Below are 57,671 nucleotides of genomic sequence, written 5' to 3' on the forward strand. Positions count from 1 at the left end.
AAGACCGCGTTCTCAGGATTTACGACTGCTGCGCAGCCGATCGGGGATAAATCCCCTCGCCACAGGGGATCAACTTATTACCGGAGATCCCCTCATCCAGGCGTTCATTTGCCAAGGAATCAGGCCGACATCACTTCGCGGATGTCGCGGGCCAGTTCGCGTACGCGTTCTTCTTCGGTGTCCCACGAGCACATGAAACGTGCGCCGCCCTTGCCGATGAAGGTGTAGAAGCGCCAGTTTTTCGCGGTCAGCGCGGCGATGGCCGGTTCCGAGAGTTGCAGGAACACCCCGTTGGCCTGCACCGGGAACATCAGTTCCACGCCCGGAATGTCGCTGACCAGCTCGGCCAGCAGTTGCGCGCAGTGGTTGGCGTGGCGGGCGTATTTGAGCCAGGCGTCGTTTTCGAGGATGCCGACCCACGGTGCCGAGAGGAAGCGCATTTTCGACGCCAGTTGCCCGGCCTGCTTGCAGCGGTAGTCGAAGTCTTCGGCCAGTTTGTGGTTGAAGAACAGAATCGCTTCACCCACCGCCATACCGTTCTTGGTGCCACCGAAGCACAGCACATCGACGCCAGCCTTCCAGGTCAGGTCGGCCGGCGAGCAGCCAAGGAACGCGCAGGCGTTGGAGAAACGTGCGCCGTCCATGTGCAGGTGCAGGCCCAGCTCTTTGCAGGTAGCGCTGATGGCGCGGACTTCTTCCGGGGTGTAGACGCTGCCGACTTCAGTGGCCTGAGTCAGGGTCACGACGCGCGGTTTCGGGTAGTGGATGTCCTGGCGCTTGAGCGCGACCTCGCGGATCGACTGCGGGGTGATCTTGCCGTTTTCGGTGCTGGCGATCAGTAGTTTCGAGCCGTTGGAGAAGAATTCCGGCGCGCCGCATTCGTCGGTTTCGACGTGGGCGGTTTCCGAGCAGATCACGCTGTGGTAACTCTGGCACAACGACGAAAGCGCCAGCGAGTTGGCGGCGGTGCCGTTGAAGGCGAAAAACACTTCGCAGTCGGTTTCGAACAGCTTGCGGAAATGGTCGGCCGCACGTGCGGTCCATTCATCGTCGCCATAAGCGCGCTGGTGGCCGTGGTTGGCCTGTTCCATGGCGGCCCAGGCTTCAGGGCAGATACCGGAGTAGTTGTCGCTGGCGAATTGTTGGCTCTTGTCGGTCATGGCCGGCTTCCGTGGTCGAGACTCTTGTGAAGGCTCGTGGTCAATGAGGATGCGCACTTTACCGAAGATCTTCCGGGGAGCACACGGGATGTCGCTGTCAGAAAATTACCAGTTTGTTACCCGATTATGCACGTGACTAAACGCGACGGCGCGCTGGATCTGCTCAAGTGGCTGGCGCTGCTGAGCATGCTGCTCGATCACCTGCGATATGTCGGGATCAGCGCCGATTGGCTGTATGTGCCGGGACGTCTGGCGTTTCCGTGGTTCTGCCTGGCGATGGCGGCGAACCTGTCCCGGGCCGGTGCGCAGAAGACCGAGTGGCGCTATCTGGGCTGGCTGCTGCTGTTCAGTGCGGTCAGCGAAATTCCCTACCGCTTGTACATTCCTGATCCCGACACCTTGAACGTGATGCCTACGCTGGCGCTGGGGTTGCTGGTGGCGCGGGGATGGCAGGATCGCACGTTGTTGTCGCGGCTTTTGGGCGTGGGCGCCTTGCTGCTGGCGGCGTTGTTTTCGCAGTGGCTGATGTTCGGCGTGTTTGGCGTGTTGCTGCCGCTGGCGCTGCTGTGGGTGATCCGTCGTCCCTGGTATTTCGGCCTGCTGCCGGGGCTGGTGTGTCTGGCGGGGAATCAGTGGCAGGTGCTGTATGAAGCGGCGGAGTTCGGTAACTACGTGGCGGTGTTTGGCATCGCGGCGTGTCTGATTGCGCCACTGCTCGGGCTGTTCTTGTTGCGACACTTCAGATCTATCCATCCGCTGCCCATGCGCCGTTGGGCGTACGCGCTCTATCCCCTGCATTTCCTCCTGTTGCTCGCCATCCGCACGGCATACACCTGACCCCTGTGGGAGCGGGCTTGCTCACGAAAGCGGTGTGTCAGGCGGTATTGATGTCGACTGACACGGCCTCTTCGCGAGCAAGCCCGCTCCCACAGGGGATCTCCGCAGTTTTGGATGATGTGTCCGACCAGCCTTTTCCCGCCATGTCGTAAACGCACCTTTGCGTGGCGTCCGTAGGCATCTGGGCTGTCTGCGCCGGCCATACCATCGCATCAAAGGGCACCTCCGCAAGCCGCGTGCCTGACCAAGACGAAATGGCGCACCGACGCCGCTGGGAGAGACGCGATGTTCAGCAAGCAAGACCAGATCCAGGGTTACGACGATGCACTGCTGGCGGCAATGAATGCCGAGGAGCAACGTCAGGAAGATCACATCGAGCTGATCGCGTCGGAGAACTACACCAGCAAACGCGTCATGCAAGCGCAGGGCAGCGGTCTGACCAACAAATATGCCGAAGGTTATCCGGGCAAGCGCTACTACGGTGGCTGCGAGCATGTGGATAAAGTCGAAGCGCTGGCCATCGAACGCGCCAAGCAGCTGTTCGGTGCCGATTACGCCAACGTCCAGCCGCACTCCGGTTCCTCGGCCAACAGCGCGGTGTACCTGGCGCTGATCCAGCCGGGCGACACCATTCTCGGCATGAGTCTGGCCCACGGCGGTCACCTGACCCACGGTGCGAAAGTGTCGTCCTCGGGCAAGCTGTACAACGCGGTGCAGTACGGGATCAACACCGACACCGGGCTGATCGATTACGACGAAGTCGAGCGTCTGGCCGTCGAGTGCAAGCCGAAGATGATCGTCGCCGGGTTCTCTGCTTATTCGAAGACCCTGGACTTCCCGCGTTTCCGCCAGATCGCCGACAAGGTTGGCGCGCTGCTGTTCGTCGACATGGCTCACGTGGCCGGTCTGGTCGCTGCTGGCCTGTACCCGAATCCGCTGCCGTACGCCGACGTGGTCACCACCACCACCCACAAAACCCTGCGCGGTCCGCGTGGCGGGCTGATCCTGGCCAAGTCCAACGAAGAGATCGAGAAAAAGCTCAACGCCGCGGTATTCCCCGGGGCCCAGGGCGGCCCGCTGATGCACGTCATCGCCGGTAAAGCCGTGTGCTTCAAGGAGGCGCTGGAGCCAGGCTTCAAGGCCTATCAGCAGCAAGTGATCGACAACGCCAAGGCGATGGCCAGCGTGTTTATCAAACGTGGCTACGATGTAGTGTCCGGCGGTACCGACAACCACCTGTTCCTGGTCAGCCTGATCCGTCAGGGCCTGACCGGCAAAGATGCTGACGCTGCCCTCGGCCGTGCGCACATCACCGTCAACAAGAACGCCGTGCCGAACGACCCGCAATCGCCGTTCGTGACCTCGGGCCTGCGCATCGGCACCCCGGCCGTCACCACCCGCGGCTTCAAGGTCGCCCAGTGCGAAGTGCTGGCCGGCTGGATCTGCGACATCCTCGACAACCTCGGTGACGCCGACGTTGAAGCGAATGTGGCCAAGAACGTCGCGGCACTGTGCGCCGACTACCCGGTTTATCGCTGAGCGGTTTGGAGTAAATGACTATGCAACGCTATTCGGGCTTCGGCCTCTTCAAACACTCCCTCAGCCACCACGAGAACTGGCAGCGCATGTGGCGCACGCCGACGCCGAAGAAGGTCTACGACGTGGTCATCGTCGGCGGTGGCGGGCACGGTCTGGCGACCGCCTACTACCTGGCGAAAGAGCACGGCATCACCAACGTGGCCGTGGTCGAGAAGGGCTGGCTGGGCGGCGGTAACACCGCGCGCAATACCACCATCGTTCGCTCGAACTACCTGTGGGACGAGTCGGCGCACCTGTACGAACACGCGATGAAACTGTGGGAAGGTCTGTCGCAGGATCTGAACTACAACGTGATGTTCTCCCAGCGCGGTGTCTACAACCTTTGCCACACCCTGCAGGACATCCGTGATTCCGAGCGTCGGGTCAGTGCCAACCGCCTCAACGGCGTCGATGGCGAACTGCTTAATGCCAAGCAAGTGGCCGACGAGATTCCGTACCTCGACTGCTCGAAAAACACCCGCTACCCGGTGATGGGCGCGACTGTTCAGCGTCGCGGCGGCGTCGCCCGTCACGATGCCGTGGCCTGGGGCTTTGCCCGTGCCGCCGACGCCTTGGGCGTGGACTTGATCCAGCAGACCGAAGTGATCGGTTTCCGCAAGGAAAACGGCGTGTGCATCGGCGTTGAAACCAACAAGGGTTTCATCGGTGCCAAGCGTGTCGGTGTGGTCACCGCCGGTAACTCCGGGCACATGGCCAAGCTCGCCGGTTTCCGTCTGCCGATCGAATCTCACCCGCTGCAAGCGCTGGTGTCCGAGCCGATCAAACCGATTATCGACAGCGTGATCATGTCCAACGCCGTGCACGGTTACATCAGCCAGTCGGACAAGGGCGACCTGGTGATCGGCGCCGGTATCGACGGCTACAACGGCTATGGTCAGCGCGGTTCGTACCCGGTGATCGAGCACACCATCCAGGCCATCGTCGAGATGTTCCCGGTGCTGTCGCGGGTGCGCATGAACCGCCAGTGGGGCGGCATCGTCGACACCACCCCGGACGCTTGCCCGATCATTTCGAAAACCCCGGTACCGAACATGTTCTTCAACTGCGGTTGGGGCACCGGCGGCTTCAAGGCAACTCCTGGCTCGGGCAACGTGTTTGCCGCAAGCCTTGCCAAGGGTGAAATGCACCCATTGGCCGCACCTTTCTCCATCGACCGTTTCCACAACGGTGCGTTGATCGATGAACACGGCGCTGCTGCGGTTGCCCACTAACAGGAGAAATCCCCATGTTGCATATCTTCTGTCCTCACTGCGGCGAACTGCGCTCCGAAGAGGAATTCCATGCATCCGGTCAGGCGCACATCCCGCGTCCGCTGGATCCGAACGCCTGCACCGATGAAGAGTGGGGCGACTACATGTTCTTCCGCGACAACCCGCGTGGTCTGCACCACGAACTGTGGGATCACGTCGCCGGTTGCCGCCAGTACTTCAACGTCACCCGCGACACCGTGACTTACGAGATTCTCGAAACCTACAAGATCGGCACCAAGCCGCAATTCACCGACAAGGCTGATACGGCGAAAACAGCCACGACGGCGCTGGGAGAGAAGGTATGAGCCAGACCAATCGCCTGTCCAACGGTGGACGGATCGACCGCAACAAAGTGCTGAGCTTCACCTTCAACGGTCAGAGCTACAAAGGCTTCGAGGGCGACTCGCTGGCCTCGGCACTGATCGCCAACGGCGTCGACATCATCGGCCGCAGCTTCAAGTATTCGCGTCCACGCGGGATCTTCGCCGCCGGTGCCGAAGAGCCGAACGCCGTGCTGCAGATCGGGGCCACCGAAGCCACGCAGATTCCCAACGTGCGCGCCACGCAACAGGCGCTGTACCAAGGCCTGGTCGCCACCAGCACCAACGGCTGGCCGAGCGTCAACAACGACATGATGGGGATTCTCGGCAAGGTCGGCGGCAAGCTGATGCCGCCGGGTTTCTACTACAAAACCTTCATGTACCCGCAATCGTTCTGGATGACCTACGAGAAGTACATTCGCAAGGCTGCAGGGCTTGGCCGTTCGCCGACCGAAGTCGATCCGGACACCTACGACTACATGAACCAGCACTGCGACGTGCTGATCGTCGGCGCCGGCCCTGCCGGGCTCGCCGCGGCCCTGGCGGCTGCACGCAGCGGTGCGCGGGTGATCCTCGCCGATGAGCAGGAGGAGTTCGGCGGCAGCCTGCTCGATTCCCGCGAAAGCCTCGACGGCAAACCGGCGATCGAGTGGGTGGCCAGCGTTATCGCTGAATTGAAAAACACTCCGGACGTGCTGCTGTTGCCGCGCGCCACGGTCAACGGTTACCACGACCACAATTTCCTGACCATTCACGAACGCCTCACCGATCACCTCGGTGACCGTGCGCCAATCGGTCAGGTGCGTCAGCGCATCCACCGGGTTCGCGCCAAGCGTGTCGTGCTGGCGACCGGTGCCCACGAGCGTCCGCTGGTCTACGGCAACAACGACGTGCCGGGCAACATGCTCGCCGGTGCGGTCTCGACTTACGTGCGCCGTTACGGTGTGGCACCGGGCAAGAAGCTGGTGCTGACCACCAACAACGATCACGCCTATCGCGTGGCGCTGGATTGGCTCGACGCCAGCCTGCAAGTGGTGGCCATCGCCGATGCACGCAGCAATCCGCGTGGTGCGCTGGTGGAAGAAGCCCGCGCCAAAGGCATTCGCATACTCACCGGCAGCGCCGTGATCGAGGCCCGTGGCAGCAAGCGCGTCACCGCTGCCCGCGTTGCCGCGATTGACGTCAAAGCGCACACCGTGACCAGCCCGGGCGAATGGCTCGACTGCGACGTGATCGCCAGTTCCGGCGGTTACAGCCCGGTGGTGCACCTGGCTTCGCACCTCGGTGGCAAGCCGATCTGGCGCGAAGACATCCTCGGTTTCGTACCGGGCGAAGCACCGCAGAAGCGTGTGTGCGTCGGTGGCATCAACGGCGTTTACGGCCTCGGAGATTCGCTGGCCGATGGTTTCGAAGGTGGCGCACGCGCTGCCAGTGAAGCCGGTTTTGCGGTGGTCGAAGGCACGCTGCCAAAAGCGCTGAGCCGTCTCGAAGAAGCGACCCTGGCGCTGTTCCAGGTGCCGCACGAGAAGGGCACCTCGCGTGCGCCGAAGCAATTCGTCGACCTGCAGAACGACGTCACCGCCGCCGCCATCGAACTGGCGACCCGCGAAGGTTTCGAGTCGGTCGAACACGTCAAACGCTACACCGCGCTGGGCTTCGGCACCGATCAGGGCAAGCTCGGCAACGTCAACGGCCTGGCCATCGCCGCCCGTTCGCTGAACGTGACCATCCCGCAGATGGGCACCACGATGTTCCGCCCGAACTACACGCCGGTAACGTTCGGCGCCGTGGCCGGCCGTCACTGCGGGCACATCTTCGAACCGGTGCGCTACACCGCGCTGCATCAATGGCACCTGAAAAACGGCGCCGAGTTTGAAGACGTCGGCCAGTGGAAACGTCCATGGTACTTCCCGAAAAACGGTGAAGACATGCACGCCGCAGTGAAGCGCGAATGCAAAGCCGTGCGCGACAGCGTCGGCCTGCTCGACGCCTCGACCCTGGGCAAGATCGACATTCAAGGCCCGGATGCCCGCGAGTTCCTCAACCGCGTGTACACCAACGCCTGGACCAAGCTCGACGTGGGCAAGGCCCGTTACGGCCTGATGTGCAAAGAAGACGGCATGGTTTTCGACGACGGGGTGACGGCGTGTCTGGCCGACAACCATTTCGTCATGACCACCACCACGGGCGGTGCGGCGCGCGTGCTGCAATGGCTGGAGCTGTACCACCAGACCGAATGGCCAGAGATGAAGGTCTACTTCACCTCGGTCACCGACCACTGGGCGACGATGACCCTGTCCGGACCGAACAGCCGCAAGCTGCTCAGCGCCGTGACCGACATCGATCTGAGTAACGAAGCCTTCCCGTTCATGACCTGGAAAGAAGGTCTGGTCGGCGGTGTGCCGGCGCGGGTGTTCCGCATCTCGTTCACCGGTGAGCTGTCGTACGAAGTCAACGTGCAGGCCGACTACGCGATGGGCGTGCTGGAGAAAATCGTCGAGGCCGGCAAGCAGTACAACCTGACGCCGTACGGCACTGAAACCATGCACGTGCTGCGCGCCGAGAAGGGTTTCATCATCGTCGGTCAGGACACCGACGGCTCGATGACCCCGGACGACCTGAACATGGGCTGGTGCGTCGGTCGCACCAAACCGTTCTCGTGGATCGGCCAGCGCGGCATGAACCGTGAAGACTGCGTGAAGGATCAGCGTAAACAACTGGTGGGCCTGAAGCCGATCGACCCGAACGTCTGGCTGCCGGAAGGTGCGCAACTGGTGTTCAACACCAAGCAGGCGATCCCGATGACCATGGTCGGCCACGTGACCTCCAGCTACGCGCACAACTCCCTCGGCTATTCGTTTGCCATGGGCGTGGTCAAGGGCGGTCTGAAGCGCATGGGCGAGCGGGTGTTCGCGCCGCTGGCCGATGGCAGCGTGATCGAGGCGGAGATTGTGTCTTCGGTGTTCTTCGATCCGAAGGGGGATCGGCAGAACATCTGACAGCTTCGAACCCTGTGGTGTGGCGGATATCGCCTTCGCGAGCAAGCTCGCTCCCACAGGTTTCGGGTTGTTAATGGAATTTGTGCCAGGCATCAGTCCCCTGTGGGAGCGAGCTTGCTCGCGAAGGCGGCAGTGCAGCCACCACAAGGACCGGACCAACAGAATTGAGATAGGTGCTTTATGACCACAGCCAACGTGTACCAACAACACCCGACCACCGGGGCCAAGGCCGAGTCGTCGCTGCACCATGCCGACCTCGCCAGCCTGGTCGGCAAGGGTCGCAAGAACGCCGGCGTGATCGTGCGTGAAAAGAAACTCCTCGGTCACCTGACCATTCGTGGCGATGGCCACGATGCAGCGTTCGCAGCCGGCGTGCACAAGGCCCTCGGCATTGAGTTGCCGGGCGCCCTGAGCGTCATCGTCAAAGGCGAAACCAGCCTGCAATGGATGGGCCCGGACGAGTGGCTGCTGATCGTGCCAAGCGGTGAAGAATTCGCCGCCGAGCAGAAACTGCGCGAAGCGCTGGGCGACCTGCACATCGCGATCGTCAACGTCAGCGGCGGCCAGCAAGTGCTCGAACTGAGCGGGCCGAACGTGCGTCAGGTGCTGATGAAATCCACCAGCTACGACGTGCACCCGAACAATTTTCCGGTCGGCAAAGCGGTGGGCACGGTGTTCGCCAAGTCGCAGCTGATGATTCGCCATACCGCCGAAGACACCTGGGAACTGCTGATCCGCCGCAGCTTCTCGGACTACTGGTGGTTGTGGCTGCAGGATGCTTCGGCTGAATACGGGTTGAGCGTACAAGCCTAAAAGCTTACCCCCTCACCCCAGCCCTCTCCCCCAGGGGGGAGAGGGGGAAAGGGAGCAGATTTGTGTGGTTTTCGAGCCCGAGTTCGACCCGATACTTCAGGTCGGCGTAGCTCGAAAGAACACCTCGGTCAGTCCCCTCTACCTCCGGGAGAGGGCTAGGGTGAGGGGCAAAAATCCCCCAGACACCGCGTACAAAAGAACAGGAGTCACCGCACCATGAGCCGCGCCCCAGACACATGGATTCTGACCGCCGACTGCCCCAGCGTGCTCGGCACGGTGGACGCGGTGACGCGTTTTCTGTTCGAGCAGGGTTGCTACGTCACCGAGCACCATTCGTTCGATGACCGGCTCTCGGGCCGTTTCTTCATTCGCGTGGAATTCCGTCAGCCCGACGGTTTCGACGAGCAGTCCTTCCGCGCCGGCCTCGCCGAGCGCGGAGAGGCATTCGGCATGGTCTTCGAGCTGACCGCGCCGAACTACCGGCCAAAAGTGGTGATCATGGTCTCCAAGGCCGATCACTGCCTCAACGATTTGCTCTACCGCCAGCGCATCGGCCAGTTGTCGATGGACGTGGCGGCGGTGGTGTCCAACCATCCGGACCTCAAGCCGCTGGCCGACTGGCACCAGATTCCCTACTACCATTTCCCCCTCGACCCCAACGACAAGCCGGCGCAGGAGCGTCAGGTGTGGCAGGTGATCGAAGAGTCCGGCGCCGAACTGGTGATCCTCGCCCGCTACATGCAGGTGCTGTCGCCGGAGTTGTGCCGCAAACTCGATGGCAAGGCGATCAACATTCACCACTCGCTGCTGCCGGGGTTCAAGGGCGCCAAGCCGTATCACCAGGCCTACAACAAGGGCGTGAAGCTGGTCGGCGCGACGGCGCATTACATCAACAACGACCTCGATGAAGGGCCGATCATTGCCCAGGGCGTCGAGGCGGTGGATCACAGTCATTACCCGGAGGATCTGATTGCCAAAGGGCGGGATATCGAGGGCCTGACCCTGGCCCGGGCCGTGGGTTATCACATCGAAAGAAGGGTGTTTTTGAACGCCAATCGCACGGTCGTTCTTTAGATCGCTTTCGCGAGCAAGCCCGCTCCCACAAGGGATTTGTGTCGAAACACAGGTCTCTGTCACACCCAAGATCAACTGTGGGAGCGGGCTTGCTCGCGAAGGGGCCATAACTGACAACGCAAGACCAACAAGCAATAACCCGAGCACTTAACGCGCTGCCTGCCTGGGCAACGCAGTTCCATAAAAACAACAGCGAGGTGAAAGCATGTCTGGCAATCGTGGTGTGGTGTATCTCGGCGCTGGCAAGGTCGAAGTACAGAAAATCGACTATCCGAAAATGCAGGACCCGCGTGGCAGGAAGATTGAGCACGGGGTGATTCTGCGTGTGGTGTCCACCAACATTTGTGGCTCCGACCAGCACATGGTGCGCGGCCGTACCACGGCGCAGACCGGTCTGGTGCTGGGCCATGAAATCACCGGCGAAGTGATCGAAAAGGGTTCCGACGTCGAGAACCTGAAAATCGGCGACCTGGTCTCCGTACCGTTCAACGTGGCTTGCGGGCGCTGCCGTTCCTGCAAGGAGCAACACACCGGCGTCTGTCTGACCGTCAACCCGGCCCGTGCCGGCGGTGCCTACGGTTATGTCGACATGGGCGACTGGACTGGCGGCCAGGCCGAGTACGTGCTGGTGCCGTACGCCGACTTCAACCTGCTGAAACTGCCGGATCGCGACAAGGCCATGGAGAAAATCCGCGACCTGACCTGCCTCTCCGACATCCTCCCGACCGGCTATCACGGCGCAGTGACGGCGGGCGTTGGCCCTGGCAGCACCGTTTACATCGCCGGCGCCGGCCCGGTCGGTCTGGCCGCTGCAGCCTCGGCGCGTTTGCTGGGGGCGGCGGTGGTGATCATCGGCGACGTCAACACCATCCGCCTGGCGCACGCCAAGGCTCAGGGTTTTGAAGTGGTCGACCTGTCCAAGGACACGCCGCTGCACGAACAGATCGCCGCACTGCTGGGCGAGCCGGAAGTCGATTGCGCGGTGGACTGCGTGGGCTTCGAAGCACGCGGCCACGGGCATGACGGGGTGAAAGCCGAAGCACCGGCCACTGTGCTCAACTCGCTGATGGGCGTGGTGCGTGTGGCCGGCAAGATCGGTATCCCGGGCCTGTACGTGACCGAAGATCCGGGCGCGGTCGATGCCGCCGCGAAAATGGGCAGCCTGAGCATCCGCTTCGGTTTGGGCTGGGCCAAATCCCACAGCTTCCACACCGGCCAGACCCCGGTGATGAAGTACAACCGCCAACTGATGCAGGCGATCATGTGGGACCGCATCAACATCGCCGAAGTGGTTGGCGTGCAGGTCATCAGCCTCGATCAGGCGCCGGAAGGTTACGGCGAGTTCGATGCCGGTGTGCCGAAGAAGTTTGTGATCGATCCGCATCGGTTGTTCAGTGCGGCGTAAGTTTGAGGCAATGCAAAACGGCGACCTCAAGGTCGCCGTTTTTTATGGGGATGAGCACGAAACCTGTGGCGAGGGAGCTTGCTCCCGCTCGGCGGCGAAGCCGTCGTAAAATCCACACATGCGGCGTCTCAGGAAAATTACCCACACAAGATTTGAGCCGCTTCGCAGCCCAGCGGGAGCAAGCTCCCTCGCCACAAAAGGTTTGTGGTGCCAGAGTCAGAGAGCCGCTAACGCGCCTTGGTAAAGCACTGGCCCCGTCGGTTGCCCGGTCGGCGAACCACCTTTCGGTTCCAGACTCACCGCCAGCGCAATCGGCTGGCCGATCAAGACTTTCTGCGCCGCGTTCAGTTCAACCTTGCCTTTGCCGCCTGCAGGAATCACCCCCAGCGAAATCGGCTTGCCGTCCGCCGGTATCGCCCACAGTTCCAGGCTGCGATCTGGCCCGACTGCCGCCAATGTCAGCGGTTCGACTTGCAGATAATCCGCATGCGCCTCGATCTTCAGTGCCGGCTGCGTGTCGGCGCTCAGCAAGGTGGCGCGGTAGCGGGCGTCGTCGCGGTTGTACAGGGAGCCGAGGAACACCAGCACCACGATCGAACAGGCAGCGACGCTGACGCGCAGCCAGTTCCAGAACGGACGTTTTTCCGGGACGTGCAGTACTTGCGGCTCGATCCGCGCGGTGATGCCTTGCCACACCCGATCCGGCACCGGGTGCTCCGGCAGCGTTTCGGTAAGGCTGGCGAGGCTCTCCTGCCACTGCGCCAACTCGGTTCGCAGTGCTGCGTCATCCAGCAGCAATTGTTCAAAGCGCCGACGCGCCGCTGCCGACATCAGGCCAATGGCGTAATCGGCAGCGAGGGCGCGGCGCAAGGCGGGGGTCTGGTAGTTCATGATTCAAGGCACCTGCGCAGACGCTCCATGCCGCGACGAATCCACGACTTCACCGAGCCCAGCGGTGCCGCCAGGTGTTCGGCCAGTTCCGAGCAGGACAAACCCTGAAAGTAGGCGACGCTGATCGATTGGCGCTGCATGCCGTCGAGGGTGTCCAGGCAACGGTGCAGCGCGCTGGCTTCGCGGCTGCTGTTCAACAGGTCGTGGGCCGAAGGGCCTTCGTCCGGCAGGGTGTCCTGCTCGAAATCGGTCAGCGGCCGTTCGCGCTGTTTGCGTAATTGGTCGATGGCCTGATGGCGGGTGATGTTGATCATCCAAGTCAGCGGCGCCGACAAGTGGGCTTCGTAGCGCGAGGCGTTATTCCAGATGCGCACGAAGCTTTCCTGCAGCACTTCCTCGGCCAGATCCGCCCGGCCCATGAAGCGCAGGGCCACGCCGTGCAGGCGTGGGCCAACGCTGCGATAGAGCGTTTCGAATGCACCGCGGTCGCCCAGTGAGCACTGGGCCAACAGCTGGCGCAACTGATCGGGGTCGGCGATGGAAATGACGGCTCTCCAGGCAATGGGCGGGCGACGAGGGCGCTGCTCGGGCTGTTCACAGGCTAGTTCAGCGACGGCGCTTGTGCCATTCATCTCGGGTTATCCGCGGTTTCACGTTTTATATACGTGGCTATGCTGAAAATGGATGCGTCGGCGAGGAACATGCTGGCTGAAACCCGGTCAAACCGGCAGTTTTGCCGCTCATAGACGGGCGGTTACCACAGCGCAAGAGGATGTCTGAATGAAGATTTCACGCGGTATTGCCTTGGCTTCACTGATGACCCTTGCAGCGAGCCCGGTGTTTGCCGGCTTCAGTCTGGACGACGTGACCAAAGCGGCTGCAAGCATGCAGGGTGGCAACGCTGCCACCGCCGCCGCGCCGACCTCGGAAACCGCCGGTTTGCTGCAAGCTGTTACCGGTCTCGGTGTTACGCCTCAGCAAGCCGTCGGTGGCACCAGCGCCATGCTCGGCCTGGCCAAGAATCAGTTGAGCAGCACCGATTATTCGCAGTTGGCCAAAGAAGTGCCGGGCATCGACAAACTGTCGGGCGGCAGCGGCAACCTGGCGGCGTTGAGTGGTTTGCTGGGTTCGTCGGGCAAGTCGGCCGGGCTGGAAAATGCGCTGGGCAACGTCAAGGACACCAACGACCTGAACAATGCCTTCGGTGCGTTGGGCATGGACAGCGGCATGGTCGGTCAGTTTGCCCCGGTGCTGCTCAAGTACCTGGGTGATCAGGGCGTCGGCGGCCCGCTGCTGCAGAGTCTGAGCAGCATCTGGGGCGCCGGCACCGGTAGCTGATTCAGCCGCGCTCGCCGCGCAGTTCGCTGATGCGCTGATCCTTCTCGGTCCAGAGCTGGTTGACCCAGTTCTGGACCTGCTGGCGAAACTGCGGATCGTTCTCGTAATCGCCCTGCGACAGTGCCGGGTCGAGTTCGCGGGTCTGGATGTCGACAATCACCCGCGGCACGCTGCCGCTGATCAGGTCCCAGAATCCCGGAATCTTCTGCTGTGGATACACCACGGTCACGTCGAGCAGCGCATCCAGCTGTTCCCCCATCGCCGCCAGAACAAACGCCACACCTCCTGCCTTGGGTTTAAGCAGATGCTTGAACGGTGACTGCTGTTGCGCGCTTTTCGCCGCGGTGTAGCGGGTGCCTTCCAGATAATTCACCACCGTCACCGGCTGGCGTTTGAACAGCTCGCAGGCCTGTTTGGTGATCTCCAGATCCTTGCCCGCCAACTCCGGATGTTTGGCCAGAAACGCCTTGGTGTAGCGCTTCATGAACGGGTAATCCAGCGCCCACCACGCCAGCCCCAGAAACGGTACCCAGATCAGTTCTTTCTTGAGGAAGAACTTGAAGAACGGCGTGCGCCGGTTGAGGGTCTGGATCAGCGCCGGAATGTCGACCCACGACTGGTGGTTGCTGACCACCAGGTACGAGGTGTCACCACGCAGGTCTGCGCCGCCGCGAATGTCCCATTGGGTGGGGATGCACAGGCGAAAGATCAGCTTGTCGATCTCGGCCCAGGTCTCGGCAATCCACATCACCGCCCACGAGGCGTAATCGCGCCAGCGCCCGGGCGCGATCAGCTTGAACAGGGCAAAGACCAGCAACGGCCCGATCAGGATCAGGGTGTTGAGCAACAGCAGCAGGGTGACGAAACAGCCGGTGAGCAGGCGGCGCATAAGCAACTCTATGAAGGCGGATGGGCGCGCCATGATAAGTGTCTTCGGGTGACAGGCCAAATCGATGGTGACGAATGTTTCACTTTTGGCTGGCTATGCTGGAGCTGATTACCGTGTTGGCAGGGCTGGCCTCTTCGCGAGCAAGCCCGCTCCCACAGTGGATCTTCAGTGTGCATGCCATCTCCAACAGATCCCGGATCCCCTGTGGGAGCGGGCTTGCTCGCGAAGGCGGACTCCAGCGAACCAATTGCTCGCCGGCTGTCTAAAATCTCGCGTCTGACGCCCTCATTTTCCAAGGAAGCCCTCTACGTGAAATCCCTCCTTGCACTGTTTGCCCTCGTCGCCCTGCCGGTCATGGCCGCCGAGCCGACCCTGTATGGGCGTTACGAATACATCGCGCTGCCGGAAATCGGTGGTGAGGTGCTCAAGGCCAAGATGGACACCGGCGCGCTGACCGCCTCGCTGTCGGCCAAGGACATCGAGACTTTCACCCGCGACGGTGAAAACTGGGTGCGTTTCCGCCTCGGCACCAAGGATGCCAGCAACAAGGTCTACGAGCACAAGATCGCGCGGATCAGCAAGATCAAGAGTCGCTCGGATGAAGAGGACGAGGGTGACAGCACTGAAGTCGCCAAACGCCCGGTGGTCGATCTGGAACTGTGCCTGGGCAACGTCAAGCGCACCGTTGAGGTCAACCTGACCGACCGCAGCAACTTCAACTACCCGCTGCTGATCGGTGCCAAGGCCTTGCGCGAGTTTGGCGCAGCGGTGAACCCGGCGCGGCGTTTCACCGCCGACAAGCCGGACTGCTAAGTGGTCTCATTGACGTAACGTCAGGCTTGGGGCACCGTTCGCGCACTTAACCCATGGGCTCGGACGCCATGCCTCATATCCTGATTGTCGAAGACGAAGCGGCGATTGCCGACACGCTGATTTTTGCCCTGCAGGGCGAGGGGTTCGCGACCACGTGGCTGAGCCTCGGCGCGGCGGCGCTGGAGTTTCAACGGCAGACCCCGGCTGACTTGATCATTCTCGATATCGGCCTGCCGGACATCAGCGGTTTCGAAACCTGCAAACAGCTGCGGCGCTTCAGTGAAGTGCCGGTGCTGTTCCTCAGTGCCCGGGACGCCGAGATCGATCGGGTGGTGGGGCTGGAGATCGGCGCCGACGATTACGTGGTCAAGCCGTTCAGCCCACGGGAAGTCGCCGCGCGGGTACGGGCGATTCTCAAGCGCATGGCGCCGCGTCCTGCGGTTGAAGCCTCCTCGACGCTGTTTCGCATCGATGCCGAGCGTGTGCTGATCTCCTACCGCGGCCAGCCATTGAGCCTGACCCGCCACGAATTCCGCCTGTTGCAATGCCTGCTCGAACAACCGCAGCGAGTCTTCAGTCGCGAGCAATTGCTCGATGCGCTGGGCGTGGCGGCGGACGCCGGTTACGAGCGCAGCATCGACAGCCACATCAAAAGCGTGCGCGCCAAATTGCGCCTGGTGCGGGCCGATGCCGAGCCGATCCAGACCCATCGCGGCCTCGGTTACAGCTACAGCCCGGGGCACAGCTGATGTCGCTGGGGCTGCGGATTTTTCTGGTGTATGTGCTGTTTATCGGCCTGACCGGTTACTTCGTGCTCAACACGGTGATGGAAGAAATCCGCCCGGGCGTGCGCCAGTCCACCGAAGAAACCCTGGTCGACACCGCCAACCTGATGGCGGAAATTCTCCGTGATGATTTCAAGGCCGGCACGCTCAGCGAGAACCGCTGGCCCGAATTGTTGCGGGCCTACGGCGAGCGTCAACCACAGGCGACGATCTGGGGTTTGCCGAAAAACCAGGTCAACCACCGCATCTACGTTACCGACGCCAAAGGCATCGTGGTGCTGGATTCCAGCGGCGTGGCGGTCGGTCAGGATTACTCGCGCTGGAACGACGTCTACCTGACTTTGCGTGGTGAGTACGGCGCTCGTTCGAGCCGCAGCGATCCGAATGATGCGAACTCCTCGGTGATGCACGTCGGTGCGCCGATCCGCGACAACGGCCGGATCATCGGCGTGGTTACCGTGGCCAAACCCAACAGCTCATTGCAGCCTTATGTTGATCGTACCGAGCGGCGCTTGCTGTTTTACGGTGCCGGGCTGATCGGCCTCGGTCTGCTGTTCGGCGCTTTGCTGTCGTGGCGGCTGAGCCGCGCGCTGCACCGTTTGACCGGGTATGCGCAGGCGGTGAGCGAAGGTCGGCGAGTGGAAGTGCCGCATTACCGTGGCGGCGAACTGGGGCAACTGGCCACAGCGGTGGAGCAGATGCGCACCCAGCTCGAGGGCAAGGCTTACGTCGAACGCTACGTGCACACCCTGACCCATGAATTGAAGAGTCCGCTGGCGGCGATTCGCGGTGCCGCGGAATTGTTGCAGGACGAGATGCCAGCGATTCAGCGCTTGCGCTTTGTCGGCAACATCGACAGCGAAAGCGCACGGATGCAGCAGTTGATCGAGCGGCTGTTGAATCTGGCTCAGGTGGAACAGCGGCAGGGTCTTGAGGAGCGGGTGGCGGTGCCGCTGGCGGCATTGGTTGATGAATTGTTGCGGGCGCAGGCAGCGCGCATCGAAGGCCGGCGGCTCAAGGTCGAGCAGACGATTGCGCCAGATCTGCTGCTGATCGGCGAGCCGTTTCTGCTGCGTCAGGCGCTGGGCAACCTGCTGGAGAATGCGCTGGATTTCACCCCGATCGCCGGGCTGCTGCGCTTCAGTGCCGAGCGCGTAGGGGAGCAGGTCGAGTTGCGCTTGTTCAACGAAGCAGCGGCGATTCCCGATTACGCCTTGCCACGCCTGAGCGAGCGATTTTATTCGCTGCCGCGCCCGGACAGTGGGCGCAAGAGCACTGGACTGGGGCTGAACTTTGTTGAGGAAGTGGTGAAGTTGCATGGTGGGTCGATGCATATCCGCAACGTCGAGAGCGGTGTGGAAGTGACATTGCGCTTGTCCTGAAACCGAGTCGCTGCCTTCGCGAGCAAGCCCGCTCCCACAGGGGGGGGGGTTGAAACACAGGTCTCGGTCACACCAAAGATCAACTGTGGGAGCGGGCTTGCTCGCGAAGGGGCCGGTGCAGTCTCCACACAATCTCCATATTCCCCCCACATTCCCCTCATACATCAACAGCAGACTCTGCCCATCCAAACAGGGAGAGTCCCATGAACAAGAATCTGACCATCAAGCTCGGGGCGATTGCCCTGCTGATCCTGCTGTTGCTGATACCGCTGCTGATGATCGACGGCATCATCGATGACCGTCAGCAACTGCGCGATGGTGTGCTTGAAGACATCGCCCGCAGCTCCAGCTACAGCCAGCAACTGAGCGGGCCGGTGATGGTGGTGCCGTATCGCAAAGTGATTCACAACTGGAAGCTCAACGACAAAACCAACCAGCGCTACGACGAGCCAAGTGAAGAACGCGGTCGTCTGTATTTTTTGCCGGAGCGCTTCGAGCTCGACGGCCAAGTGCAGACCGAGCTGCGCAATCGCGGTATTTACGAAGCGCGACTGTTCCATGCCGACAATCGCATCAATGGGCATTTCTCGTTGCCGGCGCAGTTGGGGATCAAGGAAGACTTTGCCGATTACCAGTTCGATGCGCCGTTTCTGGCGGTGGGCATCAGCGATATTCGCGGTATTGAAAACGCCCTGAAACTGGAACTCGACGGCCAACGCCTGGACTTCGTACCTGGTACCCAGGTCGGCTGGCTCGGCGAAGGTGTGCGGGTTACGCTGCCGGCGCTGGATACCCGCAACGCCACGGAACTGACTTTCGGTTTCGACCTGCGCCTGCAAGGCACCGGTTCGCTGCAGGTGTTGCCGGTGGGCAAAAGCAGTCACGTCAGCCTTGCCGCCAACTGGCCGCACCCCAGTTTTGTCGGCAACTTCCTGCCGGGCAAACGCGAGATCAGTGACCAGGGTTTCAGCGCTGATTGGCAGACCACATTTTTCTCCACCAACCTGCAAGAAGCCATGAGCCGTTGCGTGATGGGCAATGACTGCGAGGCGTTCAACGGGCGCAGCTTTGGTGTGAGCTTCATCGATCCGGTGGATCAGTACCTGAAGAGTGATCGGGCGATCAAATATGCGCTGTTGTTCATCGTCCTGACGTTCGCCGGTTTCTTCCTGTTCGAGGTGCTCAAGAGTCTGGCGGTGCACCCGGTGCAATACGCGTTGGTCGGGGTGGCGCTGGCGTTCTTCTACCTGTTGCTGCTGTCGTTGTCGGAGCACATCGGCTTTGCCCTGGCGTATCTGCTGTCGGCCAGTGGTTGTGTGTTGTTGATCGGTTTCTATGTTTGCCACGTGCTGCACAGCGTGCGCCACGGCCTGAGTTTTTCTGCGGGATTAGCGGCGTTGTATGGCTTGCTATACGGACTGCTGAGCGCCGAGGATTACGCGTTGCTGATGGGCTCACTGCTGTTGTTCGGTCTGCTCGGGGTGTTCATGGTGCTGACGCGCAAACTCGACTGGTACGGGATCGGGCAGAAACCGGCCAAGCCGCTGGAGTTTGATGTGGGGGGGATGCAATGAGCGGGTTGCGGGAGGATCAGCGCTGGAAGGAAGAGTTGGTGACGCGGATTGTCGGGTTTCTGCCTGTGGAAACGAAGTGGTGCCTTCGCGAGCGAGCCCGCTCCCACAGGAGTACGCATTCCAATGTGGGAGCGGGCTTGCTCGCGAAGAGGGCGGAACAGGCGCCGCAGCCTTAAGGCTTGGGCATCGTGGCAACCATGGACGGTCGCTGGCTCACCTCGAAATACCAGTTGGCCAGTTGTGGATTGGCGCTGCGCCAGTCCAGATCCGGATGACGCAGATCGATGTAACCCAGTGCACAGGCGACGCTGATCGCCGCCACGTCGAAATGGCTGGTCAGCTCGGCGATGGCGTCACTTTCCAGATAGGCCAGGGCGCGGCGGATCTTCTCGCGCTGGGCATCAAGCCACTCGTCCCAGTGCTTTTCCGGGGCGCGCAATACCAGTTCGTAACGCACCATCACCGAGGCGTCCATGATCCCGTCGGCCAGCGAGGCCAGGGTCAGACGCCGCCAACGGGCCGCTCCTTCGCGGGGGATCAGCGGATTGCCGACGTGTTGCTGGTCGAGGTATTCGAGGATCACGCGGCTGTCATGGATCACGCTGCCGTCGGCCAGACGCAGGGCCGGAATCTTGCCCAGCGGGTTGTCGGCGTTGAGCGCAGCGTCCGGGCTGACCGGGGTGAGGACGCAGTCTTGCAGGGCGACGCGATCCTGCTGGCCGGTCTCGTGCAACAGCACCATCACTTTGCGCACGAACGGGGAGAGCGTGTTGTGAAACAGGGTCATGCTGGGGGCGGACATTGGCAAACCTCGGTGGTCATCGAAGAGCAGGAGATTAGCCTAGTCAGATACAGAGCGGCTGGCGAGGGATTTGCTGGTGTTCATCAGGCCGCCTTCGCGAGCAAGCCCGCTCCCACACTGGATCTGTTTCGTTCACAAATCCCCTGTGGGAGCGGGCTTGCTCGCGAAGAGGCCCTGTCAGGCAGCACAAAAATCACTCGCGCGGCAGCAAGCCTCTTATGGCCAGAAATGCCGGAACACCCAGCCCGATCCAGCTCAACGCATCCCAGATCCCGTCCCCCAACAACGCCGAAAACAACCCCGCCGCACTCAGCAGCGCAATCACCAGCGGCGTGCTGAAGACCTTCCAGAAATTGCTCTGACGCGGCTTCATGCAGCAGCCTCCAGCGGCAACGGTTTTGCCGCTTTACGCCGCACCACCCACAGATACACGCCACTGCCGAGGACGATGATGGTCAGCACGTCGAGGGTTGCCCAGAGGATCTTCATCGGCATGCCGCCGTAGTCGCCGAAGTGCAGCGGCTGGGACATGCCCATGGCGTCCATGTACCACGGGCGCTCGGCCACAGCGGTGACCTGTAGGGTGCTGGCGTCGATCAGCACCGGCGTCAGCAGGTGCGAGGTCAGGTGCGTGCCGCCCTTCATGAAGACTGAATAATGATGCTCGCTGGAAAACCGCGTGCCGGGGAAGGCGATGAAGTCCGGGTTCATCCCCGGCGCCACGTCACTGGCGATGTCGAGCAGGCGGGTGGCCGGTGCCAGTCGGGTCAGCGGCGGGGCATCGCGGTAGGGCGCGACCATGGCGCTCAGCGTGTCATTGCGCCACGCGGCAATGAGCAGATCGGCGCAGGCGCTGATCACGCCGGTGACACCGACCACCAGCGCCCAGGTCAGGGTGACGACGCCGATCAGGTTGTGCAGGTCGAGCCAGCGCAGGCGGGTGGACTTGTCCTGACGCACGGTGCCGAACTGCAAGCGGCGCATGAACGGCAGGTAGAGCACCGTACCCGAGATGATCGCGACCACGAACAGCAGACCCATGAACGCCAGCAGCAACTTGCCCGGCAGCCCGGCAAACATGTCGACGTGCAGGCGCAGGATGAACAGCATCAGCCCGCCATTGGCTGACGGGGTTTCCAGCGCTTCACCGGTGCGCGCATCAAGCATGAAGGTGTGCGACGAGTTCGGTTCGGTGCCGGCGGTTTTCGCCATGATGGTCAGCACGGCGTTGGGCTCGTCGTCTTCGAAACCGAAGTATTGCACCACGTCGCCGGGGCGATGCTTTTCTGCGGCCTCGACCAGTTGCGCCAGGTTCAGGCGCGGCGTGTCGGCGGGCATCTCGCGCACTTGTGGGGCATCACCGAGCAGATGCTCGATCTCGTGATGGAAGATCAGCGGCAGGCCGGTCAATGCCAGCAACAGCAAAAATACGGTGCAGATCAGGCTGGTCCAGGTGTGGATGAACGACCAGCGGCGAATTGTTTTACTTTTCATTTCATGACCTTCAAAAACACCGAAGCCGTCCACGGGGGACGGCCTGGTGACAGAACCTGTTTCAGCTCACGCGCTTACCACTTGTAGGTGGCGCTGGCGACGACGCTGCGCTGGTCGCCGTAGTAGCAGTAGTAGCCGTCGCAGGTGGAGATGTAGTCCTTGTCGAACAGGTTGGTGGCGTTGACCGCGACCGATGCACCTTTGAGGCTGTTGTCCAGGCGGCCCAGGTCGTAATGCACGGAGGCGTCGAACACCGTGTAAGCATTGGCCTTGCCCAGCCAGGTGTTGCCCTGGTCGCCATAGGTGTTGCCGGTGTAACGCACGCCACCGCCGATACCGAAGCCGTCGAGCACGCCGCTGTGCCAGGTGTAATCAGTCCACAGCGAAGCTTGCTGGTTTGGCATCAGTTGCAGGCGGTTGCCTTTGTAGTCGCCTTTCTGCACTTCGGACTTGGCCAGGGTGTAGGCGGCAATCACTTTCAGGTTATCGGTGACGTCCGAGGTCGCCTCCAGTTCCAGGCCTTTGACTTTCACTTCGCCGGTCTGGCTGGTGATCGGGGTGTTGCCGACGGTGGTGGTGACCGCGACGTTTTTCTGTGTCAGGTCATACACGGCGGCGGTCAGCAGGGTTTTGCTGCCCGGTGGCTGGTACTTCACGCCCATTTCCCATTGCTTGCCTTCGGTCGGCTTCAGCGAACCGGTGGAGGAGGCGTCGGCGCCGGTGGTTGGCTGGAAGGATTCGGCGTAGGAAATGTACGGTACGAAGCCTGAGTCGAACACGTAGCTGAGGGCTGCGTTACCGCTGAAATTCTTGTCGCGCTGGGTGTTGGTCGCGTCGGCCTTGTTGAAGAATTTGGTGCCGGTGTGGACCCAGTCTTCACGACCGCCCAGCGTCAGGCGCCATTGGTCGAGGGCCATCTGATCCTGCACATAGAGGCCGGTCTGGTAGGTCTTCTGGTCGTAGTCGTAATACGCCGTAGAGCGATCCGGACGAACGATCGGCTGGCCGTAGATCGGGTTCAGCACGTTGGTTTTCAGGCCGTCACCGTAGATCGACAGGTAGTTGGTGTTGCTGCGCTGGTGATCCAGCCCCAACAGCACGGTGTGGCGAATGTCACCGGTGGCGAAGTCGGCCTGGAAGTTGTTGTCCACCGCGAACTGGCTGATGTCTTCGTCAACGCTGGTGCTGGTGCGCCCGACGTTACCTTGATCGTCCACCATGGTGTAGGGGTAGGAACCGACGGTCAGGGCCTGGAACGACAGGTCCGATTTGGTGTAACGCAGGTTCTGCTTGAACTGCCAGACATCGTTCAGCCGGTGTTCGAAGGCATAGCCGAGCGCGTAGTAAGTGCGGTCGTAGTATTCCCAATCCGGGTCGCCGAGGTTTTTATGGTGCGAAACGCTACCGAACGGCATGTCGATCTTGGTGCCCTGCACCGGCAGGAACTGGCTGGTAATGCCGGTATCGTCGCGGGTGAACTGGCTCAGCAGGGTGAATTTGGTGTCGTCGTCGATGTTCCAGGTCAGGCTCGGTGCGATGTTGTAGCGCTTGTTTTCGATGTGATCGATTTGCGTGTCGCTGTCGCGCACCACACCGCTGATGCCGTACAGAAACTGCCCGGCATCGTCGATCTTGCCGGTGCTGGCGAAATTGATCTGGCGATGGTTGTCGCTGCCGTACTGCAACTGGATTTCGCTGCTGGCGTCGCTGCTCGGGCGCCGGCTGACCATGTCCAGCAGGCCGCCCGGCGGGGTCTGGCCGTAGACGGAGGAGGCCGGGCCGCGCAGCAGGGCGAGACGATCGAGGTTCCAGGTTTCCTGTTTCGGGTTGGCGTATACGCCTTTTGGCAGGGGCAGGCCATCGAGGAACTGGGTCGGCTCGAAACCGCGCACGCGCAGCCAGTCGGCGCGGGTGTCGCTGCCGTAGCTGCTGGCGGTGATGCCCGGCATGTAGCGTACGGCGTCATCGAGGCTGTGCACGCTGCGGTCGTCCATTTGCTGACGGGTGGCGACCGAGATCGAGCGCGGTGCTTCGACCAGCGCGGTGTCGGTCTTGGTGCCGGCGGCGGTGCGGGTGGCGGTGTAGCCTTCGACCGGGCCCCAGGCCGTTTCCAGATTTTCCACGCCGATCACTGCGGTTTCCGGCAGCGCCAATGTCCCTTCCGGCACTGCAACCAGGGTGTAGGTGCCGGTACTGCTTTGTTCCAGTTGCAGACCGGTGCCTTGCAGCGCCGCGCGCAGAGCACCGGCGGCGTCGTACTGACCGCTGACCGGCGCCGAGGTCTTGCCGGCGGCCAGCGACGGATTCAGCGACAGCGCGAGGCCGCCCTGGCTGGCGATCTGGTTCAGCGTGGTCGACAGCGGCGCCGCTGGCAGGTTGTAGGCACGCACGCTGGAGGCCTGTTCAGCAGCGAGCAACGGGCCGCTGAGCAGCGGCGCGCTGAGGGCAATGGCGATGGCCAACAGACTGGGGCGCAACAAGGTGTCTAGCGAACGGGACATGCGAAGGCTCCTGAATGGAAATATTTCTCAATTGCCTGTGTGCCGGACGAGAATTGAAAAGTGATAGGGCTGGATGAAAATAATTTCGATTAACTGGGAGTGGGGCAGCCGATTCGGAATTTTCGAGTGCTGCGGGTGGCCCTATCGCGAGCAGGCTCACTCCTACAGGGGGAACGCATTCCTACTGTAGGAGTGAGCCTGCTCGCGATAGCTATTTCCCTGACAACGAATTTTTTAAGGCTTGGTATCAGCCTTCGCCACCGTGACCCAATACGGCGTATGCCGCTCGATCTGTACCGGCAGGGTCGGCAGCAGCGCACTCAAGGCCTTGTCGGTGTCGTGCAGTGGGAAACTGCCGGTGATGCGCAGGTCAGCGACTTCCGGCGCGACGCCCAGATGCCCTCGGCGATAACGACCCAGTTCATGCACCAGGTCTTCCAGTCGCGCGTTGTCCACCACCAGCATGCCGCGGGTCCAGGCATCGGCGCCGGGCGTGAGCGCGGCGACCGTGTCGAGGCCGTCATTGCGGATCAGCACTTGCTGGCCTTCGCGCAGGATCTGCTCTTCAGAATGACTTTGCGGATGCGCCGCCACCGCCGATTGCAGGACGCTCAGGCGCGTACCTTGGTCTTCACGCTTGACCAGAAACCGTGTGCCCAACGCGCGCATGCTGCCTTCGCGCGTCTCGACAATGAACGGCCGCGCATCGCCGTGACCGGTCTCGACCATGATCTCGCCTGCCTGCAACACGATCAGCCGCTGCCGGGCATCGAAACGCACATCCACCGCGCTGTGGGTGTTGAGGTTGAGCACGGTGCCATCGGCCAGGCGCACCGTACGCTGCTCGCCGGTGGCGGTGCGTTGATCGGCGAGCCAGTAATCCAGCGGCAAGTAGCGATCACCGGCAAACAACGCCAGACCGACGAGCGCCACCACGCTGGCCAATCCGCTGCCGAGCTTGCGCACACGGCGTCGAATGCCTTCGCGCGATTGCAGCAAGGCCGCGCGGGCCGGGCCGTTGGCGACGCTGAAGCGCTGATCGAGCATGCTCAACTGCCGCCAGGCGCGGGCGTGTTCTTCATTCGCTGCATGCCATTTGGCGAACTCCTCGCGCTCCAGCGGACTGCCGGAATCCAGCGACAACTGCCAGGCAATCGCCGCATCCAGCACTTGGGCCGAGACCGGTTTGGAACTGGCCGGGTTCATGTCGGCTCACCGTACAGGGCGATGTAGCACTGGCGAATGCCTTGCGCGAGGTACTGCCGCACGCGGGGCACCGAGACGCCAAGCTTCTCGGCGATTTCGGCGTGGCCGAGGCCGTCGAGGCGGTTATACAGGAAAGCGGCGCGGGCCTTGGTCGACAGTTTGCCGAGCAGGCGGTCGATGGCCTTGAGGTCTTCGAGGATCAGTTGCTGTTCTTCCACCGAAGGCTGTTCGCCTTCGGGGATCAGCATCAATTCAGTGAGGTAGGCCTGCTCCAGCGCGGCGCGGCGGAAATAGTCGAACAGCAGGCCCTTGGCGATCGCCACCAGAAACGCCCGGGGTTCGCGCGGCGTCAGCAATTCATCGCGACCGAGCAGGCGCACGAAGGTGTCCTGGCTCAGGTCTTCGGCTCGTTGCGGGCAAGCCACATTGCGCCGCAACCAGCTCAGCAGCCAACCGCGATGGTCGCGATACAACGCACCGACGAGTTCACTGTGAGGGCTTGGGACTGACGACACCAGACGCACCGTTTGGGAAATGTTAACCAACGAGAATTGTTCGCGATTCTCGCAGAGGTGGGAATGGTTAGCAATTGGCCACTGGTCGGGTGGTATCAGCAGGACCGCATCATCGTTCTTCGCGAGCAAGCCCGCTCCCACAGGGGGAATGCGTTCCAGGGTGGGAGCGGGCTTGCTCGCGAAGGGGCCGGAGCCGGCGCCGAAAATCTACAAGGAAGGCGCCTGCTGTCGGCGCTTCCACTGACTCAAGCGTTGCTGCAGATTCAGCGGACTATGAATCTGCTGCTGTCGCGCGCGGCTGAACAGAATCAACGCCAGCTCTGCCGTGGCCAGCGCATCGGCACTCGCGTTGTGCCGCTCGAACACCTCAAGCCTGAACCAGTCGATCCATTCATCCAGGCCGGCCTCGCGAATATTCGCCTGCGGACACAGCAGCGGCGCCATGTCCGCGACATCCAGAAACACATTCTGCAGCTTGTAACCCAAGTGTTCCTTCATTGCGCGCCCGAGCATGTGCTGATCGAAGGGCGCATGAAACGCCAGCACCGGGCTGTCGCCGATGTATTCCATCAACTCCAGCAACGCCTCGGCCGGATCGCTGCCGGCGGCAATCGCGTTCGGCCCCAGGCCATGAATCAACACGCTCGGGCTGAGCTTCAGCTCCCGACATTGCAGAGTGCGCTCGAACTGCTGACCGAAGTCGATCGCGCCGTCTTCGATGACCACCGCGCCGATCGACAGCACGCGATCCTTGTTCAGGTTCAACCCGGTGGTTTCCAGATCGAGCACCACCCAACGCTGCTCGCGCAGGCTGTATTCTTTCAGTTCGCTGATCGCCGGCAACGTCGCCAGACGTTGTTGCAGGTCTGCCGACAGCAGTGGGCTGGCCGGCCGCAGCCACGAAAACAGGCTCATAGCTGATACCGCAAAGCCAGGCTGCTTTGCAGGCGCTGGGCCTGGCGCAGGGATTCACGCAGGATGCGCCGATCCAGATGATTGAGGCTGTCGGGATCAACCCGGTTGGACCAGGGCAGATTCTCACGGGTCTGGATCTGGTGTTGCTGCATGCGCGTCTGCTGGATGAAGTGGTAAGCCTCCTCATACGCCGCGCCGTCGAGCCGTTCGATGACCTCTTTCTCGACCAGCTGACGCAAGCGCTCCAGAGTGTTGTTGGTTTCGATGCCATGCGCCAGCGCCAACAGGCGTGCGCCGTCGACGAAGGGCGTCAGGCCCTGGACTTTGAGATCAAGGGTGGCTTTCTCGCCATTCTTGCGCGCCAGCACAAACTCGCGGAAACGCCCCACCGGCGGACGATTGCGCAGCGCGTTCTCGGCCAGCATGCGCTGGAACAAACGGTTGTCTCCGACCTGATCGAGAATCCCCCGGCGCAGTTGCGCGCAGCCTTTCTCGTCGCCCCAGACCACCCGCAGGTCGAAATAGATACTCGAACCAAGCAGGTTCTCCGGCGTCGCCTCGCGGATAAACGCCGCAAAACGCCGCGCCCATTCCGCGCGCGACAGGCACAGTTCGGGGTTGCCGGCCATGATGTTGCCCTTGCACAGGCTGAAGCCGCACTGCGCCAGGCTCTGGTTGATCTGCTGGGCGATTGGCAGCAGTTTGCCGCGAATCTCCGCCGCATGCGCCGCGTCCCGCGCTTCGAACAGAGTGCCGTTGTCCTGATCGGTGTGCAGCGTCTGCTCGCGCCGACCCTCGCTGCCGAAACACAGCCAGCTGAACGGTACGCCGGGGTCGCCTTTTTCGGCGAGGGTCAGTTCGATCACCCGGCACACGGTGTGATCGTTGAGCAGGGTGATGATGTGGGTGATCTGCGTCGAAGACGCACCGTGGGCAAGCATGCGTTCGACCAGTTGGCCGATCTCGCCGCGCAGGCTCACCAGTTGTTCGAGGCGCTGGGCACTGCGGATGGTCCGGGCCAGGTGCACCAGGTCGACCCGTTGCAGCGAGAACAGATCACGCTCGGAAACCACGCCGCAAAGACGCTGATCCTTGACCAGACAGACGTGGGCGATGTGCCGTTCGGTCATGGCAATCGCCGCGTCAAAAGCGCTGTGATCGGGCGACAGAAAGAACGGCGAACAGGTCATGTGCCGCTCGATGGTTTCGCTGAAATCACCGCTTCCGTTGGCGACCACTTCGCGCAGATCACGCAGGGTGAAAATCCCCAGCGGCGCCTTGTGTTCATCCACCGCGACGATGCTGCCGACCTGTTGCTCGTGCATCAGCTTCACCGCTTCGCGCAACGGCGTGTCGGGGCTGCAAGTCACCGGATGGCGCATCGCCAATTCGCCGAGGCGGGTGTTCAGCGAGTACTGGGTGCCGAGGGTTTCCACGGCTTTCTGCTGGACTTGCTGGTTGACCTGATCGAGCAGGCTGCTGACCCCGCGCAAAGCGAAATCGCGGAAGCTGTTGGACAGGGCGAACAGTTTGATGAACGCCGGTTTGTTCAGTTGCAGGCAGAAGGTGTCTTCGCTGGCCAGATGCTCGGTGCGGGTCGCCCGTTCGCCAATCAGTGCGGCCAGCGGGAAGCATTCGCCGGTGGTGATCTCGAAGGTGGTTTCGGTGCCGGGCCGGGTGATGTGCTGGCGTTCGCCGACCACTCGGCCCTGTTTGACGATGTAGAAATATTCGACCGGCCCGTCGGCGGGCTTGATGATGCTTTCGCCCTGGCCATAGAAGCGCAGCTGACATTGTTCCACCAGAAAAGCCAGGTGGGCGTGTTCCATCTGATTGAAGGGCGGGAAGCGCTGGAGGAATTGCAGGGTGCCCTGAATGTTCTGCAACACCGCGGTTTTCCCTGCCTGGGTGAAGGCGTCCGCTTTACTCATAACCATTACCGCAGTCTTTTTTGAATTGTTGTTGTCGGATCGTTGCGGCCATGGTCGGCCCCTGCGCGCGGGGTGCCCATTGGACGTAAGTCTAGGTTTGCCATGCCGTTCGGCACATTTGGGAAGTGCCCTACAAAAACAGTCGGAAATTCCCCCGCCAGCCACTTGGAAAAAAATCCGACGAAGTGCACATTGAAGCTCTGCTTAGCGATGTCTGACGACTGTGCCAGGTGACTGAATTGAAAACGTAGAGAATGCCATGTCCGACCACGATATTTTGAGCGACGCCGAGCGTGAAGCGCTCAGCGCAGTAATGCTCGAACCCGACTTGCCGCCGCAGCGTGTACTGATCGTCGATGACGACAAGGACGCACGGGAGCTGTTGTCGGAGATACTCGCGTTGGATGGCATTCGTTGCATGACCGCGGCCAGCGGCGAAACCGCGCTGAAGATGCTCGACGAAAAACCTTCGATCGGGCTGGTGATCACTGATTTGCGTATGGGCAATGTCGGTGGGCTGGATTTGATTCGGCAGGTGCGTGAGTCGGAGCGGGCGGCGTTGCCGATCATCATTGTTTCCGGCGATGCCGATGTGAAAGACGCCATCGCCGCGATGCACCTGAGCGTGGTGGACTTTCTGCTCAAGCCGATTGATACGGTGAAGTTGCTGGGCCTGGTCAAACACGAATTGGGCATTGAGCCCTGACTCTCAGGCAACACTGCCCCCCCCTGTGGGAGCGGGCTTGCTCGCGAATGCGTCCTTTCTGTCGAAATTAATGTTGAATGTGAGTCCGTCTTCGCGAGCAAGCCCGCTCCCACAAGGAATCTCCAGTGGTCCGGAGATTTTTATAGGCCAACAAAAAAGCCCTGATCTCTCGACCAGGGCTTTTTCACAGCAGCGCAAATTTACAGGCCGTTGGCCTTCTTGAACTCGCGACGACGACGGTGCAGCACCGGCTCGGTGTAGCCGTTCGGCTGTTTGGTGCCTTCGATCACCAGTTCGACTGCCGCCTGGAAGGCGATGTTGCTGTCGAAGTTTGGTGCCAGCGGACGGTACAGCGGGTCGTTGGCGTTCTGCCGGTCAACCACTGGCGCCATGCGCTTGAGGCTTTCCATCACTTGCGCTTCGGTGACGATACCGTGGCGCAGCCAGTTGGCGATGTGCTGGCTGGAGATGCGCAGCGTTGCACGGTCTTCCATCAGGCCGACGTCATTGATGTCCGGCACTTTCGAACAACCCACGCCCTGGTCGATCCAGCGCACTACGTAACCGAGAATGCCCTGAGCGTTATTGTCCAGTTCGTTCTTGATCTGCTCCGGGGTCCAGCTCGGGTTGACCGCCAGCGGAATGGTCAGGATGTCGTCCACCGAAGCACGGGCACGCTTGGCCAGTTCGGCCTGACGGGCGAACACGTCAACCTTGTGGTAGTGCAGCGCGTGCAGCGCAGCAGCGGTCGGCGACGGTACCCAGGCGGTGTTGGCACCGGCCAGCGGGTGCGCGATTTTCTGTTCGAGCATCGCCGCCATCAGGTCAGGCATCGCCCACATGCCTTTACCGATTTGTGCACGACCTTGCAGGCCGGTGCTCAGACCGATATCGACGTTCCAGTTCTCGTAGGCGCCGATCCACTTCTCGGCCTTCATGTCGGCCTTGCGCACCATCGGGCCGGCTTCCATGGAGGTGTGGATTTCGTCGCCGGTACGGTCGAGGAAACCGGTGTTGATGAACACCACGCGCTCGCTGGCAGCCTTGATGCAGGCTTTGAGGTTGACCGTGGTGCGGCGCTCCTCGTCCATGATCCCGACTTTCAGGGTGTTGCGCTTGAGGCCCAGCACATCTTCGATGCGACCGAACAACTCGTTGGTGAACGCCGCTTCTTCCGGGCCGTGCATCTTCGGTTTGACGATGTAGACCGAGCCGGTGCGGGTGTTCTTGCGCGAGGTGTTGCCGTTGAGGTTGTGCATCGCCGCCAGACAGGTCACCAGACCATCGAGAATGCCTTCCGGCACTTCGTTGCCGTCCTTGTCCAGAATCGCGTCGATGGTCATCAGGTGACCGACGTTACGCACGAACAGCAGCGAGCGACCGTGCAGGGTCAGTTCACTGCCATCGACCTTGGTGTAGGTGCGATCCGGATTCATGGTGCGGGTGAAGGTCTGGCCGCCCTTGGCGACTTCTTCGGACAGGTCGCCCTTCATCAGGCCGAGCCAGTTGCGGTAGATCACCACTTTGTCGTCGGCATCGACGGCAGCCACGGAGTCTTCGCAGTCCATGATGGTGGTCAGTGCCGCTTCCATCAGGATGTCTTTGACGCCGGCAGCATCGGTCTGGCCGACCGGGGTGCTGGCGTCGATCTGGATTTCGAAATGCAGGCCGTGGTTCTTCAGCAGGATCGCGATCGGGGCATTGGCATCGCCCTGGAAGCCGATCAGCTGTGCATCGTTGCGCAGGCCAGTGTTGCTGCCGCCCTTGAGGGTGACCAGCAGTTTGCCGTCAACGATCTTGTAAGCCGTCGAATCGACGTGGGAACCGGCGGCCAGGGGCGCCGCTTCGTCGAGGAACGCACGGGCGAAGGCGATGACTTTATCGCCACGCACCTTGTTGTAGCCTTTGCCTTTTTCCGCGCCACCGTCTTCGCTGATCGCGTCGGTGCCGTAGAGGGCGTCGTACAGCGAACCCCAGCGGGCGTTCGAGGCGTTGAGGGCGAAGCGGGCGTTCATCACCGGGACCACGAGTTGCGGGCCGGCGGTACGGGCGATTTCATCATCGACGTTTTGCGTCGTTGCCTGGAAATCAGCCGCTTCTGGCAGCAGATAACCGATTTCTTGCAGGAAGGCTTTGTAAGCCACGGCGTCGTGCGCCTGGCCGGCATGTTCCTGGTGCCAGGCATCAAGGCGAGCCTGGAAGTCATCGCGTTTGGCGAGTAGGGCTTTGTTCTTCGGCGCCAGGTCATGAATGACCTTGTCGGCACCTTCCCAGAATTTTTCGGCGGTGAGGCCGGTACCGGGAATGGCTTCGTTGTTCACGAAGTCGAACAGGACTTTGGCGACCTGCAGGCCACCGACTTGAACGTGTTCAGTCATTGCTTGCCTCACTCTGCTCAGCTATTTCGCTTTTCAGCTCTTCAATTTTGACAATGAAGCCTCTGGCCATTTAAACCACAAACCTTCCGACCAGTACATGCCATTGCTGGCGGCTGGGCTGGGACCAATCAACGGCTTGGGGGCCTTGCTGACGGGGCTTTCAGGGTTGCGAACATGCCTTGGGCAGACATCGATCCAGCGTTATGTAGTGCGCGCCGAGGCATACTACATGATGCGTTGCGCTTGTGAAAATCAGACTAATAACGTCGTTCTGCGACCTCATGACGCATTGCGGTCACGTCGCGGAACGGGATGTTCTCAAAAAACCATCGGATTGTTCCAGCTAAATATAAAAAGTTGTACACATAAATCCTTTCTGCCTGCTATGGCATCCCCCTGCGGTGCACACTCTGTGGCGAGGGGATTTATCCCCGATGGGTGGCGAAGCCGCCCCCTGCGCGCTGACAGGTAGACCGAGCTGACAGGGTTTACGGCTGCTGCGCAACCGATCGGGGATAAATCCCCTCGCCACAGGTTGCATCCAAAACCAAGACACAGGTCACTCGCACAAATTGCTGCCCGGGCTGAATCAAACCCCTTGCCTATACTTGCCTTTCTATAACAAAAGTCATGACAAGAGGGCGCGCCATGGACCATCTCGTACTCACTGTGTTTGCTCCGGACAAGCCCGGGCAGGTCGAGCGCATCGCCCAATGCATCGCCGAGCACGGCGGCAACTGGCTGGAAAGCCGCATGTCACGGATGGCCGGGCAGTTCGCCGGGATTCTGCGAGTGGGCGTACCGGCGGAGGCTTACGACGAATTAGTCGATTCCTTACAAGCACTGTCGGCCCAAGGCATTCGCGTGCTGATCGCGGAGAGTGGTATCGAGCAGTCCTGCACCTGGAAACCGATCGGCATGGAGTTGGTGGGCAATGACCGCCCGGGCATCGTGCGCGACATCACCCGGTTGCTCAGCGAGCAGGGGGTGAACCTCGAACGGCTGGTGACCGAAGTACGGCCGGCGCCGATGAGCAGCGAGCCGCTGTTCCACGCCGAAGCGATTCTGGCGGTGCCGCTGACCTTGTCGCTGGATGTGCTGCAATCGCGTCTGGAAACCCTGGCCGATGATCTGATGGTCGAACTGGTGTTACGCACAGACCTTTAAACGGCGCTGGGGTTATCCAGTTTTAACGTGCACCTGCCTGTGGATAACCTGTAGAGACCGGGCGCTACGCCACGCCAGCCGTGGCTTGCCGGGAACTGATCAAAAAACCGCCAGCATTCAGTGACTTGCGCACAAACGGCGGGGATCACGCTGTGGATAACCTTGGGAAGGAACGTTGCAGGCCACGAGAACCGTGGCCTGCGAAGCTTTGTACGTTTTTTGATCAGCTGCGCCGACGCAAACTGATCACTGCATCGACGCTGTAAACGGCCAGACCGGCCCAGATGAAGATGAACGCGATCAGCGTGCTCGACGACAAATGCTCACCAAACAGCAGCACCGCCTGCAGCAGCACCAGGGTTGGCGCGGTGTACTGGAGGAAACCGATGGTGGTATAGGGCAGATGACGGGTGGCCGCGTTGAAACACACCAGCGGGATGAGCGTCACCGGCCCCGCCGCGACCAGCCACCAGGCTTGCGAGGTGGTCCAGAACTCGGGTTGAGCGCTGGTCGCGGTCTGGTTGAACAGCAGCCAGGCCACGGCGATCGGCACCAGCATCCAGGTTTCCACCACCAGCCCCGGCAAGGCCTTGACCGGCGCCTGTTTGCGGATCAGACCGTAAAAACCGAAGGTCAGCGCCAGCACCAGCGATACCCACGGCAGACTGCCGACCTGCCACACCTGCTGCGCCACGCCGACGGCTGCCAGCCCCACCGCAATCCACTGCATGCGCCGCAGGCGTTCGCCGAGAATCAGCATCCCCAACAGCACGTTCACCAGCGGGTTGATGTAGTAACCGAGGCTCGCTTCGAGCATGCGCCCGTTGTTCACCGACCACACATAGGTCAGCCAGTTGGCCGCGATCAGGGTGCCGCTCAGGGCGAGGATCGCCAAGCGCTTGGGGTTGTCGAGCAACTCGCGTAACCAGCCCGGATGCTTCCACACCATCAGCAGCAAGGCGCCGAACAGTGCCGACCACAACACGCGGTGAATGATGATCTCGACAGCGGGGACTTCGGCGATGGCTTTGAAGTAGATCGGGAACAGGCCCCAGATGATGTAGGCACTCAGGCCCAGAATGTACCCGCGACGCGGGTTGGCGGCTTGCATGCAGAATCCTTGCTTAGGCAGCTGACAAAGCAGGGATTGTAAGGAGATTTGTTGGCAAATGAGTTTTGAATTTGTGAATACTGGCCAAATGTGGGAGCGGGCTTGCTCGCGAATGCGGTGTATCAGCAGCAGAATAATTGCCTGACACACCGCCTTCGGGAGCAAGCCCCCTCCCACAAAGGTTTGTGGTGAATCAGAAGAGTTTCAGTGGCTCTTCATTCAGCGCCGACAGCTGTTCACGCAGCGCCAGCACCTGATCGCCCCAATACCGTTCCGTACCAAACCAAGGAAAGCTGTGCGGGAACGCCGGGTCGTCCCAGCGTCGTGCCAGCCAGGCGCTGTAGTGCATCAGGCGCAGGGCGCGCAGCGGTTCGATCAGCGCCAGTTCACGGGGATCGAAGTCGTGGAATTCGTTGTAGCCGTCCATCAGTTCCGACAGTTGCCCGAGGCATTCCTGACGGTCGCCGGCGAGCATCATCCAGATGTCCTGCACGGCCGGGCCCATGCGGCAGTCGTCGAGGTCGACAATGTGGAACATTTCATCGCGGCACATCATGTTGCCGGGGTGACAGTCGCCATGCATGCGGATGTTCTGGTGCGGCGTGGCGGCGTAGACGTCTTCGACCCGCTTGAGCAGGTCGCGGGCCACTGACTCGTAGGCCGGCAGCAGGCTCTTGGGGATGAAGTTGCCTTCAAGCAACGTCGCCAGCGAGGCATGGCCGAAGTTCTGTACGCCCAGTGCTTCACGGTGTTCGAACGGCTTGGTCGCGCCGACCGCATGAATACGCCCGAGCAACTGGCCGAGACGATACAACTGATCGAGATTGCCCGGCTCCGGCGCACGGCCGCCGCGACGCGGAAACAGGGTGAAACGGAAACCGGCGTGTTCGTGCAGGGTCTGGCCGTTGTGGATCAGCGGCGCCACCACCGGGATTTCGACGTCGGCCAGTTCGAAGGTGAACTGGTGTTCTTCGAGGATGGCTTCGTTGGTCCAGCGTTGCGGACGGTAGAACTTGGCGATCAGCGGTTCGGAGTCTTCGATACCGACCTGATAGACGCGGTTTTCGTAGCTGTTGAGCGCCAGAATGCGTGCGTCACTGAGAAACCCGATGCTTTCGACGGCATCGAGCACGAGATCGGGTGTGAGGGTTTCAAACGGGTGGGCCATGCTGACTCCTGCGCGCAGCAGGCTGCCGCGTCCGGCCCAGCATGGTAGCGCAGACTGTAGAGGTTGAGGGTTTTGCCTTGAATAGTGGGCTGCCTGGAAGGGCCTCTTCGGGAGCAAGCCCCCTCCCACAGTAGATCTCCGGTGTGCCGACCATCTCATGCAGTCAGCCGATCCAATGTGGGAGCGAGCCTGCTCGCGAAAGCGATTTATCAGGCGCCGACGATCCCGCCATCTTCACGGGTAATCGCCATCACCGATGAACGCGGCTTGCCATTCGGCAGATGCTCGGGGAAGGTTGAACCACCGTTTTCGCCTGGATGTTGAATCCCGACAAACAGGGTTTTCTGATCCGGCGAGAAGCTGATCCCGGTCACTTCACAGCCAATCGGCCCGACCATGAACCGGCGAATTTCGCCGGTCTTCGGATCGGCACAGAGCATCTGGTTGTTGCCCATCCCGGCAAAGTCCCCGGCGTTGCTCGAGTCGCCGTCAGTCAGAATCCACAAGCGCCCGGCCTTGTCGAAGCCCAAACCGTCCGGGCTGTTGAACATGTTCTGCGGGGTGATGTTCGACGAACCGCCCTTCGGCGTACCGGCGTGCACGCCCGGGTTGCCTGCGACCACAAACAGGTCCCAGGCGAAGGTTTTCGCCGCATGATCGTCGCGGTCGGTGCGCCAGCGCAGGATCTGCCCGTAGACGTTCTTCGCACGCGGGTTCGGCCCGCCCACCGGCTGCCCGTCTTCGCCGCGCTTGGCGTTGTTGGTCAGGGTGCAATAAACCTGGCCGTCCTTCGGGCTGACCACGATCCATTCCGGGCGGTCCATACGCGTGGCGCCGACCACACTGGCGGCGAGGCGGGCGTGGATCAGCACTTCGGCCTGATCGGCGAAACCGCTGCTGGCGTCGATGCCGTTCTTGCCGTGGGTCAGTTCGATCCACTGGCCCTGGCCCTTCGGGTGATCCGGGTTACCGTCACCGGCGTCGAACTTGGCCACGTACAGCGTGCCGTGGTCGAGGAGGTCGCGGTTGGCTTTCGGGTTGCGATGGTTGATGCGGTCGCGGCTGACGAACTTGTAGATGAACTCGCCGCGTTCGTCGTCGCCCATGTACACCACGGCGCGACCGTCATCGGTCTCGGCGAGGGCGGCGTTTTCATGCTTGAAGCGACCCAGCGCCGTACGCTTGACCGGGGTCGATTGCGGATCGAACGGATCGATCTCGACCACCCAGCCGTGACGGTTGAGTTCGTTGGGATTCTTCGCCATGTCGAAACGCGGGTCGAACGGGTGCCAGTTGATCTCGCGGCTGGCGGCCGACACGCCGTAGCGCTTTTGCGCCGGGTCGAACTGCTGCTGAGCGTTGCTGCTGCCGAAGCAGTCGGTGAAGTTCTCTTCGCAGGTCAGGTAGGTGCCCCACGGCGTCTTGCCGTTGGCGCAGTTCTGGAAGGTGCCGAGGACTTTCTTGCCGTGCTTGTCGGCGGCCGTCTTCATCAGCTCATGACCGGCCGCCGGGCCACTGATGCGCAGCGGCGAGTTGCCATGGATGCGACGGTTGTAGCGCGAGCCCTGGACGAACTGCCACTGACCATTTTTGCGCTGCACTTCGATCACCGACACCCCTTCACAGGCCAGCGCCTTGCGCACGTCTTCGGCCGACTGCGGCATGCCGCCGTGCGGGTAGAGGTAGCGGTAATTGGTGTATTCGTTGTTGATCGCCATCAACGCACGGTTTCGGTCGTCGGGGAATTCGAACAGGCTCATGCCGTCGTTGTTGTCGCCGAATTGCACTTCCTGGGCGGCGGCGGTGCCATTGCCGCTCGGGTCGAACGCCGGGCCGTTCTTGTGCAATGGCTGACCCCAACTGATCAGCACCGAGGACTTGTAGCCCTTGGGCAGGCTGATGACGTCGGTGGTCGCGGCGGGAATGCTCTCGAAACCGAGCAGGCGGCTGTTGCCGGCGCTGATGCCGGTGGCCAGCGCGCTGCGGCTCAGCAGGTTGCCGCCGAGGAACATGGCGGCGCCGCACAGTGCCCCGGCGCTGATGAAACCGCGACGGCTGAGGCCGACCATTTTTTCCAGATCAGTCGATTGGTTTTCTTCTAATAGGCTCACATCAGGCTCCCTGCTTGGTTTTGGCAGCCACCTTAATGAGCGTCGATTACGCTTTCGTTGCAGCGCCTGATTACAGCGGCGTGCCGATCAGTACGTTGGACGGCGAGAACTGCACCTGCACCGGTTGCTCGACACTCAGCCCGCGGGTGCGAAGCTGCAGCGGCTCCGCCAGAGCGCAGAGCGTCTGGCCGTTGGGCAGGGCGATGCGAACTTCGCTGGGGCCGTCTTCGGCATCGAGAATGGCTTCGATAGTGCCTTGCAGAAGATTGTGTCCAGATGTTGCAACTTGCTCCGGGGCCAGCAGTTCAAGCCAGCCAGCCTTGATCAGTGCCACCACTTCAGTGCCCGGTTGCAGTTCCAGGTGCACGGTGCTGTCGTGGGTGATCTGCGCGTTGATCCACAGGCCTTCGGCCAGTTCGAGGCGAATCAGGTCGTTGCGGCCCTGACCTTCGATGGCCACGACTTTGCCGTGCAACTGGTTGCGCGCGCTGGTTCTGAGCATCAATCGCCCAAGCAGATCCAGATCGCTGGCGTCCTCAGCGGCCTCCAGCACTTGTGCCTGCAAGGCCTGCAGTTTTTGATAAAGGCGCAACACCCGTTCGCCTTCGCTGGACAACCTGGCGCCGCCGCCGCCCTTGCCGCCGACCGCGCGCTCCACCAGCGGTTTCTGCGCCAGGTTGTTCAGTTCATCAATCGCATCCCATGCCGCTTTGTAACTCAAACCGGCGCTTTTCGCGGCGCGGGTGATCGAGCCCTGTTCGGCAATGTGTTGCAGCAGGGCGATGCGCTGCGGACGGCGGACGATGTGCTGGGAGAGCAGGGTGGGCAGGGACATGGAAGTGGCGGCTTTTTCACAGTGGCGGTGGGAAGTGAAGTTGGCGGCTTGAACCACAAGAGTCAAGCCACACGCTGTCCTCCCTGTGGGAGCGAGCTTGCTCGCGAAGGCGGTGGGTCAGTCGCCAAAGATGCTGAATGTGCAGGCCTCTTCGCGAGCAAGCCCGCTCCCACAATGGAATTGTGCTGACTTTCGGTTCCCCGGTTTTGGCGTGCGCGCCAGGCAATACACGTCAACTCGCGCCGCCCCTGCATCCCGCAGCAGTCGCGCCAGTGCCTGGGCCGTGGCGCCGGTGGTCAGCACATCATCAATCAACGCGAAGTGCCGACCTTTCACCTTTGCGTCAGGGGTCAGAGCGAAGGCGTGACGCAAATTGTGCTTGCGCGCCTTGGCGTCGAGATCCTGCTGGGCGCTGGTGTCGTGGATCCGCCGTAGAGCATGTTCCTCAAAAGGCAGATCCAGCTGTTGGCTTAACCATCGCCCCAGCATTGCCGCTTGATTGAACCCGCGTTGACGCAGACGTTTCCCCGCCAACGGCACCGGCAACAACGCATCAGGCCTTGGCAATCCTTCATCGAAGCGATGTTGCAGGTATTGTCCGGCAACGTCGGCGAGTAGGTGACCAAACGGCCATTTCGCGTTGTGTTTAAAGCGCGTAATCAGACTGTCCACCGGGAAGTCATAGCGCCACGGCACCACCACCTGTTCGAACGCCGGCGGCTCTAGCAGGCATCCGCCGCAGGTCAGGCCAGCGCTGGGCAGCGGCAAGGCGCAGGTCTGGCAATGGTCGCCGAGCCAGGGCAAATCGGTTTCGCAGGCGACGCAGATTGGCACTTCTGCTTCTGCGGGTTCATCGCACAACAAACAGCTTTGTACGTTTTTTAAACAGATGTAAACCTGTGCTTCGTCTCGTGGTTGACAGCGCATGACTCTTCCTTAAATATGCCGAACATCCGTGTCGCGCCTGTGGGTATTCCGTTCCCGCAGCCGCCAGCCAAGCATAACCAAGGAACTGCCCATGAGCGCCAGCACCTCTGCCACCCTGCGTCACGACTGGTCTTTAGCCGAAGTCAAAGCGCTCTTCGTACAGCCATTCAACGATTTGCTGTTCCAGGCGCAGACGGTGCACCGCGCACATTTCAACGCCAATCGCGTGCAGGTTTCCACGCTGCTGTCGATCAAGACCGGCGCCTGCCCGGAAGACTGCAAGTACTGCCCGCAGTCCGGTCACTACAACACCGGCCTGGAAAAAGAAAAGCTGATGGAAGTGCAGAAAGTCCTCGAAGAGGCTGCCCGCGCCAAAGCCATCGGCTCGACCCGTTTTTGCATGGGGGCGGCGTGGAAGCACCCGTCGGCCAAAGACATGCCGTATGTGCTGAAGATGGTCGAAGGCGTGAAAGCCATGGGCCTGGAAACCTGCATGACTCTCGGTCGTCTCGATCAGGAACAAACCGAAGCGCTGGCTAAGGCTGGCCTCGATTACTACAACCACAACCTCGACACCTCGCCTGAGTTCTACGGCAGCATCATCACCACCCGCACCTACAGCGAACGCTTGCAGACGCTGGCCTACGTGCGTGAGTCGGGGATGAAGATCTGCTCCGGCGGCATTCTCGGCATGGGCGAGTCGCTGGACGACCGCGCCAACCTGCTGATCCAGTTGGCCAACCTGCCGGAGCATCCGGAGTCGGTGCCGATCAACATGCTGGTGAAGGTCGCCGGCACGCCGCTGGAAAACGCCGAAGACATCGACCCGTTCGACTTCATCCGCATGCTCGCTGTCGCGCGCATCCTTATGCCGCAATCCCACGTACGCCTGTCCGCCGGCCGCGAAGCGATGAACGAGCAGATGCAGGCCCTGGCGTTTTTCGCCGGTGCCAACTCGATTTTCTACGGCGACAAACTGCTGACCACCGCCAACCCGCAGGCCGACAAGGACATGCAACTGTTCGCGCGCCTGGGCATTCAGCCGGAAGCGCGCGAAGAGCATGCCGATGAAGTGCATCAGGCCGCGATCGAGCAGGCGCTGGTGGAGCAGAAGAGCAGCGAGCAGTTCTATAACGCGGCGGTCTAAACCTGCGCGGATTTCTCTGAAGGAATGCAAAACCCCTGTGGGAGCGAGCTTGCTCGCGAAAGCGTCAGTGCAGTCGACATTACCGTTGAATGTCAGACCGCCTTCGCGAGCAAGCCCGCTCCCACAGGGAATCTGTGTCAATTGAAAGTCGAGGCCTGCATGTCTTTCGATCTCGCCGCACGCCTTGCTGCCCGCCGTGCCGAAAATCTTTATCGCCAGCGTCCGTTGCTCGAGTCCCCGCAGGGGCCTGAAGTGGTGGTTGACGGGCAGCCGTTGCTGGCGTTCTGTAACAATGACTACCTCGGTCTGGCAAATCACCCGCAGGTGATCGAAGCCTGGCGCGCCGGTGCCGAGCGCTGGGGCGTCGGTGGCGGAGCGTCGCATCTGGTGATCGGCCACAGCGGCCCGCATCACGCACTGGAAGAAGCCCTCGCCGATCTCACCGGCCGGCCGCGTGCGTTGCTGTTCACCACCGGCTACATGGCCAATCTCGGCGCGGTCACGGCGCTGGTCGGGCAGGGCGATACGGTGCTGGAAGATCGCCTCAATCACGCCTCGTTGCTGGATGCCGGTCTGTTGTCCGGCGCGCGTTTCAATCGTTATCTGCACAACGACGCCGACAGCCTGGCCAAGCGCCTGGAGAAAGCCACCGGCAACACGCTGGTGGTCACCGACGGCGTGTTCAGCATGGACGGCGATCTCGCCGATCTGCCGGCGCTGGCGCGTGAGGCGAAGGCCAAAGGCGCGTGGTTGATGGTCGACGATGCCCATGGCTTCGGCCCGCTCGGCGCCAATGGCGGCGGGATCGTCGAGCATTTTGGTCTGAGTCAGGAGGATGTGCCGGTGCTGGTAGGCACCCTCGGCAAGGCGTTCGGCACGGCGGGTGCTTTCGTCGCTGGCAGTGAAGAGCTGATCGAAAGCCTGATCCAGTTCGCCCGGCCCTACATCTACACCACCAGCCAGCCGCCAGCGCTGGCCTGCGCGACCCTGAAAAGTCTGGAATTACTGCGCACCGAGCATTGGCGACGTGAGCACCTTAACCTGCTGATCCGCCAATTTCGTCGAGGGGCCGAGCAGATCGGTCTGCAGCTGATGGACAGCTTCACCCCGATCCAGCCGATCCTGATCGGCGACGCCGGTCGAGCCATGCGCCTGTCGCAGCTGCTGCGCGAACGTGGCTTGATGGTCACGGCAATCCGTCCGCCTACCGTCCCGGCAGGAAGTGCACGCCTGCGCGTGACCCTGACCGCCGCTCACAGCGAGGCGCAGGTGCAGCTATTGTTAGAAGGACTGGCCGATTGCTTTGCCCAACTGCCGCCGGAGCCAAGCCATGCGTGATCGCCTGATTCTGCTGCCCGGCTGGGGCCTCGGCGTTTCGCCGCTGGAGCCCTTGGCCGTGGCATTGCAAGGGCTCGACGAGCATCTGCATGTCGAGATCGAGCCGTTGCCGGAGCTCGATTCCAGCGACTTGCAGGACTGGCTCGACGAACTCGATGAACGTATTCCTCAAGACGTGTGGCTGGGCGGTTGGTCGCTGGGTGGCATGCTTGCCTCTGAACTGGCAGCACGGCGCGGCGAGCGTTGCTGCGGTCTGCTGACGCTGGCGAGCAATCCTTCATTTGTCGCCCATGAGCATTGGCCGAGTGCGATGCCGGGCGAGACGTTCGATGCATTTCTCGCCAGCTGCCAGACCGACCCGCGGATGACCCTCAAACGGTTCTCGTTGTTGTGTGCCCAGGGCGCGCAAGACCCGCGCGGCATGTCGCGGCTGATGCTCGGCGGTGCGCCGAATGCGGCGGCCGAGATCTTGATGGCCGGGCTGGAATTGCTCGCACAGCTGGATACCCGGGAAGCGTTGCAGGCGTTTCGCGGCCCGCAATTGCACCTGTTCGCCGGGCAGGACGGCCTGGTGCCTGCGGAAGCGGCGGGGGCGTTGTTCGCCCTGTTGCCGGATATCGAAATTGGTCTGATCGAACAGGCCAGTCATGCGTTTCTTCTGGAAGACCCCCATGGCGTGGCGGGTGCGATCCAGGCTTTTCTACACGAGTGCGGTGATGACTGATTTGTCTCTTGTTGCGCTGCCTGGCGGCTTGCCTGACAAGCGCCAGGTCGCGGCGTCTTTTTCTCGTGCGGCGGCCAGCTACGACAGCGTTGCCGAGTTGCAGCGCGACGTCGGTTCACAGTTGCTGCAGCGTTTGCCGGCAAGTTTTCTGCCGTCAACCTGGCTGGATCTGGGCTGCGGCACCGGCTATTTCACTCGCGCATTGGCCGAGCGATATGTCGACGGTCAGGGGCTGGCGCTGGATATCGCCGAGGGCATGCTCAATCACGCACGACCATTGGGCGGCGCTCAGCATTTCATCGCGGGTGATGCGGAGCGTCTGCCGTTGCAGGATTCGATGTGTGAGCTGATTTTTTCCAGCCTCGCGGTGCAGTGGTGCGCGGACTTCGAGTCGGTGCTCAGTGAGGCTTTTCGCGTACTGAAACCCGGTGGGATTTTTGCGTTTGCTAGTCTTTGTGTAGGGACGTTGTACGAGTTACGGGACAGTTGGCGGCAGGTCGATGGTCTGGTGCACGTCAACCGCTTCCGCGAATTCGCCCGGTATGAGCAGTTGTGTGCCGCCAGTGGCTTGCGTACGGTGAGTCTGCAGAATCAGGCGCATGTGTTGCACTACCCGGATGTGCGCAGCCTGACTCACGAACTCAAGGCACTCGGCGCGCATAATCTGAACCCTGGCCGGCCGGGTGGCTTGACCGGGCGCGCGCGGATTCTCGGCTTGATCGAGGCTTACGAGCAGTTCCGTGAGGCGCAGGGATTGCCGGCGACTTACCAGGTGGTCTACGCCGTGTTGGAGAAACCCTTATGAGCGCAGCCTATTTCATCACCGGGACTGACACCGATGTCGGCAAGACCACCGTGGCTGCCGGGTTGCTGCATGCTGCGCGCTCGGCAGGGCTGAGTACGGCGGCGGGGAAACCGGTGGCTTCGGGTTGCGAGGTAACGCCCAAGGGTTTGCGGAATGCCGATGCGCTGGCGCTGCTGGCGGAATGTTCGGTGCCGTTGACTTATCAACAGGTCAATCCGGTGGCATTCGAGCCGGCCATCGCGCCGCATCTGGCCGCGCGTGAGGCCGGCGTCGCGCTGACCGTGCAATCGCTGCTGGCGCCGATGCGCGAAATTCTGGCGCTGAATGCCGATTTCACGTTGATCGAAGGGGCGGGTGGCTGGCGGGTGCCGTTGGCCGATCAGGACAATCTGTCGGATCTGGCCATCGCGTTGAAGCTGCCGGTGATTCTGGTGGTGGGTGTGCGCCTGGGCTGCATCAGTCATGCGTTGCTGACGGCCGAGGCGATTGCCCGCGATGGCCTGCAACTGGCCGGTTGGGTGGCGAATATCATTGATCCGAAAACCTCGCGTCTGGAAGAGAATCTGGCGACGCTGGCCGAGCGGATTCCCGCGCCTTGTCTGGGGCGGGTACCGAAACTGAAGTCGCTTAGCGCCGAGGCGGTGGCTGATCATCTGCAACTCGATCTGCTGGATTAATGTTTTTGGCTATGACAAGGCACTGTGCCATCAGTATTTTTGACGGGTGTTTTTCTGGCGCCTCTGCTTCAATGGCAGTCATTGATCCTTCCCAAGGATGAGAACTCCCATGGAAATCTCCGGTAACACAGCTTTTTATGCGGGTTTGAGCACGATTCAGACCGGTCAGAACCGTGTCGATCAGGCGGCCAGCCAGATCGCCAACAACACCATCGAGCGTTCGGTCACCAGCCAGTCTTCCGAGGCGCAGGTCGATCGTCTGCGCGGTATCGACCGCAGTCAGCAAATGGATCCGGGCAGCGCCATGGCCGAAATGGCCCAAGGCAAGTTTCAGGTAGAGCTGGGCACCAAGGTCGCCAAGGCTTCCGATGAAATGCTCGGTACGATCATCGATACGTTTGCCTGATTTTTCGTGTCTCCTGCCTGCTGAACGCCGCGCCTCGTCGCGGCGTTTTTCGTTGTAAGTCCTTCTCCCTCAACTAATCTTTTTTCATTGCCCGTGGCGCTTTGCAGTCCATGGCAGTTTGCCGTGTCCGGCATTTGAAAAAAGTCATGACGAACGGCAAAAGATCGACGCTTGACAAGATTTCGGCGTAAACGTATGTTTCAAACAACTGTTTGACCGTCACAACAAATCAACGCGGTCGTTCATTCCCGGTTACATCAGCAGAGGTTTATCGCTATGCCTGACTACAAGGCCCCCTTGCGTGATATTCGCTTCGTTCGTGACGAACTGCTCGGCTACGAAGCGCACTATCAGAGCCTTCCAGCTTGCTCCGAAGCAACGCCGGACATGGTTGACGCCATTCTTGAAGAAGGCGCCAAGTTTTGTGAGCAGGTACTGGCACCGCTGAACCGCGTGGGCGACCTCGAAGGCTGCACCTGGAGCGAGTCCGGTGTGAAAACCCCGACTGGCTTTAAAGAGGCCTACAAGCAATTCGTCGAAGGCGGCTGGCCAAGCCTGGCGCACGACGTCGAGCACGGTGGTCAAGGCCTTCCAGAGTCGCTGGGTCTGGCTGTGAGCGAAATGGTCGGTGAAGCCAACTGGTCGTGGGGCATGTACCCAGGCCTGTCCCACGGCGCGATGAACACCATCTCCGAGCACGGCACCCCTGAGCAGCAAGAAGCCTATTTGACCAAACTGGTTTCCGGCGAGTGGACCGGCACCATGTGCCTGACCGAACCGCACTGCGGCACCGACCTGGGCATGCTGCGCACCAAGGCCGAGCCTCAGGCTGATGGCTCCTACAAGGTTTCCGGGACCAAGATCTTCATCTCGGCCGGTGAACACGACATGGCCGACAACATCGTCCACATCGTACTGGCCCGCCTGCCGGATGCTCCGGCTGGCACCAAAGGCATTTCCCTGTTCATCGTTCCAAAATTCCTGCCGAACGCCGATGGCACCCTCGGTGCGCGCAACGCAGTGAGCTGCGGTTCGCTGGAACACAAGATGGGCATCCACGGCAACGCCACCTGCGTGATGAACTTCGACGGCGCCACCGGTTTCCTGATCGGCCCGGCGAACAAAGGCCTGAACTGCATGTTCACCTTCATGAACACCGCACGTCTGGGTACCGCGCTGCAAGGTCTGGCCCACGCCGAGATCGGCTTCCAGGGTGGCCTGAAATACGCTCGCGATCGTCTGCAAATGCGCTCCCTGACTGGCCCGAAAGCGCCGGACAAGGCCGCTGACCCGATCATCGTGCACCCTGACGTACGTCGCATGCTGCTGACCATGAAGGCCTTCGCCGAAGGCAACCGCGCGATGGTGTACTTCACCGCCAAGCAGGTCGACATCGTCAAATACGGCGTCGACGAAGAAGAGAAGAAGAAAGCCGACGCACTGCTGGCGTTCATGACGCCGATCGCCAAGGCGTTCATGACCGAAGTCGGTTTCGAAGCCGCCAACCACGGCGTGCAGATCTACGGTGGCCACGGCTTCATCGCCGAGTGGGGCATGGAGCAGAACGTTCGCGACAGCCGCATTTCGATGCTGTACGAAGGCACCACCGGCATCCAGGCACTCGACCTGCTGGGCCGTAAAGTGCTGATGACTCAAGGCGAGGCTCTGAAAGGCTTCACCAAGATCGTCCACAAGTTCTGCCAGAACAACGAAGGCAACGAAGCCGTCAAAGAATTCGTTGCACCGCTGGCTGCACTGAACAAGGAATGGGGCGAGCTGACCATGAAGGTCGGTATGGCTGCCATGAAAGATCGCGAAGAAGTTGGCGCGGCCTCCGTGGACTACCTGATGTACTCCGGTTACGCCTGCCTGGCCTACTTCTGGGCCGACATGGCACGTCTGGCAGCCGAGAAGCTGGCAGAAGGCACCGGCGACGCCGCGTTCTACACCGCCAAGCTGCAAACCGCGCGCTTCTACTTCCAGCGCATCCTGCCACGTACCCGTACCCACGTGGCCACCATGCTGTCGGGCGCCAACAACCTGATGGACATGAAAGAAGAAGACTTCGCACTCGGCTACTAAGCCTCAACGCGGTCTGACGAAAACCGTTGCTCCCTCTGGGGGCAGCGGTTTTTTTGTTGCTGAATCGCTCAGAAACCCGGGTTTTCTGCCGTTAAAGAGACTGCGTGTGATCTGGATCACATTGTGTGTGCTTAACTGGCCACATTGCAGGCACAATGCCATCTCTTTGATATGACGGGTCGGAGCTTTACCCTTGCCGCGTTCTTCCGCTGTACGTTTCAGCCATTTCCTACCTTCACTGCTGTTGTTGCTCGCGGGGTTGGCGGCTGCGTACGTCAAAGACCTCAACGTGTTCTTCACTTCGCTGTTCAACGTACTGCCAACCCTGGTGCTGCTGTTGGGCGGCGCTTACTGTGCGGTTTACCGACGTCAGCGCGAGCTGTTTCTGATGCTCACGGTGTACATCGCCTACTTTTTGCTCGACACCCAGACCGACTATTACCGCGACAATGGCAAAGTGCGCGATGACGCAGCCGTGGTGTTCCACCTGGTCTGCCTACTGCTGCCGTTGCTGTTCGGGCTGTTCGCCGCGTGGCAGGAACGTACCCATTTGTTCCAGGACATGGTCGCGCGCTTCGCCGTGTTGCTGGCCTTTGGCAGTGTTGCTTTGGGGCTTGAACAAAGTTATCCGCAGGCGCTGCTGATGTGGCTCTCGGAAATCCGCTGGCCGGCGCTGCACGGCGCCTGGATGAGCCTGATCCAGATGTCCTATCCGGTATTCCTCTCGGCGTTCCTGTTGCTGGCCTGGCAATACTGGCGCAATCCGCGCCCGCTGCACGCGGCGCAGCTGGTCGGGTTGCTCGGGGTGTTCTGGATGCTGCCGAAAACTTTCATCCTGCCGTTCACCCTGAACATCATGTGCAGTCAGGTGATGCTGATGATTGCCGCTGCCGTGGCGCATGAGGCCTATCAAATGGCCTTCCGCGATGAACTCACCGGTCTGCCGGGGCGTCGTGCGCTCAATGAACGGATGCAGCGCCTGGGGCGCAACTATGTGCTGGCGATGAGCGACGTCGATCACTTCAAGAAATTCAACGACACCCACGGTCACGACGTCGGTGACCAAGTGCTACGGCTGGTCGCCAGCAAGCTGTCGAAAATCAGCGGTGGCGGTAGGGCGTATCGCTATGGGGGTGAAGAATTCGCCTTGGTGTTTGCGGGCAAAACCCTCGAGGAGTGCATGCCGCACCTGGAAGTCATCCGCGAGTCGATTGCCTCCTACAACATCCAGTTGCGCAATCAGGAGAGCCGTCCGCAGGACGATCAGCAAGGTCGTCAGCGTCGTAGCGGCAGCGGTGCTTCCAGTGTCTCGGTCACGGTCAGTATTGGCGTTGCCGAACGGGTCGAGCAACGGACGCCGGAAGAAGTCCTCAAGTCCGCCGACCAGGCGTTATACAGCGCCAAGGGCGCCGGGCGTAACTGCGTCATGGCGTTCGGACAGAACCGTCGCGGCGCGGTGCGCATGGACAGCGCCGCTGGCTGACTCAAGCCACACGTCATCACTCAAAGCCCGCTGATTGCGGGCTTTCTTCTATCTCTGAATGCTGGTGACCAAAAATAACAAATCAGTCACCGGTTGACCCTATGTGTCGCAAAAGTTGTTGAGGTACACTCGGCCTCAACGAAAACACTCTTCCACGAATCACCTGTTTAGATCTTGCGAGGTTTGCCATGGCTGACTACAAAGCGCCGCTGCGCGATATGCGCTTCGTCCTCAATGAAGTATTCGAAGTCGCCAAACTCTGGGCCGAACTGCCGGCCTTGGCCGAGACTGTCGATGCAGAAACCGTAGAAGCCATTCTCGAAGAAGCCGGCAAGGTCACCAGCAAAAGCATCGCGCCACTGAGCCGTGCGGCCGACGAAGAAGGCTGCCACTGGAAGGACGGTGCCGTCAGCACCCCGGCCGGTTTCCCACAGGCCTATCAGACTTACGCTGAAGGCGGCTGGGTCGGTGTCGGTGGCGATCCGGCCTACGGCGGCATGGGCATGCCCAAGGCTGTTTCGGCTCAAGTAGAAGAGATGGTCAACTCCGCCAGCCTGTCGTTCGGCCTGTACCCGATGCTGACCGCCGGCGCCTGCCTGTCGATCAACGCCCACGCCAGCGAAGAGCTGAAGGCCGCCTACCTGCCGAACATGTACGCCGGCATCTGGGCCGGTTCCATGTGCTTGACCGAGCCGCACGCCGGCACCGACCTGGGCATCATCCGCACCAAGGCCGAACCGCAGGCCGACGGTTCCTACAAGGTCAGCGGCACCAAGATCTTCATCACCGGCGGTGAGCACGACCTGACCGAGAACATCATCCACCTGGTGCTGGCGAAACTGCCGGACGCACCTGCTGGCCCGAAAGGCATTTCGCTGTTCCTGGTGCCGAAGTTCATGGTCAATGCCGATGGCAGCTTGGGCGCGCGCAACCCGGCGAACTGCGGTTCGATCGAACACAAGATGGGCATCCAGGCGTCCGCGACCTGCGTGATGAACTTCGATGAAGCTGTGGGCTATCTGGTCGGCGAGCCGAACAAGGGCCTGGCGGCGATGTTCACCATGATGAACTACGAACGTCTGGGCGTCGGCATTCAAGGCCTGGCCAGCGGCGAGCGTTCCTATCAGAACGCCGTCGAATATGCGCGCGATCGTCTGCAGAGCCGTTCGCCGACCGGCGCGCAGAACAAGGACAAGGTTGCCGACCCGATCATCGTCCACCCGGACGTGCGTCGCATGCTGCTGACCATGAAAGCCTCGAACGAGGGCGGTCGCGCCTTCTCCACCTACGTGGCGATGCAACTCGACACCGCCAAGTTCAGCGAAGACGCGACCACCCGCAAGCGCGCAGAAGACCTGGTCGCACTGCTAACTCCGGTGGCCAAGGCATTCCTCACCGACCTGGGCCTTGAAACCACCGTCCACGGTCAGCAGATTTTCGGCGGCCACGGCTACATCCGCGAGTGGGGTCAGGAGCAACTGGTGCGTGACGTGCGCATCACGCAGATCTACGAAGGCACCAACGGCATTCAGGCGCTGGACCTGGTCGGGCGCAAGATCGTCGGCAGCGGCGGCGCGTTCTACAAGCTGTTCGCTGACGAGATCCGCCACTTCACCGCAACCGCCAGCACTGACCTCGGCGAATTCACCAAGCCGCTGAACGATGCCGTCAGCACCCTCGACGAGCTGACGGCGTGGCTGCTGGATCGGGCGAAAACCAATCCGAACGAAATCGGCGCAGCCTCGGTCGAATATCTGCAAGCGTTCGGCTACACCGCTTATGCCTACATGTGGGCACTGATGGCGAAAGCCGCGCTGGGCAAAGAAGCGCAGGACGATTTCTACGCCAGCAAGCTAGGCACCGCGCGCTTCTATTTCGCCCGTCTGCTGCCGCGTATCCACTCGCTGAGCGCGTCGGTGAAGGCGGGTAGCGAATCGCTGTTCCTGCTGAATGCTGAGCAGTTCTGATGATGTAACGTCATGTAAGCATTCTCTTACATGACGTGCTGCTGTTCTCCCATAGGCGAAGATTGGATCCACAGCTAATCTACAACTCATGGACGTCGCGCAGGAAGCGCAAAGCAACAACACGGACACGTAGGATTCTGCCAGGGTGGCGGAGTGAAATGGATGTCAGGGAAACAGTCTGCAAAGCCCCGCTTCGGCGGGGTTTTCTTTTGCCTGCAGAAAAGTTTTCAGGCCAGCGGATCCAGTGGCGGCGCTGCTTTCAGCGGTTTGTCTTCACGCTGAATCACTTCTTCCAGCAATGTGCGCAGCAAGGTCAAAGACGCCTGCTGGCGTTGCACATCGCGGCACACCAGCCCAACCTTCAGCGGCACCCGTGGTTCGCTCAACGGCTTCCACAGCAGATCCTGCTCGTCGTATTCCCTCTGTGAGCGCCCGGGCAGCACCGTTGCCAGTTTGGTGTGCGGCAGACTGTCGAGAATCCCCAGCATATTGTTCAGCTCGGCCTGCACTTGCGGGCGCCGACCCAGGCTGGTCAGTTGCGCCTGCCAGATCTGCCGGATCTGAAACTCTTCGCCCAGCAGCAACATCGGCAATTCCGCTGCCTGCCGCATCGAGACCTTCTTGAATTCACGCAGCGGGTGATCCGCCGGTATGACCAGCGTCAGTTCGTCCTCGTACAGCATCACGCCATGCAGCCCCGGTTGGCGCGGCGGCAGGTAGCTGATGCCGATGTCCAGCGAGCCGTTGAGCAAACGGCGCTCGATCTCCAGCCCCGTCAGTTCATAGATCTGCACCACAAGATGGGGCTGCGCCTTGCGCACCCGTTCGAGCATTTGCGGCACGAGGCTGGTGTGCACGGTTTGCAGCACGCCAATCGCCAGAGTGCGCAAGGCCTGGCCCTTGAAGTTGCCCAGCGCTTCCCGCGCCCGCTGCAAACCGTCGAGCAGCGGCACGGCGTGGTTGTACAGCGTGTGCGCGGCAAGGGTCGGCAACAGGCGTTTGCTGCTGCGTTCGAACAGCGTGACGTCGAGGTTCTGTTCGAGCTGACGAATCTGCTGCGACAGCGCCGGTTGCGAAATCGACAGGCGTTCGGCGGCCCGACCGACATGGCCCTCTTCGTAGACCGCGACGAAATAACGCAGTTGTTTGAAATCCATAAGTAATACTTATCGAAAATGCTGGTAAATCGAAATGGCCCGAAGCCGTCAGTGAGCCTAGTCTAACCGCAATCACAAGGCTTACAGGGCCAGAGAGCGCGATGAATAGCGTTTGCTTCGACAATGTTTGCATAGGCGGTTCAAAAAACCTCAAGCGAGGTTTTTTGCAATGAATCTGTTCAGTCTGCGGCGTCAGGCGCCGAGTCTCGATGACCTCGCTTTCGAGGCCGGTCCACCCCAGGCAGGCGATAGCCTGAATGCCGAGCGACTGATGCCCAGCGTCGAGCGACCGGCGCAGGTCTTCGTGCGTGGCCAGGGATCCTGGTTGTGGGACAGCAACGACCGCGCTTATCTCGACTTCTCCCAGGCCGGCGGCGCCAACAGCCTCGGCCACAGCCCTTCGGCGCTGGTCAAAGCCATCGCCAGTCAGGCCCAGGCGTTGATCAATCCCGGTTTCAATCTGCACAACCGCGGCATGCTCAGCCTTGCCGAACGCCTGTGCGCCAGCACCTCCAGCGATCAGGCTTACCTGCTCAACAGCGGCAGCGAGGCCTGTGAGGCAGCGATCAAACTGGCGCGCAAATGGGGCCAACTGCATCGTGGCGGCGCCTCGCGGATCATTGTTGCGAAGCAGGGTTGCCATGGCCGCAGCCTGGCGACGATTTCCGCCTCGGACAGTTGCAACCTGCACAACCGTTTCGCGCCGTTGCTGCCGGGTTTCGATCTGGTGCCGTTCAACGATTTGCCGGCGCTGCATGCGGCTGTCGATGCGCAAACCGTGGCGATCATGCTCGAACCGATCCAGAGCGATGCCGGGGTGATTCCGGCCACCGAGCATTACCTCAAAGGCGTCGAGCGTCTGTGCCGAGAATTGGGCATTTTGCTGATCCTCGACGAAGTGCAGACCGGCATCGGGCGCTGCGGCACATTGCTCGCCGAACAGTCCTACGGCGTGCGCGCCGATATCGTTGTGCTCGGCAAGGGCCTCGGCGGCGGCGTTCCGCTGGCGGCGTTGTTGGCCCGTGGCAAGGCCTGCTGTTTTGACGCCGGTGAACTGGGCGGCACTCATCACGGCAACGCGCTGATGACAGCGGCCGGTCTGGTGGTGCTTGATAGCGTGCAGGATCGGGTATTTCTCGAGCAGGTCAAAGACCTCGGCCAGCACCTGCGCGAAGGTCTAGCTCGATTGGCACACCGCTACGGGCATGGCGAACTGCGTGGTCAAGGCCTGTTCTGGGGACTGAGCCTGTCAGAGGATTCCGCCGATGCCGTAGTCAAAGCCGCCTTGCATGAAGGCCTACTGCTCAACGCGCCGCAAGCCAACTGCCTGCGTTTCACCCCGGCACTCACTGTCAGCAAGGCCAACATCGACGAAATGCTCCTGCGCCTGACCCGCGCCTTCTCGCGAGTGCGCACCGCGCAACTGCAATGCCGCAAAGGGATTGCCGTCTGAGCTGAAGTTTCCTACCCGATTTGAAGAACCGTCTCGCGGTATAACGCACGCCCCACGCCTGATTCTTTTGGCGTGGGGCGTTTTTTTGTGCCCGATGGTGGCGATCAAATGGCGTTTGCACTGAACCCTGAAGAACGGCGCAGGTCGATTAGCTTGTATGGCTCATGTGAGCCAACCCCCATTCAGGAGCTGACCCATGGACTTCATTCGTATCATCATCGCTATTCTGTTGCCGCCACTGGGTGTGTTTCTGCAGGTCGGGTTCGGCGGGGCGTTCTGGCTGAACATTCTGCTGACGCTGTGCGGTTACATCCCGGGGATCGTGCATGCGGTGTACATCATCGCCAAGCGCTGAGTTCAGCGGCACCTGATAGATAGCTTTCGCGAGCAGGCTCGCTCCCACAGGTGATTTTGTGCACAACACAGATCCAATGTGGGAGCGAGCCTGCTCGCGAATGGGACGACGCTATTTTGAATTGGGGCGGCGATCAGTCCACCAACCCCATCACCCGCCGATAAAACTTCCACTCCTGCTCCAACGCATGCGCCTGATTCACCGCCCGGCGAAAGCCATGGCGCTCCTCTGCGTAGTAATGCGCCTCGACCGGGATGCCGTTTTGCTCCAGCGCCGCGACCATGTCGCGGGTCTGTTGCGGTACCACCACCGCATCCAGTTCACCCTGGAAGAAAATCACCGGCACACGGATGTTGCTCGCATGCAGTAGCGGCGTGCGGGCGGCGTAGCGCTCGGCATCCTGTTCGGGATCGCCGATCAGCCAGTCGAGATAATCACCTTCAAACTTGTGGGTCGCCCGGGCGAGTGCCACCGGGTCGCTGACGCCATAGAGGCTGGCGCCCGCGCGGAACACCTGCTGAAACGCCAACGCGCATAACGTGGTGTAACCCCCGGCGCTGCCGCCGCGGATAAACGCGCGCTCGCCGTCGATCAGACCTTGCTCGGCCAGATACGCCACCACCGCGCAAGCATCCTCGACATCCACCTCACCCCAACTCAGATGCAACGTCTGACGGTATTCGCGGCCATAACCGCTGCTGCCGCGATAGTTGAGATCGGCGACGGCGAAGCCGCGTTGCGTCCAGTACTGAATGCGCGGGTCGAGCATCGGGTAGCAGGCCGAGGTCGGGCCGCCGTGGATGAACACCACCAGTGGCTGTCGCACTTCATCGTTCATCGCCGGATAAAAGAAGCCGTGAGCCTCACCGCTGCCGCTCGGGTAGCGCAAGGTCTGCGGACGGCTGATGCAATCCGCCGGCAAAGGCGCCACACCGCCAGCCAGCACATTCACTTCGCGGGTAGCGCGATCAATGGCGATCACCGCAGAAGGTCTGATCGGCGAAGCGGCGATGCAGTAGATGAATTGCTGATCCAGCGCCAGATGCCGAAAGCGGCTGTAGTCGCCGGTAAAGTCTTCGCCGTCGAGCGCCAGGCGACCAAAACCGCCTTCGCTCCAACTTGCCAGAAACGAATCGCCTACCGGCAACCAGGTACTGCCACCCATCTGCCACGGGGCGGGCGCATGATCGGCTTCGGCACAGGGCAGTCGCTGCAAACCGTCGGACGTTTCGCCCCACGGCTGCCAGAATCCGCCGCGATCAGTCAGGCACAACAGGCGTCCTTTCGCGTCAAATCGCGGTTGCTGGATCGACTCTTCAAGGTCAGCCCCCGCCACGCAATGCGGTGCGCCGAAGCCACCCTCAGCCAGACGCTCGGCAACCATCAATCGGGTGGATGTCCAAGGCTGATGCGGCCGACTCCACTCGATCCAGGCCAGTCGCGAACCGTCCGGGCTGATGGTCGGCGCAGCGTAAAAGTCAGCACCTTCCGCCAGCAAATGCCGCGTGCCATCAGCCAGATCAATCGCTACCAGCCGATGCTGGTCGCGCAGTTCCTCCACCGCCAGCACCTGGCCGAAAGCAAAATGCAGATCGCCATAACGACACTCGCCAGAAGTCAGCACCTCGGGCGCGCCATCCAGCGTCTGCCGATACAACTGCTGATCCGCCTCATTGACGAAAACCACCCCGTCCGGCGTCAGACAAAACGCGCCACCGCCATATTCGTACACCCGGCTGCGCACGCTGAAACCATCCGGCGTCAGACATTTCGCCGCGCCGTCTCGCCAGTGCCAGATCCGGCACGCAGCATCTTCGGGGCGATATTCATTCCAGAACAAACCGTGGGCACCGAGTTGCAGTTCGGCGAAATCCATGCCGGCGGCGACAGCCTGGGCGGCGCTGAAAGGCTCAGCCCTTGGCGATGAGGCGTGAGTTTCGTTCATTACGGAAGGCCAGTTGTTCGATGGTCTGAGTGGCGGTCTCGGCTTCTTCGCGGGCCTTGAGAATCACGCCGTGATGGTCGGACTTGCTGCACACCGGGTCGGCATTGCTCGCGTCCCCCGTGAGCATGAACGCCTGACAGCGGCAGCCGCCGAAGTCCTGTTCCTTCTCGTCGCAGGAGCGGCATGGCTCGGGCATCCAGTCGTAACCGCGAAAGCGGTTGAAGCCGAACGAGTCGTACCAGATATGCTGCATGCTGTGGTCGCGCACGTTGGGAAACTGTACCGGCAGCTGTCGGGCGCCATGACAGGGCAGGGCAGTGCCGTCCGGGGTAACCGTCAGAAAGATGCTGCCCCAGCCGTTCATGCAGGCTTTCGGGCGTTCTTCGTAGTAGTCCGGGGTGACGAAAATCAGCTTGCACGGATGCCCTTCGGCTTCCAGTTTGGCGCGGTATTCGTTGGTGATGCGTTCGGCGCGCACCAGTTGCTCTTTGGTCGGCAACAGGCCGACACGGTTGAGCTGTGCCCAGCCGTAGAACTGGCAGGTGGCGAGTTCGACGAAGTCCGCTTCGAGCGCAATACACAGCTCGATGATGCGGTCGATCTTGTCGATGTTGTGCCGATGGGTGACGAAGTTCAGCACCATCGGATAGCCGTGGGCCTTCACCGCCCGAGCCATTTCCAGCTTCTGCGCGAAAGCCTTCTTCGAGCCGGCGAGCAGGTTGTTCACTTGCTCGTCGCTGGCCTGGAAACTGATCTGGATGTGATCGAGACCAGCCTTCTTGAAGTCACTGATCTTCTGCTCGGTCAGGCCGATGCCGGAGGTGATCAGGTTGGTGTAGAAACCCAACTGCCGCGCTTCGCGGATCAGCTCGGCGAGGTCCTGACGCACCAGCGGTTCGCCACCGGAAAAGCCCAGCTGTGCCGCGCCCATCTCCCGCGCTTCGCGGAAGACCTTGATCCACTGCTCGGTGCTCAGCTCTTTGCCCTGCTCGGCGAAATCCAGCGGATTGGAGCAGTACGGGCATTGCAACGGGCAACGGTAGGTCAGCTCGGCGAGCAACCACAGCGGCAGGCCGACTTCAGATTTTGGCGGTACTTGCACCGATGCTTCAGGCAAGTTCGATCCAGTGCTGCGCACGGGCAACCTCCATGAATTGCTCGATGTCTTCACCGAGCTCGGGCACGCCGGGAAACTGCTCGTCGAGTTTGGCGATGATCGCCGCGACATCGCGTTCACCGTCGATCAAACCGCCGATCAGCGCGGCGCTGTCGTTGAGCTTGATCATGCCCTCGGGGTAGAGCAGCACGTGGCCTTTTTGCGCCGGTTCGTACTGGAAACGGTAGCCGGGACGCCAGGTCGGGATCTTGCTGCGATCAAAACTCATAGGGTGATTCCTTTGTGCCAGACCCGCTGCTCGGTGACACTGTGATACGGCGGGCGGTTCAGTTCGTAAGCCATGCTCATGGCATCGAGCATGCTCCAAAGAATGTCCAGTTTGAACTGGAGAATTTCCAGCATGCGCTCCTGACCCTCGCGGGTCTTGTAGTGCTCGAGCGTGATCGCCAGACCATGCTCGACATCGCGCCGCGCCTGACCCAGGCGGGTGCGGAAATATTCGTAACCGGCCGGGTCGATCCACGGGTAATGCTGCGGCCAGCTGTCGAGGCGCGACTGGTGGATCTGCGGTGCGAACAGTTCGGTCAGCGAGCTGCTGGCGGCTTCCTGCCAACTGGCACGGCGGGCGAAGTTGACGTAGGCGTCGACGGCGAAACGCACGCCGGGCAGCACCAGTTCCTGGGAGCGCAGTTGATCCGGGTCGAGGCCGACCGCCTGACCGAGCCGCAGCCAGGCTTCAATGCCGCCGTCTTCACCGGGGGCACCATCGTGGTCGAGCAGGCGTTGAATCCACTCCCGGCGAATCTCGCGATCCGGGCAATTGGCGAGGATCGCCGCGTCTTTCAGGGGGATGTTCACCTGATAGTAGAAGCGGTTGGCGACCCAGCCCTGAATCTGCTCGCGGGTGGCACGGCCTTCGTACATCGCCACGTGATATGGGTGGTAGATGTGGTAGTAGGCGCCTTTGGCGCGCAGGGCGGCTTCGAATTCGCTGGGGGACAGCGGGGTGTCGGTCATTGCGGTTCTCCGGGGAACAACCGTTGGAATACTGGGTGTCTGTTCGGACGTCTTCGCGAGCAAGCTCGCTCCCACAGGGTTTGTGAACGCCACAGAATCCTGTGGGAGCTGGCTTGCCAGCGATGGGGCCATCCGCTACAGCACAATACTCATGCCGTCATAGGCCACTTCAACATTACGCCGCGCCAGCTCCGCGCGCTCCGGCGAATCTTCATCGAGAATCGGGTTGGTGTTGTTGATGTGGATAAGCACCTTGCGCTGCTCAGGCAATTGCTCCAGCACTTCGAGCATGCCGCCGGGGCCGTTCTGCGCCAGGTGGCCCATCTCGCGACCGGTGCGGGTGCCGACGCCACGGCGCTGCATTTCATCGTCATCCCACAGCGTTCCGTCCACCAGCAGGCAATCACTTCCGGCCATGATTTCCAGCAGCGGTGCGTCGACCTTGCCCAGCCCCGGTGCATAGAACAGTTTGCCGCCGGTGTTCATGTCTTCGACGATCAGGCCGATGTTGTCGCCCGGGTGCGGGTCGAAACGGTGCGGCGAATACGGTGGCGCGGCGCTGCGCAACGGCAGCGGGGTGAAGCGCAGGTTCGGGCAGGCAGCGACAGTGAAGCTCTGGTCGAGCTCGATGCGATTCCAGCTCAAACCGCCGTTCCAGTGGGTAAGCATCTTGAACAGCGGGAAACCGGTGCTCAAATCTTCGTGAACCATGTCCGTGCACCAGACCTGATGCGGGCAGCCTTCGCGCAGGCTGAGCAGGCCGGTGGTGTGGTCGATCTGGCTGTCCATCAGGATGATCGCGCTGATGCCGGTGTCGCGCAGGGCTCGGCCCGGTTGCATCGGGGCGAAGCTCTGCAGTTGCGCGCGGATGTCCGGCGAAGCATTGCACAGCACCCAGTTCACGCCATCATCGGAAATCGCGATGGACGATTGGGTGCGGGCCTTGGCATTCAGGCTGCCGTCGCGAAAGCCTGCGCAATTGACGCAGTTGCAGTTCCACTGCGGAAATCCGCCACCGGCGGCCGAACCCAGAATCTGGACGAACATGAACGCTCCCATCTTTCAACGCTGAAAATAAAACGCCCCGGCGAGCCGAGGCGTT

At 61.4% G+C, this 57,671-nt stretch carries 50 protein-coding genes; 26 read left to right on the plus strand and 24 right to left on the minus strand.

Annotated features, from left to right (window positions below; genetic code table 11):
- Positions 1–119 precede the first annotated feature (119 nt).
- Positions 120–1,160, minus strand: coding sequence for a low specificity L-threonine aldolase (locus M0808_RS03125; protein WP_247839851.1), 1,041 nt, complete (start codon positions 1,158–1,160; stop codon positions 120–122).
- Positions 1,161–1,286: 126 nt separating this feature from the next.
- Here M0808_RS03125 and M0808_RS03130 point away from each other — a divergent pair, with 126 nt between their 5' ends.
- The 8 genes from M0808_RS03130 (at position 1,287) to fdhA (ending at position 11,457) form a co-directional block, all read left to right on the plus strand.
- A complete protein-coding gene (locus M0808_RS03130; protein ID WP_247839853.1) occupies positions 1,287–1,997 on the plus strand; it encodes a TraX family protein in 711 nt (236 codons plus the stop codon).
- 285 nt (positions 1,998–2,282) lie between these two features.
- A complete protein-coding gene (gene glyA, locus M0808_RS03135; protein WP_027610662.1) occupies positions 2,283–3,536 on the plus strand; it encodes a serine hydroxymethyltransferase in 1,254 nt (417 codons plus the stop codon).
- Between the two features lie 20 nt (positions 3,537–3,556).
- A complete protein-coding gene (locus tag M0808_RS03140; protein ID WP_003206307.1) occupies positions 3,557–4,807 on the plus strand; it encodes a sarcosine oxidase subunit beta in 1,251 nt (416 codons plus the stop codon).
- A gap of 14 nt (positions 4,808–4,821) precedes the next feature.
- Entirely contained in the window at positions 4,822–5,151 is a 330-nt protein-coding gene (locus M0808_RS03145) for a sarcosine oxidase subunit delta (protein ID WP_003228964.1), read from the plus strand.
- Complete coding sequence (locus tag M0808_RS03150; protein WP_123588995.1) at positions 5,148–8,165, plus strand: sarcosine oxidase subunit alpha; 3,018 nt, start codon at positions 5,148–5,150, stop codon at positions 8,163–8,165. Before M0808_RS03145 ends, M0808_RS03150 begins: the two co-directional genes overlap by 4 nt.
- A gap of 180 nt (positions 8,166–8,345) precedes the next feature.
- A complete protein-coding gene (gene soxG, locus M0808_RS03155; protein WP_247839855.1) occupies positions 8,346–8,978 on the plus strand; it encodes a sarcosine oxidase subunit gamma family protein in 633 nt (210 codons plus the stop codon).
- Between the two features lie 216 nt (positions 8,979–9,194).
- The gene (purU, locus tag M0808_RS03160) at positions 9,195–10,052 is read left to right on the plus strand and encodes a formyltetrahydrofolate deformylase (protein WP_027610664.1); all 858 of its coding nucleotides are present in this window, start codon (positions 9,195–9,197) and stop codon (positions 10,050–10,052) included.
- Between the two features lie 205 nt (positions 10,053–10,257).
- A complete protein-coding gene (gene fdhA / locus M0808_RS03165; protein ID WP_027610665.1) occupies positions 10,258–11,457 on the plus strand; it encodes a formaldehyde dehydrogenase, glutathione-independent in 1,200 nt (399 codons plus the stop codon).
- 216 nt (positions 11,458–11,673) lie between these two features.
- On the opposite strand, the gene M0808_RS03170 is transcribed toward fdhA, so the two are convergent.
- Together M0808_RS03170 and M0808_RS03175 are read right to left on the minus strand one after the other, a co-directional pair.
- On the minus strand, positions 11,674–12,348 hold the full coding sequence (locus M0808_RS03170) for an anti-sigma factor (RefSeq protein ID WP_247839857.1): 675 nt from the start codon (positions 12,346–12,348) through the stop codon (positions 11,674–11,676).
- Entirely contained in the window at positions 12,345–12,980 is a 636-nt protein-coding gene (locus M0808_RS03175; RefSeq protein WP_247267341.1) for a sigma-70 family RNA polymerase sigma factor, read from the minus strand. Before M0808_RS03175 ends, M0808_RS03170 begins: the two co-directional genes overlap by 4 nt.
- A gap of 148 nt (positions 12,981–13,128) precedes the next feature.
- Between M0808_RS03175 and M0808_RS03180 the strand changes: the two genes are divergently transcribed.
- Positions 13,129–13,686 (plus strand): DUF2780 domain-containing protein, encoded by a 558-nt coding sequence (locus M0808_RS03180; protein ID WP_247839859.1) that lies wholly within the window; start codon positions 13,129–13,131, stop codon positions 13,684–13,686.
- Between the two features lies 1 nt (position 13,687).
- On the opposite strand, the gene M0808_RS03185 is transcribed toward M0808_RS03180, so the two are convergent.
- Entirely contained in the window at positions 13,688–14,575 is an 888-nt protein-coding gene (locus M0808_RS03185; RefSeq protein WP_247839861.1) for an acyltransferase, read from the minus strand.
- 309 nt (positions 14,576–14,884) lie between these two features.
- Between M0808_RS03185 and M0808_RS03190 the strand changes: the two genes are divergently transcribed.
- The 4 genes from M0808_RS03190 to creD all read left to right on the plus strand — a co-directional run bounded on the left by M0808_RS03190 (position 14,885) and on the right by creD (position 19,129).
- Entirely contained in the window at positions 14,885–15,388 is a 504-nt protein-coding gene (locus tag M0808_RS03190) for an ATP-dependent zinc protease (RefSeq protein WP_041069928.1), read from the plus strand.
- A 68-nt stretch (positions 15,389–15,456) separates the two neighbouring features.
- On the plus strand, positions 15,457–16,137 hold the full coding sequence (gene creB, locus M0808_RS03195; RefSeq protein ID WP_247839862.1) for a two-component system response regulator CreB: 681 nt from the start codon (positions 15,457–15,459) through the stop codon (positions 16,135–16,137).
- Positions 16,137–17,555, plus strand: coding sequence for a two-component system sensor histidine kinase CreC (creC, locus tag M0808_RS03200; protein ID WP_247839864.1), 1,419 nt, complete (start codon positions 16,137–16,139; stop codon positions 17,553–17,555). The genes creB and creC overlap by 1 nt, the downstream gene beginning before the upstream one ends.
- Before the next feature lie 203 nt (positions 17,556–17,758).
- On the plus strand, positions 17,759–19,129 hold the full coding sequence (creD, locus tag M0808_RS03205; protein ID WP_247839866.1) for a cell envelope integrity protein CreD: 1,371 nt from the start codon (positions 17,759–17,761) through the stop codon (positions 19,127–19,129).
- A gap of 172 nt (positions 19,130–19,301) precedes the next feature.
- Here creD and M0808_RS03210 read toward each other — a convergent pair whose 3' ends face one another.
- The 8 genes from M0808_RS03210 to M0808_RS03245 form a co-directional block, all read right to left on the minus strand.
- Positions 19,302–19,931, minus strand: coding sequence for a glutathione S-transferase (locus M0808_RS03210; RefSeq protein ID WP_183785521.1), 630 nt, complete (start codon positions 19,929–19,931; stop codon positions 19,302–19,304).
- Positions 19,932–20,124: 193 nt separating this feature from the next.
- Positions 20,125–20,304, minus strand: coding sequence for a hypothetical protein (locus tag M0808_RS03215; RefSeq protein ID WP_247839868.1), 180 nt, complete (start codon positions 20,302–20,304; stop codon positions 20,125–20,127).
- Positions 20,301–21,425, minus strand: a complete 1,125-nt coding sequence (locus M0808_RS03220) for a PepSY domain-containing protein (protein ID WP_247839870.1) — start codon at positions 21,423–21,425, stop codon at positions 20,301–20,303. Before M0808_RS03220 ends, M0808_RS03215 begins: the two co-directional genes overlap by 4 nt.
- Positions 21,426–21,499: 74 nt before the next feature.
- The gene (locus tag M0808_RS03225) at positions 21,500–23,926 is read right to left on the minus strand and encodes a TonB-dependent siderophore receptor (RefSeq protein WP_247839872.1); all 2,427 of its coding nucleotides are present in this window, start codon (positions 23,924–23,926) and stop codon (positions 21,500–21,502) included.
- A gap of 234 nt (positions 23,927–24,160) precedes the next feature.
- On the minus strand, positions 24,161–25,132 hold the full coding sequence (locus tag M0808_RS03230; RefSeq protein ID WP_247839874.1) for a FecR family protein: 972 nt from the start codon (positions 25,130–25,132) through the stop codon (positions 24,161–24,163).
- The gene (locus tag M0808_RS03235) at positions 25,129–25,647 is read right to left on the minus strand and encodes an RNA polymerase sigma factor (RefSeq protein ID WP_083369393.1); all 519 of its coding nucleotides are present in this window, start codon (positions 25,645–25,647) and stop codon (positions 25,129–25,131) included. Before M0808_RS03235 ends, M0808_RS03230 begins: the two co-directional genes overlap by 4 nt.
- 207 nt (positions 25,648–25,854) lie before the next feature.
- Entirely contained in the window at positions 25,855–26,562 is a 708-nt protein-coding gene (locus M0808_RS03240; protein ID WP_247839876.1) for a 3'-5' exonuclease, read from the minus strand.
- Positions 26,559–28,493 carry a putative nucleotidyltransferase substrate binding domain-containing protein gene (locus tag M0808_RS03245; protein ID WP_348773029.1) on the minus strand — a complete coding sequence of 645 codons (1,935 nt, stop codon included), beginning with the start codon at positions 28,491–28,493 and terminating at the stop codon, positions 26,559–26,561. Before M0808_RS03245 ends, M0808_RS03240 begins: the two co-directional genes overlap by 4 nt.
- 259 nt (positions 28,494–28,752) lie before the next feature.
- Between M0808_RS03245 and M0808_RS03250 the strand changes: the two genes are divergently transcribed.
- Complete coding sequence (locus M0808_RS03250) at positions 28,753–29,199, plus strand: response regulator (RefSeq protein WP_096797572.1); 447 nt, start codon at positions 28,753–28,755, stop codon at positions 29,197–29,199.
- 200 nt (positions 29,200–29,399) lie between these two features.
- Here the strand turns inward: M0808_RS03250 and M0808_RS03255 are convergent, their stop codons facing one another.
- On the minus strand, positions 29,400–31,577 hold the full coding sequence (locus M0808_RS03255; RefSeq protein ID WP_003228921.1) for a malate synthase G: 2,178 nt from the start codon (positions 31,575–31,577) through the stop codon (positions 29,400–29,402).
- Between the two features lie 648 nt (positions 31,578–32,225).
- Between M0808_RS03255 and M0808_RS03260 the strand changes: the two genes are divergently transcribed.
- Positions 32,226–32,744, plus strand: coding sequence for a glycine cleavage system protein R (locus M0808_RS03260; protein WP_247839880.1), 519 nt, complete (start codon positions 32,226–32,228; stop codon positions 32,742–32,744).
- A gap of 223 nt (positions 32,745–32,967) precedes the next feature.
- On the opposite strand, the gene rarD is transcribed toward M0808_RS03260, so the two are convergent.
- The 5 genes from rarD to M0808_RS03285 form a co-directional block, all read right to left on the minus strand.
- Positions 32,968–33,855, minus strand: coding sequence for an EamA family transporter RarD (rarD, locus tag M0808_RS03265; protein ID WP_095137447.1), 888 nt, complete (start codon positions 33,853–33,855; stop codon positions 32,968–32,970).
- A 193-nt stretch (positions 33,856–34,048) separates the two neighbouring features.
- Complete coding sequence (locus M0808_RS03270; RefSeq protein ID WP_027610685.1) at positions 34,049–35,023, minus strand: serine/threonine protein kinase; 975 nt, start codon at positions 35,021–35,023, stop codon at positions 34,049–34,051.
- A 209-nt stretch (positions 35,024–35,232) separates the two neighbouring features.
- Positions 35,233–37,134, minus strand: a complete 1,902-nt coding sequence (locus M0808_RS03275; protein ID WP_247839882.1) for a PhoX family phosphatase — start codon at positions 37,132–37,134, stop codon at positions 35,233–35,235.
- Between the two features lie 70 nt (positions 37,135–37,204).
- Positions 37,205–37,969: a TOBE domain-containing protein gene (locus M0808_RS03280; protein ID WP_139055820.1), complete on the minus strand. Its 765-nt coding sequence runs from the start codon at positions 37,967–37,969 to the stop codon at positions 37,205–37,207.
- A 117-nt stretch (positions 37,970–38,086) separates the two neighbouring features.
- Positions 38,087–38,896, minus strand: a complete 810-nt coding sequence (locus M0808_RS03285) for a ComF family protein (protein ID WP_247839884.1) — start codon at positions 38,894–38,896, stop codon at positions 38,087–38,089.
- A 91-nt stretch (positions 38,897–38,987) separates the two neighbouring features.
- On the opposite strand from M0808_RS03285, the gene bioB reads away from it, so the two are divergent.
- From bioB to M0808_RS03330, 9 genes are all read left to right on the plus strand, one after another.
- A complete protein-coding gene (gene bioB / locus M0808_RS03290) occupies positions 38,988–40,043 on the plus strand; it encodes a biotin synthase BioB (RefSeq protein WP_095137442.1) in 1,056 nt (351 codons plus the stop codon).
- 159 nt (positions 40,044–40,202) lie between these two features.
- Positions 40,203–41,381: an 8-amino-7-oxononanoate synthase gene (bioF, locus tag M0808_RS03295; protein ID WP_247839886.1), complete on the plus strand. Its 1,179-nt coding sequence runs from the start codon at positions 40,203–40,205 to the stop codon at positions 41,379–41,381.
- On the plus strand, positions 41,374–42,105 hold the full coding sequence (locus M0808_RS03300) for an alpha/beta fold hydrolase (protein WP_247839888.1): 732 nt from the start codon (positions 41,374–41,376) through the stop codon (positions 42,103–42,105). The genes bioF and M0808_RS03300 overlap by 8 nt, the downstream gene beginning before the upstream one ends.
- Positions 42,098–42,910, plus strand: a complete 813-nt coding sequence (gene bioC, locus M0808_RS03305; RefSeq protein WP_247839890.1) for a malonyl-ACP O-methyltransferase BioC — start codon at positions 42,098–42,100, stop codon at positions 42,908–42,910. The genes M0808_RS03300 and bioC overlap by 8 nt, the downstream gene beginning before the upstream one ends.
- Positions 42,907–43,587, plus strand: a complete 681-nt coding sequence (bioD, locus tag M0808_RS03310; RefSeq protein ID WP_098965936.1) for a dethiobiotin synthase — start codon at positions 42,907–42,909, stop codon at positions 43,585–43,587. The genes bioC and bioD overlap by 4 nt, the downstream gene beginning before the upstream one ends.
- A gap of 109 nt (positions 43,588–43,696) precedes the next feature.
- Positions 43,697–43,993: a hypothetical protein gene (locus M0808_RS03315; RefSeq protein WP_003228898.1), complete on the plus strand. Its 297-nt coding sequence runs from the start codon at positions 43,697–43,699 to the stop codon at positions 43,991–43,993.
- 276 nt (positions 43,994–44,269) lie between these two features.
- Complete coding sequence (locus tag M0808_RS03320) at positions 44,270–46,075, plus strand: phenylacyl-CoA dehydrogenase (RefSeq protein WP_027610694.1); 1,806 nt, start codon at positions 44,270–44,272, stop codon at positions 46,073–46,075.
- A 193-nt stretch (positions 46,076–46,268) separates the two neighbouring features.
- Positions 46,269–47,558, plus strand: a complete 1,290-nt coding sequence (locus M0808_RS03325) for a GGDEF domain-containing protein (protein WP_202370965.1) — start codon at positions 46,269–46,271, stop codon at positions 47,556–47,558.
- A gap of 188 nt (positions 47,559–47,746) precedes the next feature.
- The gene (locus M0808_RS03330) at positions 47,747–49,525 is read left to right on the plus strand and encodes an acyl-CoA dehydrogenase C-terminal domain-containing protein (RefSeq protein ID WP_247839891.1); all 1,779 of its coding nucleotides are present in this window, start codon (positions 47,747–47,749) and stop codon (positions 49,523–49,525) included.
- A 227-nt stretch (positions 49,526–49,752) separates the two neighbouring features.
- On the opposite strand, the gene M0808_RS03335 is transcribed toward M0808_RS03330, so the two are convergent.
- Complete coding sequence (locus M0808_RS03335; RefSeq protein WP_247839893.1) at positions 49,753–50,682, minus strand: LysR family transcriptional regulator; 930 nt, start codon at positions 50,680–50,682, stop codon at positions 49,753–49,755.
- 169 nt (positions 50,683–50,851) lie between these two features.
- Here M0808_RS03335 and M0808_RS03340 point away from each other — a divergent pair, with 169 nt between their 5' ends.
- Positions 50,852–52,135: an aminotransferase class III-fold pyridoxal phosphate-dependent enzyme gene (locus M0808_RS03340; RefSeq protein ID WP_247839895.1), complete on the plus strand. Its 1,284-nt coding sequence runs from the start codon at positions 50,852–50,854 to the stop codon at positions 52,133–52,135.
- A gap of 196 nt (positions 52,136–52,331) precedes the next feature.
- Positions 52,332–52,490 (plus strand): YqaE/Pmp3 family membrane protein, encoded by a 159-nt coding sequence (locus tag M0808_RS03345; RefSeq protein WP_003228885.1) that lies wholly within the window; start codon positions 52,332–52,334, stop codon positions 52,488–52,490.
- 133 nt (positions 52,491–52,623) lie between these two features.
- On the opposite strand, the gene M0808_RS03350 is transcribed toward M0808_RS03345, so the two are convergent.
- The 5 genes from M0808_RS03350 to pqqB all read right to left on the minus strand — a co-directional run bounded on the left by M0808_RS03350 (position 52,624) and on the right by pqqB (position 57,616).
- Positions 52,624–54,435, minus strand: coding sequence for a S9 family peptidase (locus tag M0808_RS03350; RefSeq protein WP_247839897.1), 1,812 nt, complete (start codon positions 54,433–54,435; stop codon positions 52,624–52,626).
- On the minus strand, positions 54,401–55,573 hold the full coding sequence (gene pqqE / locus M0808_RS03355) for a pyrroloquinoline quinone biosynthesis protein PqqE (RefSeq protein WP_115988763.1): 1,173 nt from the start codon (positions 55,571–55,573) through the stop codon (positions 54,401–54,403). Before pqqE ends, M0808_RS03350 begins: the two co-directional genes overlap by 35 nt.
- On the minus strand, positions 55,545–55,820 hold the full coding sequence (gene pqqD, locus M0808_RS03360) for a pyrroloquinoline quinone biosynthesis peptide chaperone PqqD (RefSeq protein ID WP_003228880.1): 276 nt from the start codon (positions 55,818–55,820) through the stop codon (positions 55,545–55,547). Before pqqD ends, pqqE begins: the two co-directional genes overlap by 29 nt.
- Positions 55,817–56,569 carry a pyrroloquinoline-quinone synthase PqqC gene (gene pqqC, locus M0808_RS03365; RefSeq protein WP_096796665.1) on the minus strand — a complete coding sequence of 251 codons (753 nt, stop codon included), beginning with the start codon at positions 56,567–56,569 and terminating at the stop codon, positions 55,817–55,819. The genes pqqD and pqqC overlap by 4 nt, the downstream gene beginning before the upstream one ends.
- Before the next feature lie 135 nt (positions 56,570–56,704).
- Positions 56,705–57,616 (minus strand): pyrroloquinoline quinone biosynthesis protein PqqB, encoded by a 912-nt coding sequence (pqqB, locus tag M0808_RS03370; RefSeq protein WP_247839899.1) that lies wholly within the window; start codon positions 57,614–57,616, stop codon positions 56,705–56,707.
- Between the last annotated feature and the right edge of the window lie 55 nt (positions 57,617–57,671).

It is taken from the genome of Pseudomonas sp. MWU12-3103b, assembly GCF_023100615.1.
Classification (GTDB): Bacteria; Pseudomonadota; Gammaproteobacteria; order Pseudomonadales; family Pseudomonadaceae; genus Aquipseudomonas; species Aquipseudomonas putida_A.

Excerpts from the sequence above, each read along its gene's own strand:
- M0808_RS03250 (WP_096797572.1), top strand. The coding sequence starts at position 28,753 with ATGTCCGACCACGATATTTTGAGCGACGCCGAGCGTGAAGCGCTCAGC.
- M0808_RS03150 (WP_123588995.1), top strand. The coding sequence starts at position 5,148 with ATGAGCCAGACCAATCGCCTGTCCAACGGTGGACGGATCGACCGCAAC.
- M0808_RS03140 (WP_003206307.1), top strand. The coding sequence starts at position 3,557 with ATGCAACGCTATTCGGGCTTCGGCCTCTTCAAACACTCCCTCAGCCAC.
- M0808_RS03270 (WP_027610685.1), bottom strand. The coding sequence starts at position 35,023 with ATGGCCCACCCGTTTGAAACCCTCACACCCGATCTCGTGCTCGATGCC.
- M0808_RS03260 (WP_247839880.1), top strand. The coding sequence starts at position 32,226 with ATGGACCATCTCGTACTCACTGTGTTTGCTCCGGACAAGCCCGGGCAG.
- soxG (WP_247839855.1), top strand. The coding sequence starts at position 8,346 with ATGACCACAGCCAACGTGTACCAACAACACCCGACCACCGGGGCCAAG.
- M0808_RS03300 (WP_247839888.1), top strand. The coding sequence starts at position 41,374 with ATGCGTGATCGCCTGATTCTGCTGCCCGGCTGGGGCCTCGGCGTTTCG.
- M0808_RS03285 (WP_247839884.1), bottom strand. The coding sequence starts at position 38,896 with ATGCGCTGTCAACCACGAGACGAAGCACAGGTTTACATCTGTTTAAAA.
- M0808_RS03350 (WP_247839897.1), bottom strand. The coding sequence starts at position 54,435 with ATGAACGAAACTCACGCCTCATCGCCAAGGGCTGAGCCTTTCAGCGCC.
- M0808_RS03340 (WP_247839895.1), top strand. The coding sequence starts at position 50,852 with ATGAATCTGTTCAGTCTGCGGCGTCAGGCGCCGAGTCTCGATGACCTC.
- purU (WP_027610664.1), top strand. The coding sequence starts at position 9,195 with ATGAGCCGCGCCCCAGACACATGGATTCTGACCGCCGACTGCCCCAGC.
- M0808_RS03130 (WP_247839853.1), top strand. The coding sequence starts at position 1,287 with ATGCACGTGACTAAACGCGACGGCGCGCTGGATCTGCTCAAGTGGCTG.
- M0808_RS03315 (WP_003228898.1), top strand. The coding sequence starts at position 43,697 with ATGGAAATCTCCGGTAACACAGCTTTTTATGCGGGTTTGAGCACGATT.
- pqqC (WP_096796665.1), bottom strand. The coding sequence starts at position 56,569 with ATGACCGACACCCCGCTGTCCCCCAGCGAATTCGAAGCCGCCCTGCGC.
- M0808_RS03245 (WP_348773029.1), bottom strand. The coding sequence starts at position 28,493 with ATGAGTAAAGCGGACGCCTTCACCCAGGCAGGGAAAACCGCGGTGTTG.
- pqqD (WP_003228880.1), bottom strand. The coding sequence starts at position 55,820 with ATGAGTTTTGATCGCAGCAAGATCCCGACCTGGCGTCCCGGCTACCGT.
- M0808_RS03335 (WP_247839893.1), bottom strand. The coding sequence starts at position 50,682 with ATGGATTTCAAACAACTGCGTTATTTCGTCGCGGTCTACGAAGAGGGC.
- creD (WP_247839866.1), top strand. The coding sequence starts at position 17,759 with ATGAACAAGAATCTGACCATCAAGCTCGGGGCGATTGCCCTGCTGATC.
- M0808_RS03330 (WP_247839891.1), top strand. The coding sequence starts at position 47,747 with ATGGCTGACTACAAAGCGCCGCTGCGCGATATGCGCTTCGTCCTCAAT.
- bioC (WP_247839890.1), top strand. The coding sequence starts at position 42,098 with ATGACTGATTTGTCTCTTGTTGCGCTGCCTGGCGGCTTGCCTGACAAG.
- glyA (WP_027610662.1), top strand. The coding sequence starts at position 2,283 with ATGTTCAGCAAGCAAGACCAGATCCAGGGTTACGACGATGCACTGCTG.
- bioD (WP_098965936.1), top strand. The coding sequence starts at position 42,907 with ATGAGCGCAGCCTATTTCATCACCGGGACTGACACCGATGTCGGCAAG.
- M0808_RS03230 (WP_247839874.1), bottom strand. The coding sequence starts at position 25,132 with ATGAACCCGGCCAGTTCCAAACCGGTCTCGGCCCAAGTGCTGGATGCG.
- M0808_RS03145 (WP_003228964.1), top strand. The coding sequence starts at position 4,822 with ATGTTGCATATCTTCTGTCCTCACTGCGGCGAACTGCGCTCCGAAGAG.
- M0808_RS03210 (WP_183785521.1), bottom strand. The coding sequence starts at position 19,931 with ATGTCCGCCCCCAGCATGACCCTGTTTCACAACACGCTCTCCCCGTTC.
- bioB (WP_095137442.1), top strand. The coding sequence starts at position 38,988 with ATGAGCGCCAGCACCTCTGCCACCCTGCGTCACGACTGGTCTTTAGCC.
- M0808_RS03320 (WP_027610694.1), top strand. The coding sequence starts at position 44,270 with ATGCCTGACTACAAGGCCCCCTTGCGTGATATTCGCTTCGTTCGTGAC.
- M0808_RS03175 (WP_247267341.1), bottom strand. The coding sequence starts at position 12,980 with ATGAATGGCACAAGCGCCGTCGCTGAACTAGCCTGTGAACAGCCCGAG.
- creB (WP_247839862.1), top strand. The coding sequence starts at position 15,457 with ATGCCTCATATCCTGATTGTCGAAGACGAAGCGGCGATTGCCGACACG.
- rarD (WP_095137447.1), bottom strand. The coding sequence starts at position 33,855 with ATGCAAGCCGCCAACCCGCGTCGCGGGTACATTCTGGGCCTGAGTGCC.
- fdhA (WP_027610665.1), top strand. The coding sequence starts at position 10,258 with ATGTCTGGCAATCGTGGTGTGGTGTATCTCGGCGCTGGCAAGGTCGAA.
- bioF (WP_247839886.1), top strand. The coding sequence starts at position 40,203 with ATGTCTTTCGATCTCGCCGCACGCCTTGCTGCCCGCCGTGCCGAAAAT.
- M0808_RS03125 (WP_247839851.1), bottom strand. The coding sequence starts at position 1,160 with ATGACCGACAAGAGCCAACAATTCGCCAGCGACAACTACTCCGGTATC.
- creC (WP_247839864.1), top strand. The coding sequence starts at position 16,137 with ATGTCGCTGGGGCTGCGGATTTTTCTGGTGTATGTGCTGTTTATCGGC.
- M0808_RS03215 (WP_247839868.1), bottom strand. The coding sequence starts at position 20,304 with ATGAAGCCGCGTCAGAGCAATTTCTGGAAGGTCTTCAGCACGCCGCTG.
- M0808_RS03225 (WP_247839872.1), bottom strand. The coding sequence starts at position 23,926 with ATGTCCCGTTCGCTAGACACCTTGTTGCGCCCCAGTCTGTTGGCCATC.
- M0808_RS03180 (WP_247839859.1), top strand. The coding sequence starts at position 13,129 with ATGAAGATTTCACGCGGTATTGCCTTGGCTTCACTGATGACCCTTGCA.
- M0808_RS03280 (WP_139055820.1), bottom strand. The coding sequence starts at position 37,969 with ATGTCCCTGCCCACCCTGCTCTCCCAGCACATCGTCCGCCGTCCGCAG.
- M0808_RS03255 (WP_003228921.1), bottom strand. The coding sequence starts at position 31,577 with ATGACTGAACACGTTCAAGTCGGTGGCCTGCAGGTCGCCAAAGTCCTG.
- M0808_RS03170 (WP_247839857.1), bottom strand. The coding sequence starts at position 12,348 with ATGAACTACCAGACCCCCGCCTTGCGCCGCGCCCTCGCTGCCGATTAC.
- M0808_RS03220 (WP_247839870.1), bottom strand. The coding sequence starts at position 21,425 with ATGAAAAGTAAAACAATTCGCCGCTGGTCGTTCATCCACACCTGGACC.
- pqqB (WP_247839899.1), bottom strand. The coding sequence starts at position 57,616 with ATGTTCGTCCAGATTCTGGGTTCGGCCGCCGGTGGCGGATTTCCGCAG.
- M0808_RS03240 (WP_247839876.1), bottom strand. The coding sequence starts at position 26,562 with ATGAGCCTGTTTTCGTGGCTGCGGCCGGCCAGCCCACTGCTGTCGGCA.
- M0808_RS03185 (WP_247839861.1), bottom strand. The coding sequence starts at position 14,575 with ATGCGCCGCCTGCTCACCGGCTGTTTCGTCACCCTGCTGCTGTTGCTC.
- M0808_RS03345 (WP_003228885.1), top strand. The coding sequence starts at position 52,332 with ATGGACTTCATTCGTATCATCATCGCTATTCTGTTGCCGCCACTGGGT.